Source organism: Streptomyces violaceorubidus, from assembly GCF_000717995.1.
GTDB lineage: Bacteria > Actinomycetota > Actinomycetes > Streptomycetales > Streptomycetaceae > Streptomyces > Streptomyces violaceorubidus.
Genome location: NZ_JODM01000001.1, coordinates 391,623 through 447,050 on the forward strand (window position 1 = coordinate 391,623; position 55,428 = coordinate 447,050).

The 55,428-nt window shown below is 73.2% G+C and carries 56 protein-coding genes and 1 riboswitch (2 of these 57 running past the window's edge); of the genes, 33 read left to right on the forward strand and 23 right to left on the reverse strand.

From position 1 onward, the window contains the following. Window positions 1–1,044, forward strand: partial view of a cell division protein PerM gene (locus IE94_RS0101880; RefSeq protein WP_030145562.1) — the 3' portion only. It extends 609 nt beyond the left edge of the window; only the last 1,044 of its 1,653 coding nucleotides appear in the window; the start codon falls outside the window, past its left edge; it ends in the stop codon at window positions 1,042–1,044. 78 nt (window positions 1,045–1,122) lie between these two features. Here the strand turns inward: IE94_RS0101880 and IE94_RS0101885 are convergent, their stop codons facing one another. Then, window positions 1,123–1,908 (reverse strand): hypothetical protein, encoded by a 786-nt coding sequence (locus IE94_RS0101885; RefSeq protein WP_030145563.1) that lies wholly within the window; start codon window positions 1,906–1,908, stop codon window positions 1,123–1,125. 292 nt (window positions 1,909–2,200) lie between these two features. Between IE94_RS0101885 and purN the strand changes: the two genes are divergently transcribed. Further along, on the forward strand, window positions 2,201–2,848 hold the full coding sequence (purN, locus tag IE94_RS0101890) for a phosphoribosylglycinamide formyltransferase (RefSeq protein ID WP_030145564.1): 648 nt from the start codon (window positions 2,201–2,203) through the stop codon (window positions 2,846–2,848). Next, on the forward strand, window positions 2,845–4,437 hold the full coding sequence (gene purH / locus IE94_RS0101895) for a bifunctional phosphoribosylaminoimidazolecarboxamide formyltransferase/IMP cyclohydrolase (protein WP_030145565.1): 1,593 nt from the start codon (window positions 2,845–2,847) through the stop codon (window positions 4,435–4,437). The genes purN and purH overlap by 4 nt, the downstream gene beginning before the upstream one ends. 117 nt (window positions 4,438–4,554) lie before the next feature. Here the strand turns inward: purH and IE94_RS0101900 are convergent, their stop codons facing one another. The 4 genes from IE94_RS0101900 to IE94_RS0101915 all read right to left on the reverse strand — a co-directional run bounded on the left by IE94_RS0101900 (window position 4,555) and on the right by IE94_RS0101915 (window position 8,510). Further along, window positions 4,555–5,025 (reverse strand): hypothetical protein, encoded by a 471-nt coding sequence (locus IE94_RS0101900; protein WP_030145566.1) that lies wholly within the window; start codon window positions 5,023–5,025, stop codon window positions 4,555–4,557. 124 nt (window positions 5,026–5,149) lie between these two features. Next, window positions 5,150–7,036, reverse strand: a complete 1,887-nt coding sequence (locus IE94_RS0101905; RefSeq protein WP_030145567.1) for a protein kinase domain-containing protein — start codon at window positions 7,034–7,036, stop codon at window positions 5,150–5,152. Continuing rightward, entirely contained in the window at window positions 7,033–7,779 is a 747-nt protein-coding gene (locus tag IE94_RS0101910; protein WP_030145568.1) for an FHA domain-containing protein, read from the reverse strand. The genes IE94_RS0101905 and IE94_RS0101910 overlap by 4 nt, the downstream gene beginning before the upstream one ends. 152 nt (window positions 7,780–7,931) lie before the next feature. Then, the gene (locus tag IE94_RS0101915) at window positions 7,932–8,510 is read right to left on the reverse strand and encodes a hypothetical protein (RefSeq protein ID WP_030145569.1); all 579 of its coding nucleotides are present in this window, start codon (window positions 8,508–8,510) and stop codon (window positions 7,932–7,934) included. Window positions 8,511–8,805: 295 nt separating this feature from the next. Between IE94_RS0101915 and IE94_RS0101920 the strand changes: the two genes are divergently transcribed. From IE94_RS0101920 to IE94_RS0101965, 9 genes are all read left to right on the forward strand, one after another. Beyond that, window positions 8,806–9,660, forward strand: coding sequence for a bifunctional methylenetetrahydrofolate dehydrogenase/methenyltetrahydrofolate cyclohydrolase (locus tag IE94_RS0101920; RefSeq protein WP_003974148.1), 855 nt, complete (start codon window positions 8,806–8,808; stop codon window positions 9,658–9,660). Window positions 9,661–9,814: 154 nt separating this feature from the next. Next, window positions 9,815–10,297, forward strand: coding sequence for a DUF3017 domain-containing protein (locus IE94_RS0101925; RefSeq protein ID WP_245235166.1), 483 nt, complete (start codon window positions 9,815–9,817; stop codon window positions 10,295–10,297). Between the two features lie 405 nt (window positions 10,298–10,702). Next, entirely contained in the window at window positions 10,703–12,007 is a 1,305-nt protein-coding gene (locus IE94_RS0101930; protein WP_245235150.1) for an XRE family transcriptional regulator, read from the forward strand. Between the two features lie 477 nt (window positions 12,008–12,484). Next, a complete protein-coding gene (locus IE94_RS0101940; RefSeq protein ID WP_030145572.1) occupies window positions 12,485–13,474 on the forward strand; it encodes a malate dehydrogenase in 990 nt (329 codons plus the stop codon). A gap of 277 nt (window positions 13,475–13,751) precedes the next feature. Beyond that, complete coding sequence (locus tag IE94_RS0101945; RefSeq protein ID WP_030145573.1) at window positions 13,752–15,281, forward strand: aldehyde dehydrogenase family protein; 1,530 nt, start codon at window positions 13,752–13,754, stop codon at window positions 15,279–15,281. Between the two features lie 61 nt (window positions 15,282–15,342). Further along, on the forward strand, window positions 15,343–16,875 hold the full coding sequence (locus tag IE94_RS0101950; RefSeq protein WP_030145574.1) for a GMC family oxidoreductase: 1,533 nt from the start codon (window positions 15,343–15,345) through the stop codon (window positions 16,873–16,875). Next, on the forward strand, window positions 16,872–18,011 hold the full coding sequence (locus IE94_RS0101955) for a quaternary amine ABC transporter ATP-binding protein (RefSeq protein ID WP_030145575.1): 1,140 nt from the start codon (window positions 16,872–16,874) through the stop codon (window positions 18,009–18,011). Before IE94_RS0101950 ends, IE94_RS0101955 begins: the two co-directional genes overlap by 4 nt. Next, complete coding sequence (locus IE94_RS0101960) at window positions 18,011–19,957, forward strand: ABC transporter permease (RefSeq protein WP_030145576.1); 1,947 nt, start codon at window positions 18,011–18,013, stop codon at window positions 19,955–19,957. Before IE94_RS0101955 ends, IE94_RS0101960 begins: the two co-directional genes overlap by 1 nt. A 1-nt stretch (window position 19,958) precedes the next feature. Beyond that, window positions 19,959–20,909, forward strand: coding sequence for an ABC transporter substrate-binding protein (locus IE94_RS0101965; RefSeq protein WP_030145577.1), 951 nt, complete (start codon window positions 19,959–19,961; stop codon window positions 20,907–20,909). A gap of 12 nt (window positions 20,910–20,921) precedes the next feature. On the opposite strand, the gene IE94_RS0101970 is transcribed toward IE94_RS0101965, so the two are convergent. The 3 genes from IE94_RS0101970 to IE94_RS0101980 are packed head-to-tail and all read right to left on the reverse strand — an operon-like array spanning window position 20,922 to window position 22,605. Continuing rightward, window positions 20,922–21,653 (reverse strand): isocitrate lyase/PEP mutase family protein, encoded by a 732-nt coding sequence (locus IE94_RS0101970; RefSeq protein WP_030145578.1) that lies wholly within the window; start codon window positions 21,651–21,653, stop codon window positions 20,922–20,924. After that, the gene (locus IE94_RS0101975; protein WP_030145579.1) at window positions 21,650–22,099 is read right to left on the reverse strand and encodes a carboxymuconolactone decarboxylase family protein; all 450 of its coding nucleotides are present in this window, start codon (window positions 22,097–22,099) and stop codon (window positions 21,650–21,652) included. Before IE94_RS0101975 ends, IE94_RS0101970 begins: the two co-directional genes overlap by 4 nt. Beyond that, on the reverse strand, window positions 22,096–22,605 hold the full coding sequence (locus IE94_RS0101980) for a carboxymuconolactone decarboxylase family protein (RefSeq protein WP_030145580.1): 510 nt from the start codon (window positions 22,603–22,605) through the stop codon (window positions 22,096–22,098). The genes IE94_RS0101975 and IE94_RS0101980 overlap by 4 nt, the downstream gene beginning before the upstream one ends. Before the next feature lie 46 nt (window positions 22,606–22,651). Between IE94_RS0101980 and pdxR the strand changes: the two genes are divergently transcribed. The 6 genes from pdxR to IE94_RS0102010 all read left to right on the forward strand — a co-directional run bounded on the left by pdxR (window position 22,652) and on the right by IE94_RS0102010 (window position 29,257). Then, window positions 22,652–24,037 carry a MocR-like pyridoxine biosynthesis transcription factor PdxR gene (pdxR, locus tag IE94_RS0101985; protein ID WP_030145581.1) on the forward strand — a complete coding sequence of 462 codons (1,386 nt, stop codon included), beginning with the start codon at window positions 22,652–22,654 and terminating at the stop codon, window positions 24,035–24,037. Between the two features lie 88 nt (window positions 24,038–24,125). Continuing rightward, on the forward strand, window positions 24,126–24,503 hold the full coding sequence (locus IE94_RS0101990) for a hypothetical protein (protein ID WP_030145582.1): 378 nt from the start codon (window positions 24,126–24,128) through the stop codon (window positions 24,501–24,503). A gap of 8 nt (window positions 24,504–24,511) precedes the next feature. Continuing rightward, window positions 24,512–25,696: a glutathionylspermidine synthase family protein gene (locus IE94_RS0101995; protein WP_030145583.1), complete on the forward strand. Its 1,185-nt coding sequence runs from the start codon at window positions 24,512–24,514 to the stop codon at window positions 25,694–25,696. A gap of 60 nt (window positions 25,697–25,756) precedes the next feature. After that, window positions 25,757–25,845: riboswitch (ZMP/ZTP riboswitch) on the forward strand. A gap of 35 nt (window positions 25,846–25,880) precedes the next feature. Beyond that, the gene (locus IE94_RS0102000; protein WP_030145584.1) at window positions 25,881–27,332 is read left to right on the forward strand and encodes a glycine hydroxymethyltransferase; all 1,452 of its coding nucleotides are present in this window, start codon (window positions 25,881–25,883) and stop codon (window positions 27,330–27,332) included. A 169-nt stretch (window positions 27,333–27,501) separates the two neighbouring features. Next, window positions 27,502–28,521: a tryptophan--tRNA ligase gene (gene trpS, locus IE94_RS0102005; RefSeq protein ID WP_106977706.1), complete on the forward strand. Its 1,020-nt coding sequence runs from the start codon at window positions 27,502–27,504 to the stop codon at window positions 28,519–28,521. Between the two features lie 157 nt (window positions 28,522–28,678). After that, complete coding sequence (locus tag IE94_RS0102010; RefSeq protein ID WP_030145586.1) at window positions 28,679–29,257, forward strand: 2'-5' RNA ligase family protein; 579 nt, start codon at window positions 28,679–28,681, stop codon at window positions 29,255–29,257. A 7-nt stretch (window positions 29,258–29,264) separates the two neighbouring features. Here IE94_RS0102010 and dprE2 read toward each other — a convergent pair whose 3' ends face one another. Together dprE2 and dprE1 are read right to left on the reverse strand one after the other, a co-directional pair. Continuing rightward, a complete protein-coding gene (dprE2, locus tag IE94_RS0102015) occupies window positions 29,265–30,020 on the reverse strand; it encodes a decaprenylphospho-beta-D-erythro-pentofuranosid-2-ulose 2-reductase (RefSeq protein WP_030145587.1) in 756 nt (251 codons plus the stop codon). A 35-nt stretch (window positions 30,021–30,055) separates the two neighbouring features. Then, a complete protein-coding gene (gene dprE1 / locus IE94_RS0102020; RefSeq protein ID WP_030145588.1) occupies window positions 30,056–31,429 on the reverse strand; it encodes a decaprenylphosphoryl-beta-D-ribose oxidase in 1,374 nt (457 codons plus the stop codon). Between the two features lie 142 nt (window positions 31,430–31,571). Between dprE1 and IE94_RS0102025 the strand changes: the two genes are divergently transcribed. The 4 genes from IE94_RS0102025 to IE94_RS0102040 are packed head-to-tail and all read left to right on the forward strand — an operon-like array spanning window position 31,572 to window position 34,432. After that, the gene (locus IE94_RS0102025; RefSeq protein ID WP_030145589.1) at window positions 31,572–32,081 is read left to right on the forward strand and encodes a phosphatase PAP2 family protein; all 510 of its coding nucleotides are present in this window, start codon (window positions 31,572–31,574) and stop codon (window positions 32,079–32,081) included. Further along, complete coding sequence (locus IE94_RS0102030) at window positions 32,074–33,027, forward strand: decaprenyl-phosphate phosphoribosyltransferase (protein ID WP_030145590.1); 954 nt, start codon at window positions 32,074–32,076, stop codon at window positions 33,025–33,027. Before IE94_RS0102025 ends, IE94_RS0102030 begins: the two co-directional genes overlap by 8 nt. After that, window positions 33,021–33,512 (forward strand): GtrA family protein, encoded by a 492-nt coding sequence (locus tag IE94_RS0102035; RefSeq protein ID WP_030145591.1) that lies wholly within the window; start codon window positions 33,021–33,023, stop codon window positions 33,510–33,512. The genes IE94_RS0102030 and IE94_RS0102035 overlap by 7 nt, the downstream gene beginning before the upstream one ends. Then, window positions 33,500–34,432 carry a YihY/virulence factor BrkB family protein gene (locus IE94_RS0102040; protein ID WP_245235151.1) on the forward strand — a complete coding sequence of 311 codons (933 nt, stop codon included), beginning with the start codon at window positions 33,500–33,502 and terminating at the stop codon, window positions 34,430–34,432. The genes IE94_RS0102035 and IE94_RS0102040 overlap by 13 nt, the downstream gene beginning before the upstream one ends. Here IE94_RS0102040 and IE94_RS0102045 read toward each other — a convergent pair. After that, window positions 34,380–35,654, reverse strand: a complete 1,275-nt coding sequence (locus IE94_RS0102045) for a D-alanyl-D-alanine carboxypeptidase family protein (protein ID WP_030145593.1) — start codon at window positions 35,652–35,654, stop codon at window positions 34,380–34,382. The genes IE94_RS0102040 and IE94_RS0102045 overlap by 53 nt on opposite strands. Before the next feature lie 91 nt (window positions 35,655–35,745). On the opposite strand from IE94_RS0102045, the gene IE94_RS0102050 reads away from it, so the two are divergent. Continuing rightward, a complete protein-coding gene (locus IE94_RS0102050; protein WP_030145594.1) occupies window positions 35,746–35,985 on the forward strand; it encodes an SCO4848 family membrane protein in 240 nt (79 codons plus the stop codon). Between the two features lie 54 nt (window positions 35,986–36,039). Further along, window positions 36,040–37,350 carry a metallophosphoesterase gene (locus IE94_RS0102055; RefSeq protein WP_030145595.1) on the forward strand — a complete coding sequence of 437 codons (1,311 nt, stop codon included), beginning with the start codon at window positions 36,040–36,042 and terminating at the stop codon, window positions 37,348–37,350. On the opposite strand, the gene IE94_RS0102060 is transcribed toward IE94_RS0102055, so the two are convergent. The 10 genes from IE94_RS0102060 to IE94_RS0102105 form a co-directional block, all read right to left on the reverse strand. Beyond that, window positions 37,341–38,084, reverse strand: a complete 744-nt coding sequence (locus IE94_RS0102060; RefSeq protein WP_030145596.1) for a TetR/AcrR family transcriptional regulator — start codon at window positions 38,082–38,084, stop codon at window positions 37,341–37,343. The genes IE94_RS0102055 and IE94_RS0102060 overlap by 10 nt on opposite strands. A gap of 11 nt (window positions 38,085–38,095) precedes the next feature. Next, a complete protein-coding gene (locus IE94_RS0102065; protein ID WP_030145597.1) occupies window positions 38,096–38,584 on the reverse strand; it encodes a thiol-disulfide oxidoreductase DCC family protein in 489 nt (162 codons plus the stop codon). Window positions 38,585–38,588: 4 nt separating this feature from the next. Then, the gene (locus tag IE94_RS0102070; RefSeq protein WP_030145598.1) at window positions 38,589–38,996 is read right to left on the reverse strand and encodes a hypothetical protein; all 408 of its coding nucleotides are present in this window, start codon (window positions 38,994–38,996) and stop codon (window positions 38,589–38,591) included. An 85-nt stretch (window positions 38,997–39,081) separates the two neighbouring features. Beyond that, window positions 39,082–39,492, reverse strand: a complete 411-nt coding sequence (locus IE94_RS0102075; protein ID WP_030145599.1) for a VOC family protein — start codon at window positions 39,490–39,492, stop codon at window positions 39,082–39,084. Window positions 39,493–39,533: 41 nt separating this feature from the next. Next, window positions 39,534–40,154 carry a Uma2 family endonuclease gene (locus IE94_RS0102080; RefSeq protein ID WP_030145600.1) on the reverse strand — a complete coding sequence of 207 codons (621 nt, stop codon included), beginning with the start codon at window positions 40,152–40,154 and terminating at the stop codon, window positions 39,534–39,536. 164 nt (window positions 40,155–40,318) lie between these two features. Next, window positions 40,319–41,092 (reverse strand): succinate dehydrogenase iron-sulfur subunit, encoded by a 774-nt coding sequence (locus IE94_RS0102085; RefSeq protein WP_030145601.1) that lies wholly within the window; start codon window positions 41,090–41,092, stop codon window positions 40,319–40,321. Then, window positions 41,092–42,846 carry a succinate dehydrogenase flavoprotein subunit gene (gene sdhA / locus IE94_RS0102090; protein WP_030145602.1) on the reverse strand — a complete coding sequence of 585 codons (1,755 nt, stop codon included), beginning with the start codon at window positions 42,844–42,846 and terminating at the stop codon, window positions 41,092–41,094. Before sdhA ends, IE94_RS0102085 begins: the two co-directional genes overlap by 1 nt. A gap of 19 nt (window positions 42,847–42,865) precedes the next feature. Beyond that, entirely contained in the window at window positions 42,866–43,348 is a 483-nt protein-coding gene (locus IE94_RS0102095) for a succinate dehydrogenase hydrophobic membrane anchor subunit (protein ID WP_030145603.1), read from the reverse strand. A 5-nt stretch (window positions 43,349–43,353) separates the two neighbouring features. Next, the gene (gene sdhC / locus IE94_RS0102100) at window positions 43,354–43,734 is read right to left on the reverse strand and encodes a succinate dehydrogenase, cytochrome b556 subunit (protein WP_003974113.1); all 381 of its coding nucleotides are present in this window, start codon (window positions 43,732–43,734) and stop codon (window positions 43,354–43,356) included. A gap of 260 nt (window positions 43,735–43,994) precedes the next feature. Continuing rightward, window positions 43,995–44,489, reverse strand: coding sequence for a 2-oxo-4-hydroxy-4-carboxy-5-ureidoimidazoline decarboxylase (locus IE94_RS0102105; protein WP_037921452.1), 495 nt, complete (start codon window positions 44,487–44,489; stop codon window positions 43,995–43,997). Between the two features lie 281 nt (window positions 44,490–44,770). Between IE94_RS0102105 and IE94_RS0102110 the strand changes: the two genes are divergently transcribed. From IE94_RS0102110 to IE94_RS0102145, 8 genes are all read left to right on the forward strand, one after another. After that, window positions 44,771–46,336: a beta-N-acetylhexosaminidase gene (locus IE94_RS0102110; protein WP_030145606.1), complete on the forward strand. Its 1,566-nt coding sequence runs from the start codon at window positions 44,771–44,773 to the stop codon at window positions 46,334–46,336. Window positions 46,337–46,465: 129 nt separating this feature from the next. Next, window positions 46,466–47,023 carry a hypothetical protein gene (locus IE94_RS0102115; protein WP_030145607.1) on the forward strand — a complete coding sequence of 186 codons (558 nt, stop codon included), beginning with the start codon at window positions 46,466–46,468 and terminating at the stop codon, window positions 47,021–47,023. Window positions 47,024–47,110: 87 nt separating this feature from the next. Continuing rightward, a complete protein-coding gene (locus IE94_RS0102120) occupies window positions 47,111–47,680 on the forward strand; it encodes a hypothetical protein (protein ID WP_030145608.1) in 570 nt (189 codons plus the stop codon). A 163-nt stretch (window positions 47,681–47,843) separates the two neighbouring features. Further along, complete coding sequence (locus tag IE94_RS0102125; protein WP_030145609.1) at window positions 47,844–48,266, forward strand: hypothetical protein; 423 nt, start codon at window positions 47,844–47,846, stop codon at window positions 48,264–48,266. Window positions 48,267–48,403: 137 nt separating this feature from the next. Further along, window positions 48,404–49,021, forward strand: coding sequence for an RNA polymerase sigma factor (locus IE94_RS0102130; protein WP_030145610.1), 618 nt, complete (start codon window positions 48,404–48,406; stop codon window positions 49,019–49,021). 50 nt (window positions 49,022–49,071) lie between these two features. After that, window positions 49,072–49,893 (forward strand): hypothetical protein, encoded by an 822-nt coding sequence (locus IE94_RS35130; RefSeq protein ID WP_078606389.1) that lies wholly within the window; start codon window positions 49,072–49,074, stop codon window positions 49,891–49,893. Window positions 49,894–50,264: 371 nt separating this feature from the next. Next, window positions 50,265–50,927 carry an RNA polymerase sigma factor gene (locus tag IE94_RS0102140; protein ID WP_030145612.1) on the forward strand — a complete coding sequence of 221 codons (663 nt, stop codon included), beginning with the start codon at window positions 50,265–50,267 and terminating at the stop codon, window positions 50,925–50,927. Then, window positions 50,927–52,123: a hypothetical protein gene (locus IE94_RS0102145; protein WP_051777166.1), complete on the forward strand. Its 1,197-nt coding sequence runs from the start codon at window positions 50,927–50,929 to the stop codon at window positions 52,121–52,123. Before IE94_RS0102140 ends, IE94_RS0102145 begins: the two co-directional genes overlap by 1 nt. A 228-nt stretch (window positions 52,124–52,351) precedes the next feature. Here IE94_RS0102145 and IE94_RS0102150 read toward each other — a convergent pair whose 3' ends face one another. Then, window positions 52,352–53,182, reverse strand: a complete 831-nt coding sequence (locus IE94_RS0102150; RefSeq protein ID WP_030145614.1) for a L,D-transpeptidase family protein — start codon at window positions 53,180–53,182, stop codon at window positions 52,352–52,354. A gap of 267 nt (window positions 53,183–53,449) precedes the next feature. On the opposite strand from IE94_RS0102150, the gene IE94_RS0102155 reads away from it, so the two are divergent. Further along, window positions 53,450–55,030, forward strand: coding sequence for an acyl-CoA mutase large subunit family protein (locus IE94_RS0102155; RefSeq protein WP_030145615.1), 1,581 nt, complete (start codon window positions 53,450–53,452; stop codon window positions 55,028–55,030). A gap of 143 nt (window positions 55,031–55,173) precedes the next feature. Here IE94_RS0102155 and IE94_RS0102165 read toward each other — a convergent pair whose 3' ends face one another. Continuing rightward, a protein-coding gene (locus IE94_RS0102165; RefSeq protein WP_030145616.1) for an FAD-dependent oxidoreductase crosses the window boundary here: on the reverse strand, window positions 55,174–55,428 show its 3' portion. The gene runs 1,152 nt beyond the window's last position; 255 of the gene's 1,407 nt are visible here — the last part of the coding sequence; the start codon falls outside the window, past its right edge — the gene reads right to left on this strand; its stop codon occupies window positions 55,174–55,176.

Consider the following 55,428-nt stretch of genomic DNA (forward strand, 5'->3'; position numbering starts at 1 on the left):
GGCGCCGGTGTGTGGACGGCGTTCGGCCGGCCGGGCGGGCCCGTGGGACGGGCGCTGCGGGTGCTGCCGCGGAAGCTGCGGGAGCTGATGGTGGAGCCGGACGCGCGCCTGGGCGCCGCGACGCGCGCCGCGGGCGCCGGTGCGGCGGTGCTCGTCGGAGGCGGCGCGCTGCTGCTCGCGGTGTCGCTCGTCTGGCACTGGGCCGCCGCGGGGGAGGCGTTCCTGCGGCTGACGGAGGGGTGGTCGGGGCGGTTCGCCGTACTGCTGCTGTGTCTGACGCTGGTGCCGAACGCGGCGGTGTGGGCGGCGGTGTACGCCCTCGGTCCCGGCTTCGTGCTCGGGGCCGGGCACGTCGTGGCGCCCACCGCCTCCGCTCCCGCGGCGCTGCTGCCGCCGTTCCCGCTGCTGGCGGCGGTACCGGACGCCGGACCGGGTACGCCGCTGCACTGGGCGGCCGGGGCGGTGCCGTTGGCGGCGGGGGCGGTGGTGGGGTGGTTCACCGCGCGGGCGGCCACCGCGGGTGAGCCGGGTGATCTTGGTGAGCGGGGGGCCGGTACGGCCGCCGGGGCGTGGTCGTGGCGGCGGACCGCCGCCGCCGCGGTCGTGGCCGCCGTGCTGTGCGCGGTCCTCGTCGCCCTGCTGGCCGCGTTCGCCGGTGGCCCGCTCGGGAGTGCCGCGCTCGCCAGGTTCGGGCCGGTGTGGTGGCAGGCCGGGGGAGCGACGCTGGCGTGGATCGCGGTGGTGGCGGTCCCGGTGGCCGTGGTGGCGCGGGCATGGCGGGGGCGGAGCGCCGCCGCGCGGGAGGCGGTGGGAGAGGCGGCGGCCGGGGCCGACGAGGTGTCCGGCGGAGGGGGACGCCGGCGCCGGTGGGTGCGGGTCCCGGTGCCGTCCGTGGGGCGGTGGCGGAGGCGGGAGGCGCGGGGTGCGAAGGACGGGGCGGGGGCGGATGGGGACGCGGACGCGGTGCCGTTCGGGCTGTACGACGACGGTGGGGGCGCGTATGACCTTCTGCCGGCCGACGGGCCCGGGGAGTCGCCTCGGTGACGGAGAGGCCGGTCTCCCCCGGAGAGGGCACCCTCCACGGGCTGTGGTGTGCGCGTCCGGCGCCAGGAAAAGGGGAGGTCAGTCCGCCGAGCCCAGCAGCGGGCGCAGTTGCTCCGGCAGGTGGCGCTCGCAGGACTGCTGCCCCGCGCGGGTCAGGGCGTCCTCGCGGCAGGTGTAGTAGTCGCTGTAGATCAGCTGGACGCCGAAGGACGCGGCGACCAGGAGGATGGCTAGCGACGACGTGACCAGGCCGCTGATCGCGGCGGTGCGCTGCGGGCGGCCCGTCTGCTCCGGGGGCGGCGCCGGGGTGTCCGGGTCGGAGGCGGCCCGGGGCTTGGCGCGCAGCGAGCTGATGCCCCAGTACAGGGCCAGGGCGCCGAGCAGCAGGGCCACGTACGGCCAGGTGAAGAGGGCGAAGAAGAGGGCCCACATGCCGCTCAGCAGGGCGTAGCGGGCACGTCGCTGGGCGGGATCCGTCGGGTCCCAGCGCGGGCCCGGGCCGCCGCTCGGGCCCTCGGGGCCGCCCGCACCGCCGGGCCGCTCGCCGAAGCCGCCGGGGGACCGGCCGGGCTGCCGGTCGCTCCACCGGCCGCCCCACGGGGAGCGCCCGCCCTCGCCCTCGCCCTGGGAGTCGCCGTCGCCCGACGGGTGCCGCGGCTGCCAGGGGCGGTCCGGCGTGCCCTCCGGGGGCGGCGCGAAGGGGTTGTCCTGGTCGGTGGAGCCGTCCTGCCCGCCGCTGTTCCTCCGGTCCGAGGGGGTGTCGGGCGGTGACGAGGGGCGCTCACGCAGCAACACGCTGCTGCGCTCCCCTGGCTGCGCCGACTGCTGGGGGAGCGTGAGCAGTCGCAGGCTGCGGTCCGGCATCAACTGAGCGTCTTCCCCTTGGCGACGGTGAACGGGCGGCTGGTGGAACCGTGAGCCGGTGGGACGGGCGAACGGTCCGTACGTCTGGTGAACGCCCGACGCACAGGCCGCGTTCCCGCCCCGGCTCCACGCAGACGCTACCTTCCGGCCACGCCCCCGTCCCGAGGGGGCCGTCCGGTGTGCCGGTATCGTTGCTGACGGTCGGCCGCTTCGTAGACTTCCCCGTATCCCGGGGCGCGAAGCATTCGTACGACCGTACAAACAGATCCGCTTCTCCGAGAAAGGCCCCACCGTGGCCGCCAAGCCCGTGGACCGGCGAGCCAAGCGCCTCGTCGTGCTGGTCTCCGGATCCGGCACCAACCTCCAGGCACTCCTCGACGAGATCGCCGCCACCGGCGCCGACGCCTACGGCGCCGAGATCGTCGCCGTCGGCGCCGACCGCGACGGCATCGAGGGGCTCGCCCGCGCCGAGCGTGCCGGGGTGGCGACCTTCGTCCGCAAGGTCGGGGACTACGGGACCCGCGAGGAGTGGGACGCGGCGCTCGCCGAGGCCGTCGCGGCCCACGAGCCGGACCTCGTGGTCTCGGCCGGGTTCATGAAGATCGTGGGGAAGGAGTTCCTCGCGCGGTTCGGCGGGCGGTTCGTCAACACCCACCCCGCCCTCCTCCCCAGCTTCCCGGGGGCCCACGGGGTGCGGGACGCGCTCGCGTACGGCGCCAGGGTCACCGGCTGCACCGTCCACTTCGTCGACGACGGCGTCGACACCGGGCCGATCATCGCGCAGGGCGTGGTGGAGGTCCGGGACGAGGACTACGAAGACGAAGGTGCCGCTCTGCACGAGCGCATCAAGGAAGTCGAGCGAAGGCTGCTCGTCGATGTCGTGGGGCGGCTCGCCCGCAACGGCTATCGCATTGAGGGACGAAAGGTAGTTATCCAGTGACCGCCACCGCCACCGCCACCGCCACCGCCACCGCCGGGAGCGACAAGCGGGCCATCCGCCGCGCACTCGTCAGCGTCTACGACAAGACCGGGCTCGAAGAGCTCGCGCGCGGGCTGCACGAGGCCGGCGTCGAGCTGGTCTCCACCGGGTCGACCGCCGGGCGGATCGCCGCCGCCGGTGTCCCCGTCACCAAGGTCGAGGAGCTGACCGGCTTCCCCGAGTGCCTGGACGGCCGGGTCAAGACCCTGCACCCCAAGGTGCACGCCGGCATCCTCGCCGACCTGCGCCTGGACAGCCACCGGCAGCAGCTCGACGAGCTGGGCGTGGCCCCGTTCGACCTGGTCGTGGTGAACCTCTACCCGTTCCGCGAGACGGTTGCCTCGGGCGCCACGGCCGACGAGTGCGTCGAGCAGATCGACATCGGCGGCCCCTCCATGGTGCGCGCGGCCGCCAAGAACCACCCCTCCGTCGCGGTCGTCACCAGCCCGTCCCGGTACGCCGACGTGCTCTCCGCGGTCAAGGACGGCGGCTTCGACCTGGCCGCCCGCAAGCGCCTGGCCGCCGAGGCCTTCCGGCACACCGCGGAGTACGACATCGCCGTGTCCTCCTGGTTCGCCTCGTCCTACGCGCCCGCCGACGACTCGGCGTTCCCGGAGTACCTCGCCACCAGCCTGGAGCGCGCGCACACCCTGCGCTACGGCGAGAACCCGCACCAGCCCGCCGCCCTCTACACCGCCGGCACGGGGGGCCTGGCCGCGGCCGAGCAGCTGCACGGCAAGGAGATGTCGTTCAACAACTACACGGACACGGACGCCGCCCGCCGTGCCGCGTACGACCACGCCGAGCCCTGTGTCGCGATCATCAAGCACGCCAACCCGTGCGGCATCGCGGTCGGCGCGGACGTCGCCGAGGCGCACCGCAAGGCGCACGCCTGCGACCCGCTGTCCGCGTACGGCGGCGTGATCGCGGTCAACCGCCCGGTCTCCAAGGAGATGGCCGAGCAGGTCGCCGAGATCTTCACCGAGGTCATCGTCGCGCCGGACTACGAGGACGGCGCCCTCGAAGCCCTCACCAAGAAGAAGAACATCCGCGTCCTGCGCTGCCCCGACGGCCCGGCGCACCCCGTCGACGTCAAGCCCATCGACGGCGGCGCCCTCCTCCAGGTCACCGACCGGCTCCAGGCCGAGGGCGATGCTCCCGCCACCTGGACCCTGGCCGCCGGTGAGGCCCTGTCCGAGGCGGAGCTGGCCGAGCTGGCCTTCGCCTGGAAGGCCTGCCGGGCCGTCAAGTCCAACGCCATCCTGCTCGCCAAGGACGGCGCCTCGGTCGGCGTCGGCATGGGCCAGGTCAACCGCGTCGACTCCGCGAAGCTCGCGGTGGAGCGGGCGGGCGCCGAGCGTGCGCAGGGGGCGTACGCCGCCTCCGACGCGTTCTTCCCCTTCCCGGACGGCCTGGAGATCCTCACCGCGGCCGGTGTGAAGGCCGTGGTCCAGCCCGGCGGCTCGGTCCGCGACGAGCAGGTCGTCGAGGCGGCCGAGAAGGCCGGCGTGACGATGTACTTCACGGGGACGCGGCACTTCTTCCACTGACGTCCGGTTCCCCGTCCACTGATCCGGCTCCCCTGACGTCCGGACCGTGAAACGGCGGCCCCCGGTCCCCTCCGCGGAGGGAACCGGGGGCCGCCGTCGTGGTGGCCGGTGAGCGGATCAGCAGGGGCGCAGCGACCAGATCGGGTCCCAGGTCGCGGTGCCCGCCTGGTAGGCCGTCGACGTCCAGCGGACGCTGCCGTCCCTGTTGAAGAACTTGGCGACCGTGCCCCGCGTCTGGTTGTTGGTGAACGGGCCGTCGCCGGTCCAGTTGGTCAGGTTCCACGTCTGGCACTTGTAGAAGTCGAACTTCGTGCCGTTGACGACCATGCACAGGTGGCCGTAGTCGCAGGCCAGGTCCTGGGCGCCCCTGGTCACGGGCGCGTCCGTCACGGTCAGCCCCTCGTACTCGACCGCGTCGGCGGTCACGCGCAGGGGCTTCGGGGTGTCGGCCAGCACATGGCCGGCCTTCTGCTGGAGTCCGGTCACCCGGGTGCCGCCCGGGCTGTCGGCGGCGGTCGCCGCGACCGTGGACCCGGCGGCCAGGGCCGTGGCCGCGAGGAGGAGTACTGCGGGCTTGACGATCTTCATGGTCTTTCCCCCGTGAACGTCGTGTCCTACCGGTCGTGGTGGTCGGACCGGTACAGCCGCCGAGGCGGTGTGCTCACACCGTGCCGCCGAACGCCCGCCGTGCGGTACCTCGCAACTCCCAGGGTCACGTCCCGCCCCGGGGCGTGTACTCCTTGAGGTGGTGAGCGACGCGGTCGGCGTAGTCGCGGTACTTCGGGGGAACCCCGCCCGCGTCGTTCACCTTCCGGTACGACGTCCGGTAGGCGACGGCGACCAGCACGCTGCGGTCGCCCGGCAGGCCGGCGTCGAGGCGGGGCGTGATCCAGCACAGGTAGCGGCCCATCGCCGGAACGGACTCGGCGGGCGGGAACGGCGGTCGGGGCACGGTCTCGCCCGGCGTGCCGTCCTCGTTCATCCACCAGCGCAGCACGCTCGGGGTCCAACGGGCGATGCCGTACTCGTCCTTGGCCGGGTCGGCGAGGTCCGGGTCGAAGTCGCTCTCCACCTTCAGCATGGCGGCGATCAGGGCCGCGCTGACCTCCTGGTGCCCGCAGTCGTGCGCCGTCTCCACGATCAGCAGGCGGTAGGCGGGCGGCACGTCCCGGTCGGTGCGCAGTTCGGCCGCGCCGTAGGAGGCGGCGGCGACACCCGCGGTGCCGCCGGGGCCCGGGCCCGCGACGGGGTCCCGGCCGTCGCCGGCCCAGTGGGCGACGCCGTAACCGAGCGCGGCGAGCAGGACCAGGCCCGCGGTCGCGGCGGCCAGGACCCTGCGCCGGGGGCGTGCGCGGGCCCGGAGCGAGAACCTCGCCGGGCCGCTCGCGCCCTCCGTCGCGCCCGTCACCCGGCGCAGCAGGGCGTCGGTGCCGATCCGGTCGGCGTGCGTACGGGTCAGGCACGCCCGCACGATCTCCCCCCACGCCGGTGGCAGTTCGGGGGACAGGCGCAGCTCGTGGGTGCCGCGGGCGTAGGCGACGGCGGCGTCGCGGCGGGCCGTCGGGGTGCCGCCGGGCAGCGGGAAGGAACCCGTGAGCACCAGGTGGGCCAGGACGCCGAAGGCCCACACGTCGGCGGAGGGGCGGATCCGGCGGCCCCGTTCGCCGATCTCGGACCACAGCAGCTCGGGCGGGGTGTAGTCGGGGGTGGAGAAGGCGGGCGTGTACGCGTGGGTGCCCTCCAGCTCGGCGGCCATGTTGAAGTCGGCGAGCCGCACCGAACCGTCCGCCATCAGCAGCACGTTGGCCGGTTTCAGGTCGCCGTGCACCCAGCCCGCGCGGTGCAACTGCTGCAACCCCTCGCAGACCTGCGCGAGCAGCGCGGGCCCGGTCCGCGGTCGGGGCGCGGCGGCGAGCAGGGCGGAAAGGGAACCCCGGGCCCGCTCCAGGACGAGGACGGTGGCGCCGTCGAGCCGGGGGTGGGCGGGGTCGTCGACGGTGAGGGTCTCGTACATCCGGATCAGCCGGGGCCGCCGCAGCCGGCGCAGCAACTCGACCTCACGCTCCACCAGATCCCGCAGGTGGGACAGCTGCCGCGGGGTGCCGGTGCCGGTGGGCAGGAATTTCAGGGCGACGGTCTCGGGGAAGTCCCGGACCGGCCCGCCCGCGCCGGGTCGGCTCGCGCGGCGCCCCGCGCTGTCCCCGCCCGTGTGGTCCGGGCCGCCCGTGTGGTCCGGGCCGTCCGTGTGGTCCGGGCCGTCCGTGTGGTCCGGGCCGTCCGTGTCGTCCCGGCCCGAGTGGGCCGTGCCGGTGGGAGCGCGGCTCGGGTCGCGCGTGCCGGTGCCGTGAGCGGGGTCGGTGATGCCCCGGCCGGTGCCGTCCCGGCCGGCGCCGACGGTCTCGGCCCCGCTGGGCCGGCTCGGATCGTGCCCCGGGCCGTCCCCGGCCGGCCGCGGTGGGGAGGCCTCCGGGGCCTCGTCCTCGCGGGTGCGCCGTGCCGCGTACACGCTGCCGAAGGCGCCGGTCGCAAGGGGCTCGCGCACCTCCCAGGCGCCCACCCGGTACCCCCTGGGCACCGGGACGGCGTACGGCTCGGTCATCGCAGCGCCCGTCCGGACGGTGCCGCGAGGACCACCAGGTCGTCCTCGCGGACCAGGTCGAAGCGGAGCGCCAGCGAGACCAGCGACTCCTTCTTGCCGTTCAGCCGCGGGCCCGGCTCGGCGGTCTCCGGGCCCGGCTTCAGCCGCAGCTTCACGGCGAGGTAGTCGATGTTCCACTGCACCGACGTACGCGAGGCGGCCGGCCAGGCCGGGCGGAGCCGCTCGACGACCTGGTCCGTGGTGGGCAGCGGCGCGTGCGGCGCCCCGCGCAGCCTGGGCTCGCACAGCGCGGCCAGCACCGCGAAGTACCGCTTGGTGCGGTCGACGGAGAAGGCCGGGGCGGTCGGCTCGCCGTCGGTGCCGTCCTCCTCGCGCAGGTAGTCGTGGCGCGGGGCCCACACCTCGACCGGCAGCAGGTCGCCGGCGGCGGGCAGCACGATCCGCGAGAACTCGAACGGCACCGGCGCGTCGAGGCGGCCCGGCGCCACCTTGATGTGCTCGCCCGCGCCCTCCGGGTTCTCCACCACGTAGGTCTGGTGGGCGGAGAGGTTGCTCAGGGTCCAGAAGGTGCCGTGCGCCGCGATCTCACCGGCTCTGCGGGACACCCCGTCGTGACCGATCCGCAGTCCGCCCTCGGGCACGGACCGCCCGAAGGCGAGCCGTTCGCCGGGCGCGAGCCGGTACTGGGTGCGGGCGGGTCCGTCCTCCGTGGTCGGCGGAGGTACCACGATGATGCTGTACAAGGTGCGTCTCCCCGTGCCTGACGGCTACCCACGCCAGACTAGGGCGACGCACCGGGGCCGTGCCCCCCTCGTACGGGTGAGACACGGCCCCTGACGGTGATTGGCGCGAACTGTTCAGTCGCCGGTACGCGCTTTGGCACTCGCTCCGGTACTCAGTAGCGGGGACGCTTGTACCAGGCCGAGCCGTTCGAGTTCCCGACGAACACGGCGACCAGGATGGCGAGCACCGTGTGGACCAGGCCCACGACGATGAACGGGTACAGGCCGAGGATCGCGGTGATGATGGCGAAGACCATGGTCGCTATGCGGACGCCGTTGCCGCCGCTGCCGACCTTGATCGCCAGTACGAGCGCGATCACGCCCCACACCAGCGCGAACGCCACGAGACCCCACAGCATGCCGGACGAGTAGTCGGCCAGCTGCTGGAAGGCGGCGTCGTCCTTGAGCTGATCGTCGTTCTTCGCGGCGTTCACGCTCGCGGCGCTGATGGCGAACAGGGCCACGCCGACGAGCTGGAGGCCGAAGATGACCCACAGCATGACGCGGGCCGCGCTGACAGAGCCGGGCATCGAGGTCGGGGCGGCCGGGTAGCCGTAGCCGGCCGGCGCCGGGGGCGCCTGGGGGTAGCCGTAGCCGGGCTGGCCCTGGGGCTGCTGCTGCGGGTAGCCGTAGTTCGGCTGCTGGCCGCCCTGCGGCGGGCCGTAGGGGTTGTTCGGATCGCCGAAACTCATGGCAGGACTTCCTCCGTTGCGGTCAAGTGCGGGGACGACGCGCGGCTCGACTCGGAGGAGATTCTTCTCGAGCGGTTCGTCCCCCCGGTACGGCCCCGCGGCACTGTGCGGATAATCGTTCTTGACCGAACTCTTACTTGTCCAGCCCGTTCGCAAGGCGTTGTGCAAGCGCAACAACATCGATCATGAGCGGATAGGGCGGGACGTGTCCCGTGGTGTCCCGAAGGTTCCCCGGGCGGTGCCCGCAGGGCGACCTGATTGGAACCGGGGGCCGGTCATCCGCGAGGATGGGGGCATGACCGCCCAGATTCTCGATGGCAAGGCCACCGCAGCCGCGATCAAGTCCGAACTGACCGCCCGCGTGGCGGCGCTGAAGGAGAGGGGTGTCACACCGGGCCTCGGCACCGTCCTGGTCGGTGACGATCCAGGAAGCCAGAAGTACGTCGCCGGCAAGCACCGCGACTGCGCCCAGGTGGGCATCGCCTCCATCCAGCGCGAACTTCCGGCCACGGCCACGCAGGAGGAGATCGAGGCGGTCGTCCGCGAGCTGAACGAGGACCCGGCCTGCACCGGCTACATCGTCCAGCTGCCGCTGCCCAGGGGCATCGACGAGAACCGCATCCTCGAACTGATGGACCCGGACAAGGACGCCGACGGCCTGCACCCGATGAACCTGGGCCGCCTCGTGCTGAACGAGCCGGCGCCGCTGCCCTGCACCCCCAACGGCATCCTCACCCTGCTGCGCCGCTACGGCGTCGAGATCAAGGGCGCCGAGGTCGTGGTCGTCGGCCGCGGCGTCACCATCGGCCGCCCGATGCCGCTGCTGCTCACCCGGCGCAGCGAGAACGCCACCGTCACCCAGTGCCACACCGGCACCCGTGACCTGGCCGCCCACCTCAAGCGGGCGGACATCGTCATCGCCGCGGCCGGTTCCCCGCACCTGGTCCGCCCCGAGGACGTCAAGCCCGGCGCGGCCGTCCTCGACGTCGGCGTCTCCCGCAACGCCGAGGGCAAGATCATGGGCGATGTGCACCCCGGCGTGGCCGAAGTGGCCGCCTGGATCTCCCCGAACCCCGGCGGCGTCGGCCCGATGACCCGGGCCCAGCTGCTCGTCAACGTGGTGGAGGCGGCGGAGCGCAGTGCCGGCTGAGGACACCGGGGCCGGGCGTCCTGGCAGCGCACGGGCCACGGAGGACAAGGGGGCGGCGGGGCCGTCGGGGACATCGGGAACGGGGGCCTCGGAGGGCTCGGGGAGGTCGGGGACCTCGGAGAGGACCGGTGGCCCGGTGGCCCCGCCGGCTCCCGTGGGCCCGGACGCCGGGGGCCCGGACCCCGGGGACCCGGACGGCATCACCGTCCGCGACCCCGTCAGCGCTCCCGACGCCGACGGGCGGCCGCGACGCGTCACGCGCCGGTTCCCGCTCTTCACCCGCGACACCGCCCGCCCCGAGGGCGGCGGCCGGGCCGCGAGCGGTGACGCCCCGGCGCCCGCCCGGCAGTGGCCGGTGCTCACGGTGGTGCTGGTGGTCGGGCTCGGCCTGCTGCTGACCGCCCTGGGCGTCTTCCGCTGGGGGACGCTGCTGATCGGGGCCGCGCTGCTCGCGGGCGCCGCGCTGCGCTGGGTGGTGCCCGACGTCGGCATGCTCGCCGTGCGCTCGCGCTTCACGGACATCGCGACCTACGGGGTGTTCGGGCTCTCCATCGCCCTGCTGTCGCTGATGGCCCAGCCGGACCCGGTGCTGGAGATCCCGTTCCTCAAGGACACCCTGCACTTCACGGTCAGCTAGCGGCGCGTACGACGGCCCGTCCTCACCCCCGTGGAAGGACGGGCCGCCGTGACACCCACCCTCCTGCACGGCGAACGCGCTGTTCAACGCCTGTCAGGGCGCTGTGGCACGGAAGTGACCGTTCCGCTACTCCGCTACGCGAGCCGTTCCCGGGGGTTTGGTGCCGGGCACGCGAACGCCGATGGGACACTGGACCCCGGGTCGGCGGGCGTGCGACGGTGCACGTTCGCGGCCTCTGTGCTCCTGTGCGCCCCCACCCCGGGAACTGGGATCCTGACCGGGCGCATCCCTGTGGGTAGCCAGAACCGGGTACCGCGCGGGGGACGCCGCGCGCGGGGACCAGCGGGGGAACGACCAGCACGCCACCGGGGGGAAGAGGGGGAAGCAGTGCCTCGTTGGAAGGCCTTGCCGGATGAACTCGATCCGCAGATCAGGGAGTTCACCGGTCAGCTGCGCAGGCTCGTGGACCGCAGCGAGCTGAGTGTCGCGTCGGTGGCCGACGCCACGGGCTACAGCAAGACGTCCTGGGAGCGCTATCTGAACGGCCGGCTGCTGGCGCCGAAGGGTGCCGTCGTGGCCCTGGCCGAGGTGACCGGGACCAACCCCGTGCACCTGACCACCATGTGGGAGCTGGCCGAGCGCGCCTGGAGCCGCTCGGAGATGCGCCACGACATGACCATGGAGGCCATCCGGATCTCCCAGGCCCGCGCCGCACTCGGTGAACTGGGCACCCCCGCGGCCGAGTCGGGCGGCTCCGGCCCCAAGTCGGGCAACAGCTCCAGGAGCGGCAAGGGGAGCCGCACCGGTCGTCCCGGTGGCGGCGCCGCCACCGGGGTCGCCGGGCCTGCGGGTGTGTCGCCCACGCTGCCGCCCGGGGTCCCGGCCCAGCCGACCGCCGCCGACAGCCCCGACTCGGCGCTCGGCGCGGTCCGGGACCGCGGGGGGCCCGGCACCGCCCCCGTGCCGTCCTCCGACGGAGCGACCGACGGCAACTCCTGGGGTCTGGCCGGATACCGGGGCCCCTCGCCGACCGGCGACCGCGCATCCCGCTCCGGGCCCCGGACCGGCCCCGGGGAGGCGGTGGGCCCGACCGCACCGGCCGCGCCGTACGGCACCGGCACAGGTCCCGGCCCCGGCACGGGCCCGTCGGGCATGTACGGCGAGCCTCCGTACGGCGGCCCCCCTTCGGCTTCGCCCGGGCGGCCCCCGGGCGGCGGGAAGAAGCGGATCAGCACCCTCGTCGCGGGCGTCGTCGGCGTCCTCGTCGTGGGCGCGGGCGCCTTCTTCCTCCTGGACGACGGCGGCGACAAGAAGGACGAGGGCGCCAAACCCTCCCCGTCGCCCACCGTGAGCAGCAAGCCCGCGCTGCCGCCGGGTGTGAAGTGCGCCGGCGACGCCTGCACCGGCAAGGACCCCGAGGTCATGGGCTGCGGCGGCGACCTGGTGACCACCGGCGCGACCGCCGTCGTCGGCACGGCCGCCGTCGAGGTCCGGTACAGCAAGGTCTGCGGTTCCGCGTGGGCCCGCGTCACCCAGGCCGCACAGGGCGACGAGGTCCAGGTGAGCGCCGGCGGTACGAGCGAGCAGCGGGCGACGGTCGGCGACGCCGGTGACACCGTCGCGTACACCATGATGGTCGCCGTGAACGCCCCGGCCGACGCCACCGCGTGCGCGACGCTGGCCTCGGGACAGCAGGGCTGCACGAAGTAGGCGTTGAGGGGGCGCATCGACGGCGGGGGCGCATCGACGGCGGGGGCGCATCGACGGCGGGGGCGCTTCGACGCCGGGGGCGCTTCGACCGGCGCGGACCGCGGGCCGGTGGAAAAAGTTCGCCCGCGGCACGCATGCCCCGCGGCGTCCCGGGCACGCGAGAAAGTACCCCCACGGGAGTCCGGCAACGGTATCCCCGAACGGCGGTCGCCTTCGTCCCCCCTCTCCCGGACGGGCGGCCGCCTCTTTCTCTCTCCTGGCCCCTCGTGTCCCGGCTCTCTCCTGGCCCCTCGTGTCCCGGTTCCGCGCGCTCGGGTGATCCTCGGGCTCTCCTGTGGGCCGGGCCACACCGACCCGGACGTGGCGGGCACCACGGGCGCGATAGCCTGACGGCTGGATCGATCTCTTGATACCAAGAGATCGATCAAACGCCCGGGGCCGGGACGCCCCACCGCCAGCTGTCATACGGAGAACGCCATGACTCGCACTCCCGTGAACGTCACCGTCACCGGCGCGGCCGGCCAGATCGGTTACGCCCTGCTCTTCCGCATCGCCTCCGGCCAGCTGCTCGGCGCGGACGTGCCGGTCAAGCTGCGCCTCCTGGAGATCACCCCGGCGCTCAAGGCCGCCGAGGGCACCGCGATGGAGCTGGACGACTGCGCGTTCCCGCTCCTCCAGGGCATCGAGATCACCGACGACCCGAACGTCGCCTTCGACGGCACCAACGTCGCCCTCCTCGTCGGCGCCCGGCCCCGCACCAAGGGCATGGAGCGCGGCGACCTCCTGGAGGCCAACGGCGGCATCTTCAAGCCGCAGGGCAAGGCCATCAACGACCACGCCGCGGACGACATCAAGGTCCTCGTCGTCGGCAACCCGGCCAACACCAACGCCCTGATCGCCCAGGCCGCGGCCCCGGACGTACCGGCCGAGCGCTTCACCGCGATGACCCGCCTCGACCACAACCGCGCGCTGACCCAGCTCGCGAAGAAGACCGGCTCGACGGTCGCCGACATCAAGCGCCTGACCATCTGGGGCAACCACTCCGCCACCCAGTACCCGGACATCTTCCACGCCACCATCGCCGGCAAGAACGCCGCCGAGACCGTCAACGACGAGAAGTGGCTGGCCGACGAGTTCATCCCGACCGTCGCCAAGCGCGGCGCCGCCATCATCGAGGCCCGCGGCGCCTCCTCGGCCGCCTCCGCCGCCAACGCCGCCATCGACCACGTGTACACGTGGGTCAACGGCACCGCCGAGGGCGACTGGACCTCCATGGGCATCCCGTCGGACGGCTCCTACGGCGTCCCGGAGGGCATCATCTCCTCCTTCCCGGTCACCACGAAGGACGGCTCGTACGAGATCGTCCAGGGCCTGGACATCAACGAGTTCTCCCGCGCCCGCATCGACGCCTCCGTCAAGGAGCTGTCGGAGGAGCGCGAGGCGGTCCGCGGTCTCGGCCTCATCTGAGCCCGACCCGACGCCCGCACGGGCCCCGTTCCGGCACCCGCCGGGACGGGGCCCGTGCCCGTTCCCGGGCTCCCGGCGCCCGCGTCGGCGTCAGGCTCCCGGCAGCCGCATGTCCCGACCGTTTCCTCACCCCCTGTGCCCTTTCTCCGTGATGCGCCGCACTTTCGGCGACCGAATCGGCATGCATGCGGGGCAGTGGGGCAGGGGCTCACGGTCCCCGAGAGTGACATGCCTGTGACGCAGGGGCGTTGACCAGGAACGGAAGGCACATCCCACCATGGCGAACCGAACGGACACCCGGACCGAGCGGGCCCACCGGACCATCCACGCGGGCGGCGAGTGGCTCGCGGCGTCCTCCGGCGCCACCCGCGAGATCCTCGATCCCGCCGACGCCCTGCCGTTCGCCGTGGTCGCCGAGGGCGACGAGAAGGACACCGACCTCGCGGTGGCCGCCGCCCGCCGCGCCTTCGACGCGGGCGAGTGGCCGCACACCCCGGTCGCCGCACGCGCCGCCCTGCTGCGCCGGGTCGCCGACCTCCTGGTGCGCGACCGCGAGGAACTCGGCCTCCTGGAGAGCCGCGACGCGGGCAAGACCGTCGAGGAGGGCCGCGTCGACATCGACTGCGTGGCCGACGCCTTCCGCTACTTCGCGGACCTGGTCGCAGGCGAGGCCCCCGGCCGGGTCGTCGACGCGGGCTCGCCCGACGTGCACAGCGTCGTCGTGCACGAGCCGGTCGGCGTCTGCGCGATGATCACGCCCTGGAACTACCCCCTCCTCCAGGCCAGTTGGAAGATCGCGCCGGCCCTCGCCGCGGGCAACACCTTCGTGGTCAAGCCGAGCGAGATCACACCGCTCACCACGGTCGCCCTGATCGGCCTGCTCGTCGAGGCCGGCCTGCCCACCGGCGTCGCGAACATCGTCACCGGCCCCGGACACACCGTCGGCGCCCGGCTCGCCGAGCACCCCGACGTCGACCTGGTCTCCTTCACCGGCGGCCTGACCAGCGGCACCAAGGTCGCCCGGGCCGCCGCCGCCACCGTCAAGAAGGTCGCCCTCGAACTGGGCGGCAAGAACCCCAACGTCGTCTTCGCCGACGCCTGCGAGACCGAGGAGGGCTTCGACACCGCCGTCGACCAGGCCCTCAACGCCGCCTTCATCCACAGCGGCCAGGTCTGCTCCGCGGGTGGCCGCCTGATCGTCGAGGAGTCCGTCCGCGAACGCTTCGTCGCCGAACTCGCCCGCCGCGCGGCGAAGATCCGCCTCGGCCGCGGCACCGAGGACGGCGTCGAGTGCGGCCCGCTCGTCTCCGCGCAGCAGCGCGCCAGGACCGAGGACTTCGTCGCCTCCGCGCTCGCCGAGGGCGCCGAACTCCGCTGCGGCGGCAAGCGCCCCGAGCCCTCGCCCCAGCGGCCCGAGGGCGGCTACTTCTACGAGCCGACCGTCCTCGACCACTGCCACCGCGAGATGCGGGTGGTGCGGGAGGAGGTCTTCGGGCCGGTCCTCACCGTCGAGACCTTCCGCACCGAGGACGAGGCCGTAGCCCTCGCCAACGACACCGAGTACGGTCTGGCCGGTGCCGTCTGGACCGCCGACGCGGGACGGGCCCGCCGGGTCGCGGGCCGGCTGCGGCACGGCACCGTGTGGATCAACGACTTCCACCCCTACCTGCCGCAGGCGGAGTGGGGCGGCTTCGGCAAGAGCGGCGTCGGCCGCGAACTCGGCCCCGCGGGCCTGGCCGAGTACCGCGAGAGCAAGCACGTCTACCAGAACCTCGCGCCGAAGCCCGTCCGCTGGTTCGCCGGCTGACTCCCGCACCCCCGTTCACACCGGTCGCACCCCGTCCCCCACGCCCCACTGGAGTACGCCCATGCCCGAAACCACCCAGGTATACGACTACGTCGTCATCGGCGGCGGCACCGCGGGATCGGTGATCGCCTCCCGCCTCACCGAGAACCCGGACGTCACCGTCGCCGTCATCGAGGGCGGCCCCAGCGACGTCGGCCGCGACGAGGTGCTGACCCTGCGCCGCTGGATGGGCCTGCTCGGCGGCGAACTGGACTACGACTACCCCACCACCGAGCAGCCGCGCGGCAATTCGCACATCCGGCACAGCCGCGCCCGCGTCCTCGGCGGCTGCTCCTCGCACAACACCCTCATCGCCTTCAAGCCGCTGCCGTCCGACTGGGACGAGTGGGAGGCGGCCGGGGCCAAGGGCTGGGGCGCGGTGCGGATGGAGGCGTACTTCGCCCGGCTGAAGAACAACATCGTCCCGGTCGACGAGAAGGACCGCAACGCCATCGCCCGCGACTTCGTCGACTCCGCGCAGCGGACACTCCAGGTCCCCCGGGTCGAGGGCTTCAACAAGAAGCCGTTCACCGAGGGCGTCGGCTTCTTCGACCTCGCCTACCACCCCGAGGACAACAGGCGCTCGTCGGCGTCGGTGGCGTACCTGCACCCCGTGATGGACGAGCGCGCCAACCTCACGCTGATGCTGGAGACCTGGGCGTACCGGCTCGAACTCGACGGCACCCGCGCCGAGGGCGTCCACGTGCGCACCAAGGACGGCGAGGAGATCCTGGTCAAGGCCCGCAACGAGGTCGTCCTCAGCGCCGGGGCCGTCGACTCGCCGCGCCTGCTGCTGCACTCCGGCATCGGCCCGAAGGACCAGCTGGAGGCCCTCGGCATACCCGTGGCGCTCGACCTGCCCGGCGTCGGCGAGAACCTGCTCGACCACCCGGAGTCGGTGATCGTGTGGGAGACCGACGGCCCCGTCCCGGACAACTCCGCGATGGACTCCGACGCCGGTCTGTTCGTACGCCGCGACCCCGAACACGCGGGTCCCGACCTGATGTTCCACTTCTACCAGATCCCCTTCACGGACAACCCGGAGCGTCTCGGCTACGAGCGGCCCGAGTTCGGCGTCTCCATGACCCCGAACATCCCCAAGCCGAGGTCCCGGGGGCGCCTCTACCTCACCAGTGCCGACCCGTCCGTCAAGCCCGCCCTGGACTTCCGCTACTTCACCGACGAGGACGACTACGACGGACGCACCCTGGTCGACGGCATCCGCATCGCCCGTCGGATCGCCCAGTCCCAGCCGCTGGCGGGCTGGCTCAAGCGCGAGGTCTGCCCCGGCCCGGACGTCACCGGCGACGAGGAGCTGAGCGAGTACGCCCGCAAGGCCGCCCACACCGTCTACCACCCGGCCGGCACCTGCCGCATGGGCGCCGCCACCGACGAACAGGCCGTCGTCGACCCGGAGTTGCGCGTCCGCGGCCTGACGGGCCTGCGCATCGCCGATGCCTCCGTCTTCCCGACCATGCCCGCCGTCAACCCGATGATCGGCGTCCTCATGGTCGGCGAGCGCGCCGTCGAGCTGATCGGCGGTGACGCCCGATGAGCACGACCTCCGACTCCGCCGCCGCCGACGCCGTGGCCGAGCGCCCGCCGGTCTTCTCCGTCGAGGGCCTGTGGAAGGTCTTCGGCCCGAAGGCCGCCCGTGTCCCCGCCGACCCGGACCTGACCGCCCTGAGCCCGGCCGAGCTGCGCGCCCGCACCGGCTGCACCGCCGCCGTCGCCGACGTCTCCTTCGACGTGCGCAAGGGCGAGGTCTTCGTCGTCATGGGCCTGTCCGGCTCCGGCAAGTCCACCCTCGTACGCTGTCTGACCCGCCTCGTCGAGCCGACGGCCGGTTCCATCGCCATCGACGGCGAGGACGTCCGCGCGATGGACAAGTCCCGGCTGCGGGAACTGCGGCGCCACCGGGCCGCCATGGTCTTCCAGCACTTCGGCCTGCTCCCGCACCGCACGGTCCTGGACAACGTCGCCTACGGCCTGGAGGTCCAGGGCATGGGCCGCGCCGAGCGCCGCGAGCGCGCCGCCGCGATCGTCGCCAAGGTGGGCCTGGAAGGCCTGGAGCAGCGCCGCCCCGGCCAGCTCTCCGGCGGCCAGCGCCAGCGCGTCGGTCTCGCCCGGGCCCTTGCCGTCGACCCCGAGGTGCTGCTCTTCGACGAGCCGTTCAGCGCGCTGGACCCGCTGATCCGGCGGGACATGCAGGAGGAGGTCGTCCGGCTGCACCGCGAGGAGGGCCGCACGATGGTCTTCATCACCCACGACCTCCAGGAAGCCCTCAAGCTCGGCGACCGCATCGCCCTCATGCGCGACGGCCGTGTGGTGCAGCTCGGCACCCCGGAGGAGATCGTCGGCGCGCCCGCCGACGACTACGTCCGCGCGTTCGTCCGCGACGTGCCGCGCGAGCAGGTCCTGACCGTCCGCACGGCGATGCGCCTCGCCGCCTCTGCCGACGAGGCGGGCACGGGCCCGGCGATCCGCCCGGAGGCCACGGTCTCGGAGGCCATAGAGGCGGTCGCGCGCGCCGGTTCCCCGGCCCGTGTCATGTCCGACGGCCGCTGCCTGGGCATGGTCGACGCGACCGACCTCCTGTCGGTGGTGGCGGGCACGGCCCACCCGGCCGCACCGGCCGAGCACCGTGAGCCGACAGCCCCGGCCGAGCCCACCACCGAGGAGCCGGTCTGATGGCGACGATCACGGCCACCGCCCGAAAGCCCGCCGCGCCGGGCATCCTCACCAGCAGAGCCGTCCGCAAGCTCCTGGTCCTCGCCCTCGCGGCAGCGATCCTCGCCCCCATAGCCGCCACGCAGTGGCCCGGCACCCCCTGGCCCGCCGCCCTCACCGTCGACGTCTCCAAACCCCTCGGCAGGGCCAGCGACTGGATCATCGACAACCGGGACAGCCACCCGCTGTTCCTCTACTTCTTCGGCCACGTCAGCAACGTGGTCGTCATCGCCGTACGCGCCGTGTACCTCGCCCTCCTCGCCGTCGGCTGGGCCGGGGTCACCGCGATCGGCGCCCTGGTCGCCTGGCGGGTGGCCGGGGTGCGGCTCGCCGCGGGCACCGCCGCCGCGTTCCTGGCCTGCGGCCTGCTCGGCATGTGGGTGCCCACCCTGCAGACCCTTGCCCTGATGGTCGTCGCGGTCCTGGCGTCGGTCGTCGTCGGCGCCCTGCTGGGCCTCGCCGCGGGCCTTTCGGACCGGATGGACCGCGTCCTGCGCCCGGTGCTCGACACCATGCAGGTGCTGCCCGCCTTCGCCTACCTCCTCCCCGTCGTCCTGGTCTTCGGCATCGGTGTGCCCGCCGCCGTCCTGGCCACCGTCGTCTACGCCGCCCCGCCCATGGCCCGGCTCACCTCGCTGGGCCTGCGCGGCGCGGACAAGGAGGTGCTGGAGGCCGTCGAGTCGCTCGGCACCACCGCCCGCCAGCGGCTGCTGACCGCCCGCATCCCGCTGGCCCGCAGGGAGCTCCTCCTCGGCGTCAACCAGACGATCATGATGGCGCTGTCCATGGCCGTCATCGCCTCCGTCGTCGGCGCCGGCGGCCTCGGCGACCGCGTCTACCAGGCCCTCGCCTCGGTCGACGTCGGCGCGGCCCTCGCGGCCGGCATCCCGATCGTGCTGCTCGCCGTCGTCCTGGACCGGGTGACCGGCGCGGCGGGGGAGCGGCTCGGCGGGGCCGGGAAGTCCCCGGTGACCTGGCTGTACGCCCTGGTCGTCGGCGCGGCCGTCGCGCTCGCCGGGCGGCTCGCCGGGCTCCTGGACTGGCCCGACGGGTGGGAGGTGGACATCGCCGAGCCCGTCAACCGGGCCGTCGACTGGATGACCGCCCACCTGTACTCCGGCGTCCCCGTCGTCGGCGGCACCGCCGACTGGGCCGCGCGGTTCACCAGCTGGGTCCTCAACCCGCTGCGGGACGGCCTCCAGTGGCTGCCGTGGTGGTCCGTACTCCTGATCGTCGCCGCCCTGGCCTGGCTGATCGGCACCTGGCGCACCGCGCTCACCGCCGTCCTCGCGATGGCCGCGATCGGCGTGCTCGGCGTGTGGGACCCGTCCCTGGACACGCTCTCGCAGGTGCTCGCCGCCGTCGCCGTGACCCTGGTCGTCGGCTTCGCCACCGGCGTCGCCGCCGCCCGCGGCGACCGCTTCGCCCGCCTGCTGCGGCCCGTCCTGGACGTCTTCCAGACGATGCCGCAGTTCGTGTACCTCATCCCGGTCGTCGCCCTGTTCGGCGTGGGCCGCGCGCCCGCCGTGGCCGCGGCCGTCGTCTACGCCCTTCCGGCCGTCGTCCGCATCACCGCCCAGGGCCTGCGCCAGGTCGACCCGGCCGCCCTGGAGTCGGCCCGCTCGCTCGGCGCCACCGGCGGCCAGCAACTGCGCCAGGTCCAGCTCCCGCTGGCCCGCCCGGCGCTGCTGCTCGCCGTCAACCAGGGCGTCGTCCTGGTCCTCGCGGTCGTCATCATCGGCGGCCTGGTGGGCGGTGGCGCGCTCGGCTACCAGGTCGTCTTCGGCCTCGCCCAGGGCGACCTGGCGACCGGTCTGGTGGCGGGCGCCGCGATCGTCTGCCTCGGCCTGATGCTCGACCGCGTCACCCAGCCCACCGAACGCCGTACGACGAGGGAGGGGGCCTGAGATGTCCCGCAAGCGGATCACGGCCGCCGCCGCCGTGCTGGTGCTGGCCACCGGCTGCGGCGCCGCCGACATGACCAAGCAGGCGTCCCCGTACGCGCATGCCCAGGGAGCCAGGACCGTCACCCTGTCCGTGCAGTCCTGGGTCGGCGCCCAGGCCAACGTGGCCGTCGCCCAGTACCTCCTGGAGCACGAACTGGGCTACCGCGTCGACACCGTCCAGGTCGACGAGGTGCCCGCCTGGGACGCGCTCAGCCAGGGCCGCGTGGACGCCATCCTGGAGGACTGGGGCCACCCCGAGCAGGAGCAGCGCTACGTCCGGGACAAGAAGACCATCGCGCCCGGCGGCGACCTCGGCGTCACCGGGCACATCGGCTGGTTCGTCCCGACGTACTTCGCGAAGAAGCACCCGGACGTCACCGACTGGAAGAACCTCGACAAGTACGCCGACCTGCTGCGCACCGCCGAGAGCGGCGGCAAGGGCCAGCTCCTGGACGGCTCCCCGTCCTACGTCACCAACGACAAGGCCCTGGTGAAGAACCTGGACCTGGACTACCAGGTCGTCTTCGCCGGCTCCGAGGCCGCCCAGATCACCCAGATGCAGCAGTTCGCCAAGGAGGAGAAACCCTTCCTGAGCTACTGGTACACCCCCCAGTGGCTGATGGAGAGGATCCCGATGACCGAGGTGAAGCTGCCGCCGTACGAGGAGGGCTGCGACGCCGACCCGGCGAAGGTCGACTGCGCCTACCCCGTCACCCCGCTCCAGAAGTACCTCAACGCCGGTTTCGCCAAGGACGGCGGCGAGGCGGCCGAGTTCCTGAAGAACCTCACGTGGACGACCGAGGACCAGAACCAGGTCTCCCTGATGATCGCCGAGCAGAAGATGCGGCCCGACGAGGCGGCGAAGAAGTGGGTGGACGGCCACGAGTCCGTCTGGAGGAAGTGGCTGCCCTGACCCTCGCCGCGTTCATCGCGTCGGCCGGCCCGCGAGCCGTTCCGCGTGCTCCCGCACCGCCTGCTCGGCCTGCCGCTGCAGCCCCGGCCCGAACGTGATCCGGGAGGCCCCGAGTGCGCCGAGTTCGGCGGGCGAGGGGCCCTCCCCGGGACGCGCGACCACGTTCACCGGCCCCTGGATCCCGGCCCGCAGCAGCGGCAGTACGGCGACGGGGGCGGCGATGGGGTACACGCAGTCGGCGCCCGCGGCGACGTAGGCCGCCGCCCGCCCGATCGCCGCCGCCGGGTCGTCGACGCCCCGGACGAACGTGTCGATCCGGGCGTTGAGGAACAGCCGGTCGCCGGCCTCCTGGCGCACCTCGGCCAGCCACTCGGCGTGCTCCGCCGGGTCCTTGAGCCCCTCGCGGGTGGAGTCCTCCAGATTGCAGCCGACGACGCCCGCCTCCAGGAGCCGCTCTACCAGCTCCCTCGGCGCCAGTCCGTAACCGCCCTCGACGTCGGCCGACACGGGGACGTCCACGGCGCGCACGATCCGTGCGACGGCCGCGAACATCTCGTCGGCCGGGGTCCGCCCGTCCTCGTACCCGAGCGAGGCCGCCACCCCGGCGCTGGGCGTGGCGAGCGCCGGGAACCCGGCCTCCGCGAAGACCCGGGCGCTCGCCGCGTCCCAGGGACCCGGCAGGACGAGGGGGTCGTCCGGGACCCGGCCGTGGTGCAGGGCGCGGAACGCGGCGACGTGACTCACGGTGTGTAACCTCCCGGTGCGACCCTGCGGCCGACCATCAGCCGGTTCCAGCTGTTGATGGCGGTGATCAGCCCGATCAGATGGGCCAGTTCGGCGTCGCCGAAGTGCAGGGCGGCCTCCTCGTACACCGCGTCGGGCACGAAGCCCTCGGTCAGCACGGTCATCGCCTCGGTCAGCGCGAGCGCGGCCCGCTCCCGCCCGTCGAACAGGTCCTCCGCCTCCTCCCAGGCGGCGAGCAGACCGAGGCGTTCCTCGGCCACCCCGTTCCCGCGGGCCAGGGCGAGGTGCATGTCCAGGCAGAACGCGCAGTGGTTGAGCTGCGAGGCCCGGATCATCACCAGCTCGGCGAGCTCGGGGTCGCCGAGCCCCTTCTTGGCCGCCGCGCTCAGCGCGGAGAGCGCCTGCGCGACCCCCCGGTCCAGGAGCTGGGTGCGCGCCGCGCTCACGCCTGCTGTCCGGGCGTGTAGTGGCCCGGCGTCATCCGGCAGGTCACGCCGAAGCGGTTCCAGGCGTTGATCGTCGTGATCGCCGCGATCAGCTGCGCCAGCTCCGGCTCGTCGAAGTGCTTGGCCGCCCTCTCGTACACCTCGTCCGGCACGAAGCCGTCGGTGAGGACGGTGACCGCCTCGGTCAGCTCGATCGCCGCCAGCTCCTTCTCGGTGTAGAAGTGCCGCGACTCCTCCCAGGCGGCCAGCTGCACGATCCGCTCCACGCTCTCCCCGGCGGCGAGGGCGTCCTTGGTGTGCATGTCGAGGCAGAAGGCGCAGTGGTTGATCTGCGAGGCGCGGATCTTCACCAGTTCGTACAGCGCCGGGTCCAGCCCCCGCTTGGCGGCGGTCTCCAGCCGGATCATCGCCTTGTAGACCTCGGGCGCGTGCTGGGACCAGTTCAGCCGGACGGGCACCTCGGCGGCGTATCCCTGGGACTTCGTGTCATCGGTGGGTGTCGTCATGCCTCGACCCTAGGAAGGGAGCAGCCCGGCGGTATGGTCCATTTCCATGGCGAATCAGTGGGCCACTCTCGGCGTCGACCTGCACCTGGAACCCACCGGGCCGGGCCTGCGCCGCGGCCTCACCGACGCCCTGCGCGAGGCCGTGCGCACCGGCCGCCTGGGCCCCGGCACCCGGCTGCCCTCCTCCCGGGTCCTCGCCGCCGACCTCGGCATCGCCCGCAACACCGTCGCCGACGCCTACGCCGACCTCGTCGCCGAGGGCTGGCTCACCGCGCGCCAGGGCTCGGGCACCCGCGTCGCCGAACGCGTCGCCGCCCCACCGTCCCCCGCCTCCACCCGGCGCCCCGGGGGCCATGCCCGCCCTGCCTACGACCTGCGCCCCGGCACCCCCGACCTCGCCTCCTTCCCGCGCGCCGCGTGGCTCAGGGCCGTCCGCCGCGCCGTCACCGCCGCCCCCCACGACGCGCTCGGCTACGGCGACGGCCTCGGCAGCCCCGAGCTGCGCACCGCGCTGGCCGGTTACCTCGCCCGGGTCCGGGGCGTGCGCGCCGACCCCGAGACGCTGCTGGTCTGCGGCGGCGTCGCGCACGGCCTCGTGCTGTTGGCCGGCGTGCTGCGGGCGCGCGGCGTGCACACCGTGGCCGTCGAGTCGTACGGCCTCCACGTCCACCGCGACCTGCTCACCAGTGCCGGCCTGCGGACTCTTCCGCTGCCCCTCGACGACCGGGGCGCGGACACCGGTTCGCTCACCGACGCGGGCGCCGTGCTCCTCACCCCCGCCCACCAGTTCCCGACCGGTGTCCCCCTGCATCCCGACCGCAGGGCGGCGGTGGTGGACTGGGCGCACCGCACCGGCGGGCTGATCCTGGAGGACGACTACGACGGCGAGTTCCGCTACGACCGCCAGTCCGTCGGCGCCCTCCAGGGACTGGACCCCGACCGCGTCGTCTACCTGGGCACCGCCAGCAAGTCCCTGGCCCCCGGACTGCGTCTGGGCTGGATGGCGCTGCCGCCGTCGCTGGTCGGGGAGGTCCTGGACCACCCGTGGAGCCGTACGCCGGGCGTGCTCGACCAGCTGACCCTCGCGCAGTTCCTCGACTCCGGCGACTACGACCGGCACGTGCGGTCCGCCCGCCTGCGCTACCGGCGCCGCCGCGACGCCCTGGTCGCCGCCCTCGCCGAGCGCGCCCCCGCGGTCCGAGTCACCGGCATCGCCGCCGGACTGCACGCCGTCCTCCGCCTGCCGACCGGCACCGAGCAGGAGGTCGCCCGGGCCGCCGCCTGGCACGGGCTGGCCGTCCACAGCCTGTCCGTGTTCCGGCACCCCGACGCGTCCCTCCCCCCGCTCGACGCCCTCGTCGTCGGATACGGCACCCCGCCCGACCACGCCTGGGCGGGGGCACTGGACGCGCTGTGCCGGGCGCTGCCGTAAAGTCCACCCGCGACGGGGGTCGTACACTCGACCGGCCCAACTGTCGTACAAACACACGGACAAGGCGCGGACAACGGGGGACAGGGACATGGCCAAGACCCGGCGACGGCTGCGGTCGAGCACCGTGGTGCTCGGCGGCATGGGAATGCTCGCGGCGGCTCTGAGCGCCTGCGGTTCGGACCCCGACCGGCGCTGTGTGGACCGCGACAGCTACGACTACCTCAACGGCTACAAGGTCGTCGCCGACAAGAACTGCAAGTCCGGCTCCTCCTCCGGCAGCTCGTACGGCAAGGGCGGCAAGGGCGGCAAGAAGAAGACCGGCTCGTCGAAGTCCGTGGACGACGCCGACTGGTACTACGACGCCGACGTCAGCAACGGCTGGGCCGACTCCGGCACCTTCAGCCGGTCCGAGGCCGTCGACCGGGGCGGCTTCGGCTGCTCGGGCTCCGGCAGCGGCGGCGGCTGAGCACCGCCGTGGAACGCCGCACCACCGAACCCCGCCCCGGCTGGCAGCGGACCGTCGAGGAACAGGGGCTGATCTACCCCCTGACCCGCTACCCCGACGACTCACTGCGCCCGTACTGGGACGAGAGCGCCTACTACGTCTTCTCCCTGCCCGAGGTCGAGGCGCTGGAGGAGGTCGTCGAGGAACTGCACCGCATGTGCCTGGCGGCGGCCGGGCACATCGTCGCCGAGGACCGCTTCGCCGACCTCGGCATCACCGACCCGCGCGTGGTCCGCGCCGTCACCGAGGCCTGGCACCGCCGCGCCGAACTCCCCTCCGTCTACGCCCGCTTCGACCTGCGCTACGACGGCTCCGGCCCCGCCAAGCTCCTGGAGTACAACGCGGACACCCCGACCTCCCTCGTCGAGGCCGCCTCCCCGCAGTGGTTCTGGATGGAGGAGCGCTTCCCCGGCGCCGACCAGTGGAACAGCCTCCACGAGCGCCTCGTCGACGCCTGGAGGAAGCAGGCCGCGCTCCTGCCGCCCGGCAACCCGCTGTACTTCGCGCACTCCTCGGACGACGAACTCGGCGAGGACCTCATGACGGTCGCCTACCTCAAGGAGACCGCCGAGCAGGCCGGCCTGGAGACCGACTGGATCTCCATGGAGGAGATCGGCTGGGACCGCCTCTCCGGCCGCTTCGTCGACAAGAGGCTGCGCTTCATCCGCAGCCTCTTCAAGCTCTACCCCTGGGAGTGGCTCACCACCGACCGCTTCGCCGACCACGTCCTGGACACCCTCGACAACGGCGGCGGCACCGGCACCACCCTGTGGATCGAGCCCGCCTGGAAGATGCTCCTCAGCAACAAGGCCCTGCTGGCGATCCTCTGGGAGCTGTACCCCGGCCACCCGAACCTGCTCCCCGCCCACCTGGACGGCCCGCGCGACCTGGCCACCGGCGCCGGCTGGGTCGCCAAGCCCCTCCTGGGCCGCGAGGGCGCCGGCGTCACGATCCACGAACCCGGCACCGACCCGGCCCCGCGCCCAGAACCCTGCTGCTACCAGGAGCTGGCCCCCCTCCCCGACTTCGACGGCAACCACGTCGTCCTGGGTGCCTGGGTGGTGGAGAACGAGTCGGCGGGCCTGGGCATCAGGGAGTCGAGCGGCCTGGTGACGGACGAGTACGCGAGATTCCTGCCCCACGTCATCCTGTGACCCGGCCGCTCCCGCATCCCGGACACCCACCGCGCCGACGGGGCACAGCCGGTAGCCTGGCCCCCGGGCCGTGACTGGCGCGCTGGGATGGGACGAACCATCGGGGAGCGGTCCGGGAAGAGCATGTGCCGTGCGCCTGGGCCGTCCGTACCGTGAACGCTGACCACAACGTCCGGAGGTCCCCATGTCCGCCGAGCAGCCGCTCAGCCCCGAGTCCACCGCCTACCGCGCCGCGCTCGACGTCATCCGAACCGTCGAGCCCCGCGTGGCCGACGCCATCGGCCAGGAGGTCGCCGACCAGCGCGAGATGCTCAAGCTGATCGCCTCGGAGAACTACGCCTCCCCGGCCACGCTCCTGGCGATGGGCAACTGGTTCAGCGACAAGTACGCCGAGGGCACCGTCGGCCGCCGCTTCTACGCCGGCTGCCGCAACGTCGACACCGTCGAGTCCCTCGCCGCCGAGCACGCCCGCGAGCTGTTCGGCGCCCGCCACGCCTACGTCCAGCCGCACTCCGGCATCGACGCCAACCTGGTCGCCTTCTGGGCGGTACTCGCCGACCGCGTGGAGGCGCCGTTCCTCCAGAAGACCGGCGCCCGCCAGGTCAACGACCTGACCGAGGCCGACTGGGCCGAGCTGCGCCAGGCCTTCGGCAACCAGCGCATGCTCGGCATGTCCCTGGACGCGGGCGGCCACCTCACCCACGGCTTCCGCCCGAACATCTCCGGCAAGATGTTCGACCAGCGCTCCTACGGCACCGACCCGGCCACCGGCCTCATCGACTACGAGGCGCTGCGCGCCTCCGCCCGCGAGTTCAAGCCGCTGATCCTCGTCGCGGGCTACTCCGCGTACCCCCGGCTGGTGAACTTCCGGATCATGCGCGAGATCGCCGACGAGGTCGGCGCCACCCTCATGGTGGACATGGCGCACTTCGCCGGACTGGTCGCGGGCAAGGTGCTCACCGGCGACTTCGACCCGGTCCCGCACGCCCAGATCGTGACGACGACCACGCACAAGTCGCTGCGCGGCCCGCGCGGCGGCATGGTCCTGTGCGACGACTCGCTCAAGGACCAGGTCGACCGCGGCTGCCCGATGGTCCTCGGCGGCCCGCTGCCGCACGTCATGGCCGCCAAGGCCGTCGCCCTCGCCGAGGCCCGGCAGCCCGCCTTCCAGGACTACGCGCGGCGCATCGTCGACAACGCCCGCGCGCTCGCCGAGGGCCTGACCAAGCGCGGCGCCACCCTGGTGACCGGCGGCACGGACAACCACCTCAACCTGATCGACGTGGCGTCCTCCTACGGCCTCACCGGCCGCCAGGCCGAGGCCGCGCTCCTCGACTCCGGCATCGTCACCAACCGCAACGCCATCCCCGCCGACCCGAACGGCGCCTGGTACACCTCCGGCATCCGGATCGGCACCCCGGCGCTGACCACGCGCGGTCTCGGCACCGCGGAGATGGACGAGGTCGCGGGCCTGATCGACCGCGTCCTGACCACCACCGAGCCCGGCACCACCAAGTCCGGCGCCCCGTCCAAGGCCTCGCACGTCCTCGACGCGAAGGTCGCCGACGAGATCGCGCACCGCGCGACCGACCTGGTGGCCGGCTTCCCGCTCTACCCGGAGATCGACCTCGGCTGAGCCTCGGCTCCCCCGCGCGGCGGTCCGGCACGCCACCGGTCCGCCGCGCGGCGTATCAGCAGCTCCTGCGCGCCCCCGCCCCGAGCCCGACGCCGGCCCACCCACCCGTGCCGTCCGGCCCGCCCGTGTCCGACCCGTGCCCGACCGCACCGCGGGGCCTGAGAGAATGGTGAACATGGCCAACGATCGTCCCCGCGTGCTCTCCGGTATCCAGCCGACCTCCGGCTCGTTCCACCTCGGCAACTACCTCGGCGCCGTCCGCCAGTGGGTCGACATGCAGGACACCCACGACGCGTTCTACACGGTCGTCGACCTGCACGCGATCACGGTTCCGCAGGACCCGAAGGAGCTGCGCGAGAACACCCGCGTCGCCGCCGCCCAGCTCCTCGCGGCCGGCCTCGACCCGGACCGCTGCACCCTGTTCGTGCAGAGCCACGTCCCCGAGCACGCCCAGCTCGGCTGGCTGATGAACTGCATCACCGGCTTCGGCGAGGCCTCCCGGATGACGCAGTTCAAGGACAAGTCCGCCAAGCAGGGCAACGACCGCACCACCGTCGGCCTGTTCACCTACCCGATGCTGATGGTCGCCGACATCCTGCTCTACCAGGCCGACCAGGTCCCCGTCGGCGAGGACCAGCGCCAGCACCTGGAGCTGACCCGCGACCTCGCGGACCGCTTCAACCAGACCTACGGCGACGCCTTCACCGTCCCGAGCGCCCACATCCTCAAGGAGACGGCGAAGATCTACGACCTCCAGGACCCGACCGCCAAGATGAGCAAGTCGGCGGCCACCCCGAAGGGCCTGATCAACCTCCTGGACGAGCCGAAGGCCACCGCGAAGAAGGTGAGGAGCGCGGTCACCGACACCGACACCGTGATCCGCTTCGACCGCGAGCACAAGCCCGGCATCAGCAACCTGCTGTCGATCTACTCCACCCTCACCGGCGCCGAGATCGCGGAGCTGGAGCGGAAGTACGAGGGCAAGGGCTACGGCGCGCTGAAGACGGACCTCGCCGACGTCGTCGTGGAGTTCGTCACCCCCTTCCGCGAGCGGACCCTGCAGTACCTGGACGACCCGGAGACGCTCGACGCGATCCTCGCCAAGGGCGCGGAGAAGGCCAGGGCCGTCGCCGCGGAGACCCTCGCCCGGGCGTACGACACGGTGGGCTTCCTCCCCGCCAAGCACTGAGCCCCGCCGGCGCCCTCCACGCGCCCCGGCACGCCGCCGTAGCGCTGCACATCACTCCGGTTGCGCCTGCCCCCGGCACGGTGGTGGCCGTACAGTCGATATCCGGGTGTCCGACACCGCGACACACAACGAGCGACACGTGACGACAGGAGACGAAGTGGGGACCGTAACGATCGGCGTGTCGATCGCGGTCCCGGAGCCTCACGGCAGCAAGCTCCAGCAGCTGCGCGCGGGCTTCGGCGACGCCGCTGCTCACGGCATCCCCACGCACGTCACCCTGCTGCCGCCGACCGAGGTCGACGGCGCGTCGCTGCCCGCCGTCGAGGCGCACCTGGCCAAGGTCGCGGCGCGCGGCCGGCCCTTCCCGATGCGGCTGTCCGGCACCGGGACCTTCCGCCCCCTCTCGCCCGTCGTCTTCGTCCAGGTGGTCGAGGGCGCGGCGGCCTGCTCCTGGCTGCAGAAGCGGGTGCGCGACGCGTCCGGCCCGGTTCCCCGCGAGCTGCAGTTCCCGTACCACCCGCACGTCACCGTGGCGCACGGCATCGACGAGGCGGCGATGGACCGCGCCTTCGAGGAGCTGTCCGACTACGAGGCCCAGTGGCCCTGCACCGGCTTCGCGCTGTACGAGCAGGGCCCCGACGCGGTCTGGCGCAAGCTGCGCGAGTTCCCCTTCGGCAGCGCCACCGTGCCCCCGCAGGCCGGCCGCGTGGAGACCGGCTCCCTGCCCACCCGGTAGCCGTGCCTCACACCGGCAGCCGCCGGAACACGGTCCGCGGCAGGTGCCGCAGCGCCGACATCACCACCCGCAGCGCGCCCGGCACCCACACCGTCTCCGAGCGCCGCCGCAGCCCCAGCTCGATCGCCGTGGCGACCGCCTCGGGCGTCGTGGCGAGCGGCGCCTCGGCCATCCCCTCGGTCATCCGCGACCGCACGAACCCGGGCCGTACGACCATGACGTGCACGCCCGTGCCGTGCAGCGCGTCGCCCAGCCCCTGCGCGAAGGCGTCGAGGCCCGCCTTGCTGGAGCCGTAGATGAAGTTGGCGCGGCGGGCCCGCTCACCGGCCACGGAGGAGAGCACCACCAGCGAGCCGTGCCCCTGCGCCTGGAGCGAACGGGCGGCGACCAGCCCGGCCGAGACCGCGCCGGTGTAGTTGGTCTGCGCGACCCGTACGGCGTTCAGCGGCTCGCGCTCGTCGTGCGCCTGGTCGCCCAGGATGCCGAAGGCCAGCAGCACCAGGTCGATGTCGCCCTCGGCGAACACCTTGCCGAGCGCCGCCTCGTGGGACTCGGGGTCCAGCGCGTCGAAGGCGACCGTGCGCACCTCGGCGCCGAGGCCGCGCAGCTGCTCGGCGGCGGTGTCCAGGCCGGGCGAGGGGCGCCCGGCGAGCCACACCGTGCGGGTGCGGCGGGCCACCAGGCGGCGCACGGTGGCGAGCGCGATCTCGGACGTGCCGCCGAGGACGAGGAGGGACTGGGGGAGGCCGAAGGCGTCCTTCACGGCTGGCTCCAGAGATGTCGGTGGTGGCAGGGGCGTCACAGGGCGAGGCGGCGGGCCAGGTCGGACACGAACACCCCGCGCGGGTCCAGCTCCGCGCGCAGGGCGCGGAAGTCGTCCAGGCGGGGGTACATCGCGGCGAGCAGCTCCGGGCGCAGCCGGGAGTCCTTGGCGAGGTAGACCCGGCCGCCCGCGTCCGCGACCTCCTCGTCCAGCTCGTCCAGGAAGGCTCCGAGCCCCGGCAGGCCCGCCGGGATGTCCAGGGCCAGGGTCCAGCCCGGGACGGGGAAGGAGAGCCAGCCCGGGTCGGCCTCGCCGAAGCGCTTGAGGACGGCGAGGAAGGAGGGGCAGCGGCGGGCGGAGATGCGCCGCACGATCCGGCGCAGCGCCTCCTCCCGGCCGTGCCCGACCACGAACTGGTACTGCACGAAGCCCCCGCGGCCGTAGACCCGGTTCCAGTGCGGGACGCCGTCCAGCGGGTGGAAGAAGGTGGAGATCCGCTGGAGGCGGCCCCGGCTGCACCGGGGGGCCTTGCGGTACCAGACCTCGTTGAACAGGCCCACCGTCGTCCGGCCCAGCAGCCCGTCCGGCACCAGGTCGGGGGCGGCCGGCAGGCGCGAGGTGCGGAAGGCCAGCGGTGAGCGCCGCACGCGGGAACGGGCGGGCAGCGCGTCCAGCGGGGCGTGGTCGCCGCGGGTGAGCACCGCGCGGCCGGTGGCCCGGCCGCGCGCGAGGAGGTCGATCCAGGCGACCGAGTAGCGGTAGCGGTGGTCGGTGGCGGTCAGCCGGGCCATCAGGTCGTCCAGGTCGCCGGCCCGTTCGGTGTCGACCGACATCAGCGCCGTCTCGACCGGCTGGAGCCGCAGCGTCGCGGTGAGGATCACCCCGGTCAGCCCCATGCCGCCCGCGGTCGCCTCGAACAGCGGTGTGCCCGGGGCGACGGTGCGGACCCGGCCGTCGGCGGTGAGCAGCTCCAGGGAGAGCACGTGCCGGGTGAAGGACCCCGACACGTGGTGGTTCTTGCCGTGGATGTCGGCGCCGATCGCCCCGCCGACCGTCACGTAGCGGGTGCCGGGCGTCACCGGCACGAACCAGCCCAGCGGCAGCAGGACCTCCATCAGCCGGTGCAGGGAGACACCCGCGTCGCACAGCACGGTGCCGCCGGCGGCGTCGACGGCGTGCACGCGGTCCAGGGCCGTCATGTCGAGCACGGCACCCCCCGCGTTCTGCGCCGCGTCCCCGTACGCCCGCCCGAGCCCCCGCGCGATGCCGCCGCGGGCCCCGCAGTCCCGCACGGCGACGGCCGCCTCCTCGTACGTCCGCGGCCGGACGACGAGCGCCCCCGTGGGCGCCGTACGGCCCCAGCCGGTGACGGTGCTCCAGTCGGCGTCGGGAACGGTGTCGGCAGACATGGCGGTGACCGTATCGCCCCGTCTCTCCATGTGCGGATGATTAGTTCCAAAACATTCGGAGCATCCCTGAAACGGGTGATTAATGGTATGTCGCTCCGGTGTGCTCGCCTTCGCGTGCCGCGGGCGTGGACAGTGAGTCCACATGGACGACCTCGACGACATGGACCACCGGATCGTCAGCGCGCTCAGGGCCTGCGGAACCGACCCGCGCGTGGCCGGCGCCGCGCGCGCCCTGTCCTGGGCGGGGGAGCACGGGGCGCTGTGGCTCGCGGCGGGCCTCGCCGCGGCCGCCGTGGACGCCCCCCGGCGCACGGCCTGGCTGCGCGGCACCGCCCTCACCGCGGGCGCCCACGTCGTCAGCATGGGCGTGAAACGGGTCGTGCGCCGCCCCCGCCCCGCGCACGTCGTCCCCCTGGTGCGCACCGCGGGCCGGCACTCCTTCCCCAGCTCCCACGCCACCTCGGCGGCGGCCGCCGCCGTCGTCTTCGGCACGCTCGGGGTGCGGGCCGCCTGGCCGCTCGCGGCCGCCGTGTGCGCCTCCCGGCTGGTCGTCGGCGTCCACTACCCCTCCGACGTCGCCGCGGGCGCCGCCCTGGGCGCGCTCACGGCCCGGCTCGGCACCGGCTGGATGCGCGGAGGCACCCGTGACTGACACCGCCGTCCTGCGTCAGCGCGCCCCCGAACAGCCGCCGCGGACCACCCCGCCGCGCCGGGCGAGACACGTCCCGGCCGGGCTGCTGCGCACCGCGCGCCCCCGTCAGTGGGTCAAGAACGTCCTGGTCGTCGCCGCCCCGGCCGCCGCCGGCGAGCTGTTCTCCACCCACGCGCTGGGCCGGCTCGCCCTGGTCTTCGTCCTGTTCACCGCCTGCGCCGCCGCCGTCTACCTGGTCAACGACGCCCGGGACGCCGAGGCCGACCGCGCCCACCCCGTCAAGCGGCACCGCCCGGTCGCCGCCGGACAGGTCCCGGTGCCGCTCGCCTACGCCGTCGGGGGCGTCCTGGGTGTCCTCGCGCCCGCCCTCGCCGCCTGGCTGTGCCCCCCGCCCGTCGCGGCCCTGCTGACCGCCTACCTCGCCATGCAACTGGCGTACTGCGTCAGCCTCAAGCACGTCCTGGTCGTCGACCTCGCCGTCGTCACCACCGGATTCCTGATGCGCGCGATGATCGGCGGGCTCGCGCTCGGCATCCCCCTGTCGCGCTGGTTCCTCATCACGACCGGCTTCGGAGCCCTGTTCATGGTCGCCGCCAAGCGGTACTCCGAAGCCGTGCAGATGGCCGGGAAGGGGGGCGCCACGCGCGCCCTGCTCACCGAGTACACCACCGGCTACCTGCGCTTCGTCTGGCAGCTCGCGGCCGGTGTCGCCGTGCTCGGCTACTGCCTGTGGGCCATGGAGGAGGGCGGCGTCCCGCACACCAGCGTGCTGCCCTGGCGCCAGCTCTCCATGGTCGCCTTCGTCCTCGCCGTGCTGCGCTACGCCGTCTTCGCCGACCGCGGCACCGCGGGCGAACCCGAGGACGTCGTGCTGCGCGACCGCGCCCTCGCGCTGATCGGCGTGGTCTGGCTCGCGATGTACGGCCTGGCGGTGGCCAATTGGTAGCCGCCCGGCGCGAACTGCTGGGGTTCGCCTGTGTCGGTCTGCTCGCCTACGCCGTCGACCTCGGCCTCTTCACCTGCCTGCGCGGCCCGGCCGGCCTCGGTCCGCTCACCGCCAAGACGCTCTCCTTCGTCGCCGGGTGCTCGGTCGCCTACGCGGGCAACGCGCTGGGCACCTACCGGCACACCGGTACCCGCGGCCTGCGCCCCTGCGCCGTGTTCTTCGCCGTGAACGCCGCCGGCGCCGCCGTCCAGCTGCTCTGCCTGGCCGTCAGCCACTACGGGCTCGGCCTCACCTCGCAGCACGCCGACACGGTCTCCGGCGCCGGGGTCGGCATGGTCCTGGGCACGATCCTGCGCTTCTGGGGCACAAGAACACTGGTCTTCCGGTCCGGGGCCGCCGCAGCCGGGGGCGGCGGCGGATCCGGTGGCCGGACGGGATCATGGAACGGGACGAACGGGGGCAGGGTCGGATCATGGACTGGCTGAAGAAGCTCCCCGTCGTGGGACCGTGGATCGCCCGCCTGATGACCACCCACGCGTGGCGCTCCTACGAGCGGCTCGACCGGGTGAAGTGGTCGCGGCTGGCCGCCGCCATGACCTTCACCAGCTTCGTCGCGCTCTTCCCGCTGCTGAGCCTGGCCGCCGCCGTGGCCGCCGCCACGCTCAGCAAGCAGCAGCAGGACAAGCTCCAGGACAAGCTCGCCGAGCAGATCCCCGGCATCTCCGACCAGCTGAACATCCAGGGCCTCGTCGACAACGCCGGCACCGTCGGGGTGATCTCCGCACTCCTGCTGCTGTTCACCGGCATGGGCTGGATCGAGGCCACCCGGGGCTGTCTGCGGGCCGTGTGGGAGCTGCCCGACGAGGAGGAGAACCCGGTCCTGCACCGGGCCAAGGACGCCGGTGTCCTCGTCGGCCTCGGCGGCGCCCTGCTGATCACCGTCGGCATCTCCACCGTCGCCTCCGCGCTGGTCGGCTGGATCATCCGCACGATCGGCCTCGCCCAGGGCGGTGTCGGCGGCGTCCTGCTCTACGTCGCCGCCTTCGCCGTCGCCGTGCTCGCCGACTTCCTGCTGCTGCTGTACGTGCTGACCCTGCTGCCCGGCGTCCAGCCCGAGCGCCGCCGCCTGGTGGTGGCCGCACTGATCGGCGCGGTCGGCTTCGAACTGCTGAAGCTGCTGCTCAGCGGCTACATCCAGGGCGTCGCGGCGAAGAGCATGTACGGCGCCTTCGGCGTCCCCGTCGCCCTGCTGCTGTGGATCAACTTCACCGCGAAACTGGTGCTGTTCTGCGCCTCCTGGACGGCGACGGGCAGCAAGGCGCAGGAACTGGGGGAGCCGGGCGACGAGGACGTCACGGACGGGTCCGGCGACGGACCAGGTCCGGCAGCGGCCACCTCCGGTTGACCAGGAAGGCGCCGCCCGCGAGCAGCACCAGCACCCCCGCGGCGATGCCGGCCGCGACCCCGACCCCTCCGGCGCCGCCCCCGGTCTGGGCGCCCGCCACCGGCTGGGTGCCCGCGACGCCCTTGCCGGTGCCGCCGGCCTCGGCCGAGGGGCTCGCCGCGGTGGCGCTCCTCGGCCCCACCAGCTCACCGACCGGCCGCGCCTTGCCGGCCGCCGCGAACCCCCAGTCGAACAGGCGGGCGGTCTCCTTGTAGACCTCGTTGTGGTCGTTCTTCGCCGGGTTCATCACGGTGACGAGCAGCACCCGGCCGCCGCGCTCGGCGACGCCCGTGAAGGTGGCGCCCGCGTTGGTGGTGTTGCCGTTCTTCACCCCCGCGATGCCCGGGTAGACCTCCACGTCGGAGTCGCCCGCCAGCAGCCGGTTGGTGTTCTGGATCTCGAAGGTCCCGCGGGACGGCTTGCCCTTCTTGTTCTTCGTGGTCTCGCCGGGGAACTTCGCGCGGACCGTCGAGGCGTACTCGCGGAAGTCCTTCTTCTGGAGCCCCGAACGGGCGAAGAGCGTCAGGTCGTACGCGGAGGAGACCTGCCCGGGCATGTCGTAGCCGTCGGGGCTGACCACGGTGGTGTCCAGGGCCTGGAGTTCGTCGGCGTGCGCGTTCATGTCCGCGACGGTCTGGCCGACGCCGCCGTTCATCGCCGACAGCACGTGCACCGCGTCGTTGCCGGACCGCAGGAAGACGCCGAGCCACAGGTCGTGGACCGTGTACGTCTCCTCCTCCTTGACGCCGACCATGCTGGACCCGGCGCCGATGCCCGCGAGGTCGGAGACCTCGACCTTGTGCTTCGTCGTCTTCGGCCACTTCGGCAGCAGCGTGTCCGCGAACAGCATCTTCAGGGTGCTCGCCGGGGCCAGCCGCCAGTGCGCGTTGTGCGCGGCCAGCACGTCGCCCGACTCGGCGTCCGCCACGATCCATGAACGGGCCGTGAGGTCCTTCGGCAGCACGGGCGCCCCGCCCGCCAGGTCCACCTGCGTGCCGGGCTTCCCGAGCCGCGCGCCGCCCACCGCCGACATCGACGCCGGGGGAGTGACCGACGGACTCGCCGACGGGCTCCCCGACGGGCTGGGGGCGGCGAGCGCGGCGGGGGAGAGGAGGGCGAGAGCGGTCAGGGCGGCGGAGGTGACCGTCAGGGATCGCCTGAGGGCCTTCTTGGGAGCGGGCACGAGCGGAAACGTACCCCCCGCGACCGGGTGAGTCCCACTCCGCTCCCCACCCCGCGCACGGATCCGGACGGCGTGCGGCGATACTTGACGCATGAAGCTCAGCCGCCCCGTCTCCTGGTTCCTGCTCGCGTTCGGGGTGTGGAGCTGGATCATCTGGATCACTTTCGTCAAAAACCTGGTCAAGGACGGCAGCGGACTCGCCTTCGAGGACGGCGATCCGACGGCGTACTTCTGGGTGCACCTGCTGCTCGCGATCGTCTCCTTCGTATGGGGGACGGTCATCGGGGGCATCGGGTTGCGCGGGGTGCGCGCACTGCGCCGAACGTCATAGGCGACGAGGACGACACGGACGCCCCGGGCGTCACAACCGAGGGGATACGACGCCATGGTGGTCGTCTTCGTGCTGGTCGCGGTGGTGATGGTGGGCGTCCTGGTGACGGCCAACTGGTACGTGTGGCGGCGCCTGTTCCGCGACACGACCCGCGCCGCGGGCTCCGTGCGCCGGATCGGCGCGGCGGTGATCGCCGGGGGCTGGCTGCTGGCGGTCGGCGCGCTGGTCGCCGAGCGCGGGGGCGCCCCCTTCTGGTTGCAGCGGGTCCTCGCCTGGCCGGGCTTCCTGTGGCTCGCCCTGTCGATCTACCTGCTGCTCGCGGTGCTCGTGGGCGAGGTCGTCCGGCCGCTGCTGCGGATCTTCCTGGAGCGCCGGGCCGCCAGGCGGCGCCCGGCGGAGGCGGAGCCCTCGGTCTCCCCGGCGGCGGACACCTCGCGCATACCGGCGGGGACGGCCCCGCCGAAGACGCCCGGCACGCCTGACGCTCCCGAGGCACCGGTCCCCGCTCCCGGGGGCGCGACCGCGAGCCCCCTCGCCCTCCCCTCCCGCCGCCTCTTCGTCTCCCGCGTCGTCGCCGGAGCCGCCGCCGCGGCGGCCGTCGGAACGGTCGGCTACGGCACGTACGGCGTGCTGAGCGGCCCGAAGGTGAAGCGGGTCACCGTGCCGCTGGCCAAGCTCCCGCGCGCGGCGCACGGTTTCCGCATCGCGGTGGTCAGCGACATCCACCTGGGCCCGGTGCTCGGCCGGGGCTTCGCCCAGAAGGTGGTCGACACGATCAACTCCACGCAGCCCGACCTGATCGCCGTCGTCGGCGACCTGGTCGACGGCAGCGTGAAGGACCTCGGCCCGGCCGCCGCCCCGCTCTCGCGGCTCAGGGCCCGGCACGGCGCCTACTTCGTCACCGGCAACCACGAGTACTTCTCCGGCGCCGAGCAGTGGGTCGCCGAGGTGCGGCGGCTCGGGCTGCTCCCGCTGGAGAACGCCCGCACCGAGCTGCCCCACTTCGACCTGGCCGGCGTCAACGACGTCGCGGGCGAGGACGAGGGCCAGGGCCCCGACTACGCCAAGGCCCTCGGCGACCGGGACCGCTCCCGCGCCTGTGTGCTGCTCGCCCACCAGCCGGTGCAGATCCACGACGCCGTCGACCACGGCGTCGACCTCCAGCTCTCCGGCCACACCCACGGCGGCCAGCTCTGGCCCGGCAACCTCGTCGCGGGCGCCGCCAACCCGACGCTGGCGGGCCTGGAGCGCTACGGCGACACCCAGCTGTACGTCAGCCGCGGCGCGGGTGCCTGGGGCCCGCCCACCCGCGTGGGGGCGCCCTCGGACATCACGGTGGTCGAGCTGGCCTCCCGTCAGGCCTGACCCGGCGGCTTCCTGGTGGCAGGGTCGGGGAAGACCTTGGTCATCCCCGGCAGGAAGTCCGTGAACAGCTCGTGCACCTCGCGCACCAGCGGGCGCAGCACCCGGAAGCGGGCCAGCACCACGCCCCGCGCGGTGAGGCGGGCGCCGCGCTCGGCGAGGCGGTAGCTGCGCTCGCGGCCCTCGGTGCGGTCGAAGATCCAGTACAGGACGAGGCCCATCTGGGAGAGCCACATCAGCTCGGGCAGGATGTCCCGCAGCTCCTCGGGCACCTTGGTCTTCGCTCCGGCGAGCACCGCGCGGTGGATGCTGATGGCCTCCACGCGCGCGTGTTCCGACTCCGGGGAGAAGGGGCTGAGCGGGCTGTCCGGGTCGGCGGCGTTCTTGAAGAACTGCACCGCGAACTCGTGGTACGGCGTGGCGATGTCCAGCCAGACCTTCAGCACGCCCGCCAGCCGCGCCTCCAGGTCGGTCTCCCTGGCCAGGACCTCGCGGACCGCCGCCTGGTGCTCGGCGGCGATCCGGTCGTAGAAGCCCTGGATCAGGTGTTCCTTGCCGGCGAAGTAGTAGTACGCGTTGCCGACGGAGACCCCGGCCTCCTGGGCGATGGCCCGCATCGTGGTCCGGTCGTAACCGCGTTCCTGGAACAGCCGCATGGCCGTCTCCAGGATCAGCGCGCGGGTCTGCTCGGACTTGCTGAGGTGGGCGCCGTCGTCGGGGCCGTGGGTCGCAGGCACGGGTCCAGAGCCTATCCAGTGGCGCAGGCGCCGTCGGCACAGCCCGGCCCGGCGTAGATCCACCCCAGCCCCGGCTCGTACACCCAGCCGTCGGCCCGGCGGTACCCGTTGCCTCCCCACTGCCGCTGCCCGCCCCGCCACTTGGCGGCGGCCAGGACGGCCCCCCGGGCCAGCCAGGCGCCCTTGGGCGTGCTGAGCCGGTGGGCGAGGCTGCGGTACCCGCGCAGCGCCCACAGGACGACGACCCAGGCGGCGGCGCCCCGGTAGACCTGCCCGGCGTCGCCCACCGCGGTGACCTCGTCCAGGGTGGCCCCGTGGTCGAGCCCGTGGAAGCGCCTGCGCGCCTCCTCCGACGCGGCCGGGACCAGCTCCAGCGGCACCAGCCGGGGCTGGCGCAGCAGCCAGTCCCGTACGTGGACGCACAGGGAGCACTCGGCGTCGTAGAGGACGGTGAGCCGGCGCACGGGGGCGCCGGCCGTCGTCCCGGGAGCGGGAGCCATCGGCTCAGGCCCCGGCCGTCGGGGCCACCCAGCCCTGCGGCGGGACCGGGGGCACCTGCTCCCGCTCCATCAGGCCGCGCCGCCGGATCTTGTTGAGCACGTACACGTTGCCCAGGTGCATCACGCCGAGCACCAGCAGCACCACGCCGAGCTTGGTCGACAGCGCCTCGAAGATGCCCCGGGTGTCGGTGATGGTCTCGTCGCCGCTCAGGTAGAGGGCGACGAAGCCGAGGTTCACGAGGTAGAAGCCGACCACCAGGAGGTGGTTCACGGCGTCCGCGAGCTTCTCGTTGCCGTGCAGGACGTCGGAGAGGAAGACCCGTCCGTTGCGGCTGAGCGTGCGGGCCACCCAGACGGTCAGACCGATGCTGACGGCCAGGTAGATGACGTAGGCGATGACGGTGCGGTCCATGCCCCACCCCTCCTTGAACGCGTTCAAAACGCTGACAGGACTGACTGTAGACCTGTTTTTGAACACGTTCAAGCGGGGGTTCTTCTCAGGGGCGGCGGCCCAGCTCCGGGCGCTTGGAGTAGTCCGTGAGGCCGATGACGTTGCCCCACGGGTCGGCGAACTCGACGGTCCAGCCGGTGGCCACGGGGAACGGCTCGTCCAGCGGCGGCACCCCGGCGTCCTTCAGTTCGCGGGCGGCGACCCGGGCGTCGGTGACCTCCAGCCACACCCGCGCGGAGGGCCACATCGGCGGCTGCCGCCCGAACTCCTCCTCCGCCCGCAGCAGCAGCCCCGGCGTCTCGACGCCGACCTTCAGCAGGGCGATCCCGGCCTCGTCGAGCCGGTAGGCGACCGGGAACCCGGCCCGCTCGTAGAACCCGACGGCCTCGGCGAGGTCCCCGACGGGCAGCAGCACGTTGTCGAACCCGAGCAGTTCGTACGACTCGTCATCTGACATGGCGTCAGGCTAGGACGGTCATCGCCCGGATCGGCTGATTGTCAGCCCTCGTCGGGCGCGCTCTTCGTCCGTCCGGCGGCAAGGATCGCGGCGACGTCCAACGTGACCTCGGCACCGAGAGAGTCGGGGAGGGTGACGGACTCGCCCGGGGAGTGGACGCGGTGGGTGGAGTAGTCGGCGCAGTCCGGGGCGGTGAGGACGTGCAGGCGCTGGTGCTTGCGGTCGACGATCACGTAGACGGGGACCATGGCGGCGGCGTAGGCGGTGACCTTGGCCTTGAGGTCGTTCCTCCAGTTGCTGGAGGTGACCTCCAGGACGAGACGGAAGCAGACCGGGTCGTAGCAGTTGTTCTCGACGAGGTGGTCGTCGACGTCGGCGTCCACGATCGCCAGGTCGGGAATCGCGTAGTCGTCGGCGTCCATGGGCAGCCAGAGACCGATGCCCTGGCGAACTTCGGATTCGCCGTCATCAAGGCCCGCCGTGATGAACGGGCGCATGAGTTTGGTCAGGACGCGCGAGTGCGGGCCGTCCGGTGGCGGGGTCGCGAGGAGCTGGCCTCCGATGATCTCGACGCGGTAGCCCGGATTGCGCTCCATGAGGCGGTTCGCCTCCGCGATCAGCGGAAGGTCGCCGTGGGGCAGCTCTACGGATGCTGCGGACATCGCGTGCCTCCTAGGGGCTGGTGTCGAGGCCATCATCGTAGGACGGAGGGTAGCCGCACGTCCCGTTCCGACGGGTTCACCCGATGGTGTGGCATATGCCAGAGGGCCCCGCTTCCAGGGGAAACGGGGCCCTCGCGGCTGTGAACCGGCGTACACCGGCGGCGTCAGAAGCGGCGCGTGATCAGCGCTCGCTTCACCTCCGCGATGGCCTTGGTGACCTCGATGCCGCGCGGGCAGGCGTCCGTGCAGTTGAAGGTCGTACGGCAGCGCCACACGCCGTCGCGGTCGTTCAGGATCTCCAGCCGCTGCTCGCCGGCCTCGTCGCGCGAGTCGAAGATGAAGCGGTGGGCGTTGACGATCGCGGCCGGGCCGAAGTACTGGCCGTCGTTCCAGAACACCGGGCACGAGGACGTGCAGGCGGCGCACAGGATGCACTTGGTCGTGTCGTCGAAGCGCTCGCGGTCCTCGGCGCTCTGGAGGCGCTCACGCGTCGGCTCGTTGGTGTCCTTCGTGATCAGGAAGGGCATCACGTCCCGGTACGCCTGGAAGAACGGCTCCATGTCGACGACCAGGTCCTTGAGGACCGTCAGGCCCTTGATGGGCTCGACCGTGATCGGCTTCTCGGGGCTGAGGTCCTTGATCAGCGTCTTGCAGGCGAGGCGGTTCTTGCCGTTGATCCGCATGGCGTCCGAGCCGCAGATGCCGTGCGCGCAGGAGCGGCGGAAGGTCAGGCTTCCGTCCAGGTCCCACTTGATCTTGTGCAGCGCGTCGAGGACGCGCTCCTTCGGGTCGATCTCCAGCTGGAAGTCCTCCCAGCTCGCCTCGGCGGCGACCTCGGGGTTGAACCTCCGGACGCGGAAGGTGACCGTGATGTAGGGGGAGTCGGCGAAGCCCGGCTCGGGGGCCTGGTCGCTCTTCTCCATGACAGGGGTAGCCATCAGTACTTACGCTCCATCGGCTGGTAGCGGGTCTGGACGACCGGCTTGTAGTCGAGCCGGATGGACTCGGCGCCGTCGTCGCCCACCTCGCGGTACGCCATGGTGTGGCGCATGAAGTTGACATCGTCGCGGTTGGGGAAGTCCTCGCGGTAGTGACCGCCGCGCGACTCCTTGCGGGCGAGGGCGGACACCGCCATCACCTCGGCCAGGTCGAGCAGGTTGCCCAGCTCGACGGCCTCCAGCAGGTCGGTGTTGAAGCGCCGGCCCTTGTCCTGGATCGACACGTTCTTGTAGCGGGCGCGCAGTTCGGCGATCTTCTCGACGGCCGTCTTGATCGTCTGCTCGGTGCGGAACACCATGACGTTGGCGTCCATGCACTCCTGGAGCTCGCGGCGGATCGTCGCCACCCGCTCGGTGCCGGTGGACGAGCGCAGCCGCTCGATCTGCTCGACGACCTGGGACTCCGGGTCCTCGGGCAGCTCGACGAAGTCCGCCTTCTGCGCGTACTCCGCGGCGGCGATGCCCGCGCGGCGGCCGAAGACGTTGATGTCGAGCAGCGAGTTGGTGCCCAGGCGGTTGGCGCCGTGCACGGAGACGCAGGCGACCTCGCCGGCCGCGTACAGGCCCGGGACGACGGTGGTGTTGTCCGCGAGGACCTCGCCCTCGACGTTGGTCGGGATGCCGCCCATGGCGTAGTGCGCGGTCGGCTGGATCGGGATCGGGTCCGTGTAGGGCTCGATGCCGAGGTAGGTCCGCGCGAACTCCGTGATGTCGGGCAGCTTGGCGTCCAGCTGCTCCGGCGGGAGGTGGGTGAGGTCCAGGTAGACGTGGTCGCCCTCGGGACCGCAGCCGCGGCCCTCGCGGATCTCCGTGTAGATGGAGCGTGAGACGACGTCGCGGGAGGCGAGGTCCTTCATGACCGGCGCGTACTTCTCCATGAAGCGCTCGCCGTCCTTGTTGCGGAGGATGCCGCCCTCACCGCGGGCGCCCTCCGTCAGCAGGATGCCCATGCGCCAGATGCCGGTCGGGTGGAACTGGAAGAACTCCATGTCCTCCAGCGGCAGTCCGCGCCGGTACACGGCCGCCTGGCCGTCACCGGTGAGCGTGTGCGCGTTGGACGTCACCTTGAAGAACTTGCCGGTGCCGCCGGAGGCGTAGATCACGGACTTCGCCTGGAAGACGTGGATCTCGCCGGTCGCCAGCTCGTAGGCCACCACACCGGCCGACTTCTTGACGCCGTCGACCTCGGTGATCAGCTGGTCCAGGACGTAGAACTCGTTGAAGAACTCCACGCCCTCCTTGACACAGTTCTGATAGAGCGTCTGGAGGATCATGTGACCGGTGCGGTCGGCCGCGTAACAGGAGCGGCGGACCGGGGCCTCGCCGTGGTTGCGGCTGTGACCGCCGAAGCGGCGCTGGTCGATCGTCCCGCCCGGCGTCCGGTTGAACGGCAGGCCCATCTTCTCCAGGTCGAGGACCGAGTCGATGGCCTCCTTCGCCAGGATCTCGGCGGCGTCCTGGTCGACCAGGTAGTCACCGCCCTTGACCGTGTCGAAGGTGTGCCACTCCCAGTTGTCCTCCTCCACGTTGGCCAGCGCGGCGGCCATGCCGCCCTGCGCGGCGCCCGTGTGGGAGCGGGTGGGGTAGAGCTTCGTCAGCACGGCGGTGCGGCTGCGCTTGGTCGACTCGATGGCCGCGCGCATGCCGGCGCCACCGGCGCCGACGATGACGGTGTCGTACTTGTGTACCTTCATGATTTTCGCAGCCCCGTGCCTAGCGGATGTTCGGGTCGAAGGTGAAGATCACCAGCGTGCCCAGCAGGATGGTGAACACCGTGGCGGTGTAGAGCAGGCCCTTGAGCCACAGCCGGGTGTTGGGGCGCTCCGCGTAGTCGTTGATGACCGTGCGCAGGCCGTTCGCGCCGTGCAGCATCGCGAGCCAGAGCATCAGCAGGTCCCAGACCTGCCAGAACGGCGAGGCCCAGCGGCCCGCCACGAAGGCGAAGCCGATCTTGGAGACGCCGCCGTCGAGCACCAGCTGGATCAGCAGGTGGCCGAGCACCAGGACGACCAGCACCACGCCGGACAGGCGCATGAAGAGCCAGGCGGCCATCTCGAAGTTGCCCCGGGTGGACTTCGGGGTCTTCTTCGTGCGGGCGCGGGGCGCCTCGATGAGCGGCGCCGGGTTGTCGACCGTGTAGAGGGAGGCGCCCTCGACGGGGCCGATCCCGGAAGCGGGGGATTCAGTCGTGGACATTGGCGTCAGCTCCCGAACAGTTCACGAGCGGCGTGGCCGAGGACGGGGTAGATCGCCCCGAGCATCAGCACGACCCACAGGGCGACGACGGTCCAGAGCATCTGCTTCTGGTAGCGGGCGCCCTTGACCCAGAAGTCGACGGCGATGACACGCAGGCCGTTGAGCGCGTGGAAGAGGATGGCGGCGACGAGGCCGTACTCCAGCAGCGCGACGATCGGCGTCTTGTACGTGGCCACGACGGTGTCGTAGGCCTCGGGGGACACCCGCACGAGAGCGGTGTCCAGCACGTGAACGAACAGGAAGAAGAAGATGAGGACGCCGGTGACTCGGTGAGCCACCCAGGACCACATTCCTTCCCGGCCGCGGTACAGCGTTCCAGCCGGCACGGAAATTTCCTCCGGGAGCGGGGATTGGGGCCGCGCCGGCTTTCCTTGTCGGTCGGGCCCGGCCGGGTACGGTCCACCGGCCCCCAGCATGGTAGCGACGTGTACCTGCGGTGCTTACAGGGGGCCTGCCGGTGTGATCAAAGTTGCACTCAAAGGAGCAGTGGGGTTGCTGCGGGGGCGGCTACTGGGGTGGGGTTTTGTCCTTGAATGCCGGGTGCGGGCCGTCCGTGGCTGGTCGCGCCCCGCGGCGGAGCCGCTGATCACAGCCCCGCGCCCCTGAGCGTGCTGATCAGTCTGCCTCTTGCCAGGTGCCGGAGTTCTTCTGCCGCTACCAGGCGTTCTTCGTCCAGGTCGTTAATCAAACGTGACCGGATGGCTGCCAGCAGGTGGTTCAGCGTCTCGTCCGGACTCAGACCGGCCAGGCTGATGACGAACACGTGTCCGAAGCGGGACTCGTAGGCCGCGTGGGCGGCGCTCAGGGCCGTGTGGGCCGCCGCGTAGGTGTCCTCCGGCAGGGCGGGCCGGGACTCCGCGGTCAGGGCCTCCGCCAGGTCGTCCGGGGAGAGGTCGTACGCCGCCTCGTCCGCCGCCGCCAGGAGGGCGGGAAGGTCGGGGTAGGGGCGGTGGGCGGTGAGGCGGTGGGCCCAGGCGCGGCTGTTCAGGCAGGCGAGGAGGGTCTGGGCGGCCTCGTCGGCGGGTGCCGTGTTGAAGCGCTCCAGCGGGGTGGCCGTGGCCGGTGCGGCGCGTGTTTGCACCGGTACCGGTATGGCCACTCGGCGGGGGAGGTCTGGGAGACGGTACGCAGGCAGCGTGGGTCCTTGTGGGCTTCACGTGTGTGTCGGCAGGGGATTGTGCGAAGGATGTGGCGTCACGTTATCGAGTGACGGCAACGCGCGTCCGTCCGATGCCCGAATTTCACCCGAACGGGAGAGTTTCAGAACATGTGGTGGACGCATGACGGCAACGGCGGCCCTAGGTTGGCGCTGTGAGCCAGCACAGAGGCCGGACACCGGCGCACAGAGTGAGGCAGCGGGCCGTGATCGCCGGCGCGGTGGTCGCCGCGCTCGGCGTGGGGGTCGGCCTGTGGGCCACCGACGGCGACGGTGAGGGCGACCGCCGGGGCGGCTCGGCGACCGGGTCGGCCGAGGCGGCCGCGCCCAGCCCCAGCCGCTCCTACCCGCTGTCCGAGGCGCCGCGCACCATACCCGCCGTGCGCGAGCACACCGCGGCCCGCGGCCCCGGCTGGCAGCCCGGCAAGGGGCACCGGGTCGTCGTCGCCGACGCCTCGCTCGCCGACGAGGGCAGGCAGACCGCCGGCGAGCTGGGCATGACGTACGCCGGCCAGAAGGACGACGAACGCGCCGGGGACCTGCTCCTCGACGTCAAGGCCGACAAGGGCGCGAACCCGGAGTCGTACACCATGACCGTGCGCGACGGCCGGGTCACCGTCACCGGACCCGCCGAAGCGGGCGTCTACTACGGCACCCGCACCCTGAAGCAGGCGGTGGCCGGCGGCGGCACCGCGCCGGAGGGCGTGGTGAAGGACGAGCCGGCCAAGCCCAAGCGCGGCTTCTCGCTCGACATCGCCCGCAAGCACTACAGCGCCGACTGGATCAAGGACCGGATCCGGGAGCTGGGCGACCTCAAGTTCAACGAGTTGGGCCTGCACTTCTCCGACGACCAGGCCTTCCGCATCGAGTCCGACTCGCACCCCGAGATCGTCTCGGACGAGCACCTGACCAAGGCCGAGACGAAGGAGATCATCGATCTCGCCGCCTCGCGCCACATCACCGTCGTCCCCGAGATCGACTCGCCGGGCCACCTGGGCGCCGTGATCGCCGCCCACCCCGACCTCCAGCTCCGCAACGCGCAGGGCACGCCCACCCGCGGCGCCATCGACATCTCCAAGCCGGAGGCCGCGAAGATCGTCGACGACCTGCTGGACGAGTACGCCGACCTCTTCCCCGGCTCCCAGTTCCACCTCGGCGCCGACGAGTACCAGGCGCTGGTGGTGCCCGACCCCGAGGCGTCCTACCCGACGCTGGCCGCCGCCGCCCGCAAGTCCTACGGCTCCGGCGGCACCGTCGCCGACCTGACCACGGGCTGGCTCAACGGCCGGGCCAAGACGGTCATGGCCCACCACCGCACCCCGCGCGCCTGGAACGACGGCTTCTTCAAGGACACGTCCGTCGAGCCGCTCAAGGACATCAAGGTCGCCTACTGGACCGGCAAGGAGATCGGCGCCCGCCCGCCGACGGAGTACCTGAGCGAGGGCCGCCAGGTCCTCAACTACAACGACGAGTTCCTCTACTACGTCCTCGGCCAGCCGCAGACCTTCGTCTACCCGACCGGCGAGCGCATCTACGAGCAGTGGACCCCGCGCGTCCTGCGCGGCACCACGGCCGTCGACGCCAAGTACGACCGGCAGATACTCGGCGGCAGCTTCGCCGTCTGGGGCGACTTCCCGAACGCCCAGACCCAGGCCCAGGTCGCCGAGGGCATCCGGCTGCCGCTGGCCGCGACGGTCCAGAAGCTGTGGGACCCCGGCAAGCCCGAGCTGTCCTGGGCGGAGTTCACGTCGCTGGCGGACCGGCTCGACTGACGCGGCCCTGGGGGACCCCGGGGCCCGCCCGGCCGCGACGCGCCGATTGTCCGATCCTGCTGCGAACCCGCGGGCGGCTGTGGTGGTCTTTTGGCCGAGCCGAACCGACACGCCGGGGGGAACCGGGACATGGGCTACTGGGGGTACTTCGTCGTCGGCCGCGCCGAGCGGCCGCTCGCGGAGCTGGAGGCGCTGTCCCGCGCCGCGGACATGACCCTGCGCGAGTCCGCCGCGGACGGTTGGCAGGTGTGGGAGTTCGCGGGCGGCGACGGGGACGTCGGCAACATGAACGACCTGGCCGCCCAGACCGGCGCGCCCGCGCTGTTCGGGTACGTGATGGACAGCGACTGCGTGGTCCTGGAGGCGGCGGCGCCCGGGAGCGGGGCGTGGACGACCTGCCTGGCGCGCACCGCCATGGCCGGATACCTGGGCGCCGAACGGGACGGGCTCACCCTGGAGGACTACTTCCTGGAGCCCCGGGACGCCGCCGAGCGCGCCGTCGCCTGGGCGGCGGAGGCGGGGCGCGTCGCGAGCGCGGGGGAACTGACCGAGGTGCTGGCGGAGGACCCGGCGGCGGACCGGGACGCGGGTTCCTCGGCGGACCGCGATGCCGGCGCCGCCGACGGACCGGTGGCCGAAACCCTCTTCTTCCGGTTCCTCGACCGGCTGGGCGTCGTGCCGCTGTGACACTCCCGGGCCGTCGCGCGCAGTAAGGGGCAGCGCGGGCTCCGTGGTGGTGAGCGGGGCGGAACGGCAGGAAGTGGGAGGGCCCCGATGAGCCTGGTGGAACTGATCGCGCGGGCCGACGCACGCGGACTCGCCGCGAGCGGGCTGGCTTGTCTGGATCGCTGCGTTCCGCTGCTGGACGGCGACGACGAGGCCGTCAGACCCCTGTGGGCGGCCCTCGCCGACACCACCGGCGAGGAGCCCGGACGCGACTGGGAGCACCGGCTGGCCCAACTGCGGGACAGACTCGCCGGCCCCGACGCCACCGGTGAGGACGAGGCCGTGGTCCTGGCCCGCCGCATGCTCGCGGACGCCCCGGCCGACTGCTCGGGACCGGCGCTGCGCACGTGGGCAGACGCCTGCTCCGTCGCCTCGCTCCGCATCCACCGGCTGCTCGACCCGGCGGCGGACCCGGCTCCGGGCGCCGAGGTCCCGCGTGACGGGGGTGCGGAGCGGCTGCCCCCGCTCGTCGCGGCTGAACTGCGCCGCCAGGTGGGCGTCCTGGAGCTGCTCGCCGGGCACGGTGCGGCCGGGCTGCGTCCGGCCCTGGAGGTGTGCACGGAGGGGCGCCGGGTGCTGCGCGCGGTGGTCTCCCGGCGGGCCCGGGGGCGGGGTTGAGCCCGGGGTCCGCCGCGGGGCCCTGTGAGCGTCGTGCGGGGAACGCGCGGCGGCGGTGCGGAGGACGTGGGGGAGGTGGGGCGGTCCTGCGCCGGTTGCGGGGCGACCGGCTCCCCTGTGTGACACCACCCCGCCCCACGGCGCTATAGCCCATGTGACGACTGTGACCAGCGGATTGACGAGCGGATGGACGAGCGGGACGCCGAGCCCGCAGCAGACCCGGCCGTCGGCCGCCGCCAAGCCGGTGCGGTGGGCGGCGGACGCGGTGGCCACGATGCGCGAGGGCGCGAGGCTGCGCCTGGACTACTCGGCGCAGAGCCTGTGGCGCGTGGACCGGGTGATCGACGGTATCCGGGGCGAGGAGGCGCCGTACGCCGCCGTGGAGCCGATGCTGCGCGGACTCGGTGCCTACGCCGGGGAGGTGATCGTGCGTCAGTCCGGCGGCGAGTGGTGGGCGTCCGGCGGCGACCACTGGGTCCGCACGCCGGACGGCCGCCTGTGGGACCCGATCGAGGAGGCCCGCCGCTGCTTCGCCGGAGACGGGTCGCTGCGCCTGCTGTGCCGGGACGCGACGGCGGCCCCGTGACGCCCCGCCGCGACCACCGGGGACCCGGGCGGGCCCCGTGACCTTCCCTGTGACACTTCCGTACGCCCCGACGCTGATGACCTTGGGGGCGGGCTCACCCGAGCGCGCGGAGGACTCGGTACGGACGAGGACGGTTCTTGGGCCAGCGAGGGGAACCCCGCCGCGTGCAGGCGTACGACGGGGAACTGGGCGCGGCGGTCGCGCGGGCCCAGGACGGTGACGAGGCCGCCTTCGCGGTCGCCTACCGGCTCGTGCAGCCGGGACTGCTCGGCTACGTGCGCGGGCTGGTCGGGGAGGACGCCGAGGACGTCGCGGCGGACGCCTGGCTGGAGATAGCCCGTGACCTGCGGCGCTTCAAGGGCGACGGAGCCGGCTTCCGGGGCTGGACGGCGACGATCGCCCGGCACCGGGCCCTGGACCACCTGCGCCGCCAGAAGGTACGGCCCCGGCCCACGGCGCTGGACCAGGACGTCGTGGACCTGCCCGGCCCGCACACCACCCACGACCAGGTACTGGAGAACCTCTCCACCCGGACCGCGCTCGCCCTGGTCTCGGCGCTGCCGCGCGACCAGGCCGAGGCCGTCCTGCTGCGGGTCGTCGTCGGTCTCGACGGGCCCTCCGCCGCGCGCGTGCTCGGCAAGCGGCCGGGCGCGGTGCGCACGGCGACGTACCGGGGTCTGAAGCGGCTGGCACGGCGACTGGGGACCGACGGTGTGACGGATGACGGTCCCAGGACGCTGGGGGAGTCGACATGAGGGGCGCCGAGGACGGCGGCCCCGCGGACCGGGCGGGAACGGAGACGGGCATGGGTGCACGGCACGGGGAGGGCGACGGCCGCGGCGCCGGCCCTCCCCGGTCCGCCCCCGTCGGCGACCCCCGCACGGAGGCACTGCTCGCCGCCGCGCTGCGCGGGGAGCGGGCAGGCGCCGACGGCGAACGGCGGGCCCTGGTCGCGTTCCGGGCCGCACGGGAGGCGGAACCGGCCCGGGCCGCGCGCACCCGGCGGCGGGACGACTGGCGGCCACGCGAGGGGCGGCACCCGGGGCGCGCACCGAGGACCGCCCTCTCCGTCCTGCTGGCGAGCCTCACCCTGGGCGGGGTCGCCTACGCGGCGGCCATGGGCGGGGACGGCTCCGCCGCGGCCCCCGGCGGCCCCCGGCGCACCCTTCCGGCCGCCCCCGCCGACAGCGCCCCGGCCCGGCCGGCCGCCACCCCGCACGCCACCACCCCGGTCCCCGCCACCACACCCCCCGGCGCCTCCGTGCCGCCGGACCACCCGTCCGCCGCCCGGGACACCGAGGCCCGCTGTCGCGCCTACGCACGACTGGAGGGCCGCGGCGAGGCCCTGGACGCCCCGGCCTGGCAGCGCCTGGTCACGGCGGCGGGCGGCGCGGAGCACGTCGCGGCCTACTGCGCCGGCCTGCCCGCCGCACAGCCGGGAGGAGGGCCGTCGAACGCCGACGGGAACACGGACGGGCACACGGACGGGAACACGGACAGGAACACGGACGGGAACGCCGACGGGGAAAACAGCGCCGACCCGGACAGCGGCAACCAGGACGGCGGCGGCCAGGAGAACGGCGCCGGCGGCAGCGCCCGGGGGCAGGTCCCCGGCCGGGACCGCTAGGGCGGCCTGGCCCGTACGGGGCGACGGCGGCGGCCGAGGCGACGGCCGGGGCCGCCACCCCCCACAGGAGAGGCCCCGGCCGTCGCGCGGCACGGGCCGCGCGACGGCCCGTACTCCCTTCAGCGCCGCGACTGCGTTTTCTGTCACACCTCACCGCGTCACGGGTTAGTTGCATCTTGTACGGCAATGCGAGGGGGACATGGACGAGTGGCGGTTTCAAGACGTAACGTGCCATTCGCGCCGGTGCGGCGGGGGGCCCGCCCCCGCGACGGTGTTGCGGGGAGACCACCGCGACCATCGGTCGAGAAACCACGACGGCGAGGACCACGTCCGCGAGAGCGGCGCCGGCTCAGGCGCAGAAAGGCTTCTCGGTGCTGGGGGACGACGCGGAGCTGACCGCCGCGGTGCGTGCGGCACAGGACGGGGACGAGACCGCGTTCCGGACCGTGTACCGCGCCGTGCACCCACGGCTGCTGGGATACGTGCGCACGCTCGTCGGCGATCACGACGCCGAGGACGTGGCCTCCGAGTCCTGGCTGCAGATAGCCCGCGACCTGGAACGCTTCGACGGCGACGCCGACCGCTTCCGCGGCTGGGCCGCCCGCATCGCCCGCAACCGCGCCCTGGACCACATCCGCATGCGGGGCCGCCGGCCGGTGATCGGCGGCGACGAGACCGAGCTGACGGGCCGGCCCGCCGAGTCCGACACCGCGGGTGAGGCCATGGAGGCACTGGCCACCGGCAGCACGCTCTCCCTCATCGCCCGGCTGCCCCAGGACCAGGCCGAGGCGGTCGTCCTGCGCGTGGTGATGGGCCTCGACGCCAAGAGCGCCGCCGAGACCCTGGGCAAGCGGCCCGGCGCCGTCCGTACGGCGGCGCACCGCGGTCTGAGGCGCCTGGCCGAACTGCTCGGCGGCGATCCGGAATCGGGCGGCGGGCTCGACGCCCTGCCGCCGCAGCGAGAACCGCGCGGCCGTGCGGTGACGTCCGCGAGTGTGACGCATACGCGTACGCGGACGCAGAAGGACATGTGATGGCCGACGAGCAGGACAAGTGGCTGGACCGCGAAACGGCGGAGCTCCTGCTGCGCGGAGAGCCACCGGAGGGTGTCGATCCCGCGTCCCGCGACCGGGCCGGACGGCTTGCCCTGGCCCTGGGCGCGCTCTCCGCCCCGCAGGCACCGGCCGACGAGGAACTCCCGGGCGAGGCCGCCGCGTTGGCCGCCTTCCGCAAGGTGCGCGCCGAGCGGGCCGACGCTTCGGCCCAGGCGTCGGCCGCCCTCGGGCACGGTGCCGCTCCCCGGCCCTCCGACACCGGTCTCGTCCGCATCGGCACCCGCGGCGAGGGCGCCCGGCGTCCGCGCCGGAGCCGCCCCCTGCGCCTCGGACTGGCCGCCGCGCTGACCGTCGGCATGATCGGCGGCGTGGCGGCGGCGGCCGGAACCGGAGTGCTGCCGACGCCGTTCGACGGCACCGAACCGGAACCCGCCGCCACCGTCTCGGCCGCGGTCTCCCCCGGCCGGCCGTCCGCCCCGCCCTCGCCGCTGGAGGGCGTGCGGGACGGGGCGTCGCCCAGTGCTCCCCCGGGCGCGCCCGGCGGTGGTGGCACCGAGCGGGACGGCGGCGCGGCCCGGGACCGCGACGCCGACGACCGCGACACGGGCGGCTCCGAGGGACGCCGGTCGAACCTCGCCGCGTCCTGTCGCAAGGTGCGGACCGGTCAGGAGCTCGACCCCGTCCAGCGGCGCGCGCTGAAGGAGGCGGCCGGGGGAGTGGCGCGGATCGCGAAGTACTGCGGCAGCCTCCTCGCCCCGGCCGACGGTGGCGGTCACAAGGGCGGCGACCACGGCGGCGGTTCGGCCGCGCCGACCCACGAGGGCGAGCCGCGCGGGGACACCGGTGACGGCGACGGCCAGGGCGGGAAGAGCGGCACGGGCGGCAAGGGCGAAAAGGAAGACAAGGGCGACAAAGGCGACAAGGGGAACAAGGGGGACAAGGGGAACGAGAACGGCAAGGGGGGCAAGGGGAACGGAGGCAAGAAGAGCGCTCACGGAGACCAGGGCGACGACGGCGACGGGAGTGACGACGGCGGCAACGGCAACGGCGCCGACGCGGCCTCGACCGCCCGCGCTCCCCACCACCCCGCTCACCCCCGCCGCTCCCAAGAGCCCCGGCCGCACCGTCAGCCCGCCTACCCGCCTCACGCATCGTCCCCCGCGGATGCCACCTGACCTGCGCTTTCGTGCACGGCGAGGATTTTCTCGCCGGGGGGTGTGACACTTTCGGCCGCCGTCGCGCAGTAAGAAGTGAGCCGACTGGTCATCGGCTCCCGCACCGAGCCGGGGTTCCCCCCGTACCTGCGGCTCGTGCACCTCGGCGCGGGCGGGACATGTTCCCCCGGTCCCGCCCGCGCCCTTTCGCCGCACGGCGGTGTCGCCGCCCCGCCCCCGCTCCCTGTCTCACCGGTACACGACGACCTTGTCGCCCTTCCTCACCTGCGCGTACAGAGCCGCGATCGCGGCCTCGTCCCGCACGTTCACGCAGCCGTGCGAGGCACCCGCGTAACCGCGGGCCGCGAAGTCGTAGGAGTAGTGCACGGCCTGGCCGCCGCTGAAGAACATGGCGTACGGCATGGCCGAGTCGTAGAGCGTCGAGACGTGGTGGCGGGACTTCCAGTAGACCTGGAAGACACCCTCCAGGGTCGGCGTGAACCGGGAGCCGAAGCGCACGGACATCGTCGACACGGTCCGTCCGTCGATCATCCAGCGCAGCGTCCGGCTCGACTTGCTGACGCACAGCACCCGGCCCCTCGTGCAGCGTGGGTCGGGCGCGGCGGCGGGCTGGCCGCCCATCAGGTACAGCTCCCACTTGCCCGGCTCGTGCGACATCCCGAGCAGCCGTTGCCAGGTGACGGCGTCCGTCCGGCCGGTCCGCGGCAGGCCGCGCTTGCCCTGGAAGCCGCTGACGGCGCGCTCGGTCAGGTCGTCGTAGGTGCCGGTCGGCCCGTCCACCAGCCACTCGACCTGGCGCAGCCTGGCCTGGAGCTCGCGGACGTCCCGGCCGGTGTCGCCCCGCTTCCAGAGCACCCTGGCGGGCTTCGTCCCGGCCGACGGCGCACCGGGTGAGCGGCGGTCCCCGGGCGGCGTGCTCTTCGGCGGGGGCCCGGTGGTGACGTCTACGCGCACCGGCGCGTGCCCCCTGCCGTCCGGCCCGGTGCCCTGCACGGTGCAGCCGCCCGCCACCAGTACGGCCCCCAGCGCGACGGCGACCACCCGTCCCGTGCCTCCCATGCCCGTCCTGCGCACCACGGCCCCCCGTCGTCTCACGGTCCCGCACACCGACGTCCCCTGAAGCGTGCCCGCGGATGACGCGCCGCGAACGGCACGGCATCGTTGTGACCGGGACCGCATCGAGGTTGTGAGGAAGGTCCCAGCGTGCGCCTCTCCACCGGGTGCACGCGCGCGGATACAGTCCGTCGAAGTGCCGGTCCGTACCGGCGGGTGAATGACGGGTAGTTCGAGCGGTACGAACATGTGCTCAGCGGGAGGCATCACACCATGACGCGCGAGTCCGAGTCCGGGCTGCCCATCGAACCGGTCTACGGGCCCGACGCCCTGGCGGACTGGGACGCGGCCGAGAAGCTGGGCGAGCCCGGGACGTACCCGTTCACCCGGGGCGTCTACCCGTCGATGTACACCGGCCGGCCGTGGACGATGCGCCAGTACGCCGGCTTCGGCACGGCGACCGAGTCCAACGCCCGCTACAAGCAGCTGATCGCCAACGGAACCATGGGCCTGTCGGTCGCCTTCGACCTGCCCACCCAGATGGGCCACGACTCCGACGCCCCGATCGCCAGCGGCGAGGTCGGCAAGGTCGGCGTCGCCATCGACTCCCTCGACGACATGCGCGTGCTGTTCGGCGGGATCCCGCTGGACAAGGTCTCCACGTCGATGACGATCAACGCCCCGGCCTCGCTGCTGCTCCTGCTGTACCAACTCGTCGCCGAGGAACAGGGCGTGAGCGCCGACCAGCTCACCGGCACGATCCAGAACGACGTGCTGAAGGAGTACATCGCGCGCGGGACGTACATCTTCCCGCCCAAACCGTCCCTGCGGCTGATCGCGGACATCTTCAAGTACTGCAAGGCCGAGATCCCCAAGTGGAACACCATCTCGATCTCGGGCTACCACATGGCCGAGGCGGGTGCCTCGCCCGCGCAGGAGATCGCCTTCACCCTCGCGGACGGCATCGAGTACGTGCGCACCGCGGTCGCGGCGGGCATGGACGTGGACGACTTCGCGCCCCGCCTCTCCTTCTTCTTCGTGGCCCGTACGACGATCCTGGAGGAGGTCGCCAAGTTCCGCGCGGCCCGCCGGATCTGGGCGCGGGTGATGAAGGACGAGTTCGGCGCGAAGAACCCCAAGTCGCTGATGCTGCGCTTCCACACCCAGACCGCGGGCGTGCAGCTGACGGCCCAGCAGCCCGAGGTGAACCTGGTGCGCGTCGCGGTGCAGGGCCTGGGCGCGGTCCTCGGCGGCACGCAGTCCCTGCACACCAACTCCTTCGACGAGGCCATCGCGCTGCCGACCGACAAGTCCGCGCGCCTGGCCCTGCGCACCCAGCAGGTCCTCGCCTACGAGACGGACGTGACGGCGACCGTCGACCCCTTCGCCGGGTCCTACGTCGTCGAGAAGATGACCGACGACGTCGAGGCGGCGGCCCTGGAGCTGATGGGCAAGGTCGAGGACCTCGGCGGCGCGGTCAACGCCATCGAGCACGGCTTCCAGAAGAGCGAGATCGAGCGCTCCGCCTACCGCATCGCCCAGGAGACCGACTCCGGCGAGCGGGTCGTGGTCGGCGTCAACCGCTTCCAGCTCGACGCGGAGGAGCCCTACGAGCCGCTGCGTGTCGACCCCGCCATCGAGGCCCAGCAGGCCGAGCGCCTGGCCAGGCTCCGCGCGGAGCGCGACCAGACGGCGGTGGACGCGGCCCTGGCGGCCCTGAAGAAGGCCGCCGAGGGCGAGGACAACGTCCTCTACCCCATGAAGGACGCCCTGCGCGCCCGCGCGACGGTCGGCGAGGTGTGCAACGCGCTGCGGGAGGTGTGGGGGACGTACGTGCCCTCGGACGCGTTCTGAGGGCGGCTGAGCCGGGGCGCCCCCAGCGCTTCGAGCGAGGTCAGGACGTCCGCGTGCCCGAGTCCGTGGGCGTCGGCCTCGCTCTCGCCCTCGACACCCTCCTCGACGGCGGCGCCTGACCCGGCCGGGATCCGGTCCGGGTCTCAGCCCGCCAGCCCGAACCGGCCCAGGTACCCGCCCAGCCCCTCCGGCGTGTTTCCGGCCCAGCCCACGTACCCGTCCGGCCGTACCAGGAACAGCCCCGTCCCGTACGCCCCGTGCGCGCCCCCGCGCACCACCGGTACCGCGGCGCCTCCGCCCGGCGCGTCGACGCCCAGCGCCAGCAGGGTCCAGTGCGGCCCCCGGAAGGCGTCGAAGAGCCGTACGCCGTCCACCGTCCCGTCGGGCGCCCGGTCGCC

Bases quoted from the DNA above. Each gene is read 5' to 3' on its own strand.
- IE94_RS0102095 (WP_030145603.1), bottom strand. From the start codon at position 43,348: ATGTCCACGACTGAATCCCCCGCTTCCGGGATCGGCCCCGTCGAGGGC.
- IE94_RS0102155 (WP_030145615.1), top strand. From the start codon at position 53,450: ATGACGCGCGAGTCCGAGTCCGGGCTGCCCATCGAACCGGTCTACGGG.
- IE94_RS0101940 (WP_030145572.1), top strand. From the start codon at position 12,485: ATGACTCGCACTCCCGTGAACGTCACCGTCACCGGCGCGGCCGGCCAG.
- IE94_RS0102120 (WP_030145608.1), top strand. From the start codon at position 47,111: ATGAGCCTGGTGGAACTGATCGCGCGGGCCGACGCACGCGGACTCGCC.
- IE94_RS0101915 (WP_030145569.1), bottom strand. From the start codon at position 8,510: ATGAGTTTCGGCGATCCGAACAACCCCTACGGCCCGCCGCAGGGCGGC.
- IE94_RS0102055 (WP_030145595.1), top strand. From the start codon at position 36,040: ATGGTGGTCGTCTTCGTGCTGGTCGCGGTGGTGATGGTGGGCGTCCTG.
- IE94_RS0101990 (WP_030145582.1), top strand. From the start codon at position 24,126: ATGGCCAAGACCCGGCGACGGCTGCGGTCGAGCACCGTGGTGCTCGGC.
- IE94_RS0102000 (WP_030145584.1), top strand. From the start codon at position 25,881: ATGTCCGCCGAGCAGCCGCTCAGCCCCGAGTCCACCGCCTACCGCGCC.
- IE94_RS0101920 (WP_003974148.1), top strand. From the start codon at position 8,806: ATGACCGCCCAGATTCTCGATGGCAAGGCCACCGCAGCCGCGATCAAG.
- pdxR (WP_030145581.1), top strand. From the start codon at position 22,652: ATGGCGAATCAGTGGGCCACTCTCGGCGTCGACCTGCACCTGGAACCC.
- IE94_RS35130 (WP_078606389.1), top strand. From the start codon at position 49,072: ATGGGTGCACGGCACGGGGAGGGCGACGGCCGCGGCGCCGGCCCTCCC.
- IE94_RS0102040 (WP_245235151.1), top strand. From the start codon at position 33,500: ATGGACTGGCTGAAGAAGCTCCCCGTCGTGGGACCGTGGATCGCCCGC.
- IE94_RS0102150 (WP_030145614.1), bottom strand. From the start codon at position 53,182: ATGGGAGGCACGGGACGGGTGGTCGCCGTCGCGCTGGGGGCCGTACTG.
- IE94_RS0102065 (WP_030145597.1), bottom strand. From the start codon at position 38,584: ATGGCTCCCGCTCCCGGGACGACGGCCGGCGCCCCCGTGCGCCGGCTC.
- sdhA (WP_030145602.1), bottom strand. From the start codon at position 42,846: ATGAAGGTACACAAGTACGACACCGTCATCGTCGGCGCCGGTGGCGCC.
- IE94_RS0101905 (WP_030145567.1), bottom strand. From the start codon at position 7,036: ATGACCGAGCCGTACGCCGTCCCGGTGCCCAGGGGGTACCGGGTGGGC.
- IE94_RS0101900 (WP_030145566.1), bottom strand. From the start codon at position 5,025: ATGAAGATCGTCAAGCCCGCAGTACTCCTCCTCGCGGCCACGGCCCTG.
- IE94_RS0102075 (WP_030145599.1), bottom strand. From the start codon at position 39,492: ATGTCAGATGACGAGTCGTACGAACTGCTCGGGTTCGACAACGTGCTG.
- IE94_RS0101945 (WP_030145573.1), top strand. From the start codon at position 13,752: ATGGCGAACCGAACGGACACCCGGACCGAGCGGGCCCACCGGACCATC.
- IE94_RS0102025 (WP_030145589.1), top strand. From the start codon at position 31,572: ATGGACGACCTCGACGACATGGACCACCGGATCGTCAGCGCGCTCAGG.
- IE94_RS0101965 (WP_030145577.1), top strand. From the start codon at position 19,959: ATGTCCCGCAAGCGGATCACGGCCGCCGCCGCCGTGCTGGTGCTGGCC.
- IE94_RS0101950 (WP_030145574.1), top strand. From the start codon at position 15,343: ATGCCCGAAACCACCCAGGTATACGACTACGTCGTCATCGGCGGCGGC.
- dprE1 (WP_030145588.1), bottom strand. From the start codon at position 31,429: ATGTCTGCCGACACCGTTCCCGACGCCGACTGGAGCACCGTCACCGGC.
- IE94_RS0102115 (WP_030145607.1), top strand. From the start codon at position 46,466: ATGGGCTACTGGGGGTACTTCGTCGTCGGCCGCGCCGAGCGGCCGCTC.
- IE94_RS0102080 (WP_030145600.1), bottom strand. From the start codon at position 40,154: ATGTCCGCAGCATCCGTAGAGCTGCCCCACGGCGACCTTCCGCTGATC.
- IE94_RS0101885 (WP_030145563.1), bottom strand. From the start codon at position 1,908: ATGCCGGACCGCAGCCTGCGACTGCTCACGCTCCCCCAGCAGTCGGCG.
- IE94_RS0101960 (WP_030145576.1), top strand. From the start codon at position 18,011: ATGGCGACGATCACGGCCACCGCCCGAAAGCCCGCCGCGCCGGGCATC.
- IE94_RS0102050 (WP_030145594.1), top strand. From the start codon at position 35,746: ATGAAGCTCAGCCGCCCCGTCTCCTGGTTCCTGCTCGCGTTCGGGGTG.
- IE94_RS0101980 (WP_030145580.1), bottom strand. From the start codon at position 22,605: ATGACGACACCCACCGATGACACGAAGTCCCAGGGATACGCCGCCGAG.
- IE94_RS0102070 (WP_030145598.1), bottom strand. From the start codon at position 38,996: ATGGACCGCACCGTCATCGCCTACGTCATCTACCTGGCCGTCAGCATC.
- IE94_RS0102085 (WP_030145601.1), bottom strand. From the start codon at position 41,092: ATGGCTACCCCTGTCATGGAGAAGAGCGACCAGGCCCCCGAGCCGGGC.
- IE94_RS0102145 (WP_051777166.1), top strand. From the start codon at position 50,927: ATGGCCGACGAGCAGGACAAGTGGCTGGACCGCGAAACGGCGGAGCTC.
- IE94_RS0101955 (WP_030145575.1), top strand. From the start codon at position 16,872: ATGAGCACGACCTCCGACTCCGCCGCCGCCGACGCCGTGGCCGAGCGC.